Annotated in this window: 37 protein-coding genes, 1 tRNA gene and 1 pseudogene; 21 read left to right on the plus strand and 18 right to left on the minus strand. The window is 69.2% G+C overall.

Going from position 1 to position 44,928, the window contains the following annotated elements; all coding sequences use genetic code 11:
- The 3 genes and pseudogenes from DW307_RS18235 to DW307_RS00770 form a co-directional block, all read left to right on the plus strand.
- A pseudogene (locus DW307_RS18235) lies at nt 1-138 on the plus strand (ferredoxin); the annotation flags it as partial.
- A 9-nt stretch (nt 139-147) separates the two neighbouring features.
- The gene (gene dapC, locus DW307_RS00765; protein WP_136023664.1) at nt 148-1,260 is read left to right on the plus strand and encodes a succinyldiaminopimelate transaminase; all 1,113 of its coding nucleotides are present in this window, start codon (nt 148-150) and stop codon (nt 1,258-1,260) included.
- Between the two features lie 191 nt (nt 1,261-1,451).
- Entirely contained in the window at nt 1,452-2,741 is a 1,290-nt protein-coding gene (locus DW307_RS00770) for a citrate synthase (protein WP_051671213.1), read from the plus strand.
- Nucleotides 2,742-2,814: 73 nt separating this feature from the next.
- On the opposite strand, the gene DW307_RS00775 is transcribed toward DW307_RS00770, so the two are convergent.
- Nucleotides 2,815-4,197, minus strand: a complete 1,383-nt coding sequence (locus DW307_RS00775; RefSeq protein WP_136023665.1) for a DEAD/DEAH box helicase — start codon at nt 4,195-4,197, stop codon at nt 2,815-2,817.
- A gap of 282 nt (nt 4,198-4,479) precedes the next feature.
- Nucleotides 4,480-5,427 (minus strand): 2,3,4,5-tetrahydropyridine-2,6-dicarboxylate N-succinyltransferase, encoded by a 948-nt coding sequence (dapD, locus tag DW307_RS00780; RefSeq protein ID WP_136023666.1) that lies wholly within the window; start codon nt 5,425-5,427, stop codon nt 4,480-4,482.
- Between the two features lie 65 nt (nt 5,428-5,492).
- Between dapD and dapE the strand changes: the two genes are divergently transcribed.
- From dapE to DW307_RS00795, 3 genes are all read left to right on the plus strand, one after another.
- Nucleotides 5,493-6,566, plus strand: coding sequence for a succinyl-diaminopimelate desuccinylase (dapE, locus tag DW307_RS00785; RefSeq protein ID WP_021199615.1), 1,074 nt, complete (start codon nt 5,493-5,495; stop codon nt 6,564-6,566).
- Nucleotides 6,548-7,765, plus strand: coding sequence for a hypothetical protein (locus DW307_RS00790; protein WP_021199616.1), 1,218 nt, complete (start codon nt 6,548-6,550; stop codon nt 7,763-7,765). Before dapE ends, DW307_RS00790 begins: the two co-directional genes overlap by 19 nt.
- A 94-nt stretch (nt 7,766-7,859) precedes the next feature.
- Entirely contained in the window at nt 7,860-8,033 is a 174-nt protein-coding gene (locus DW307_RS00795; protein ID WP_017203323.1) for a DUF3117 domain-containing protein, read from the plus strand.
- Between the two features lie 86 nt (nt 8,034-8,119).
- Here DW307_RS00795 and DW307_RS00800 read toward each other — a convergent pair whose 3' ends face one another.
- Complete coding sequence (locus DW307_RS00800) at nt 8,120-8,758, minus strand: O-methyltransferase (protein ID WP_021199617.1); 639 nt, start codon at nt 8,756-8,758, stop codon at nt 8,120-8,122.
- 89 nt (nt 8,759-8,847) lie between these two features.
- Between DW307_RS00800 and DW307_RS00805 the strand changes: the two genes are divergently transcribed.
- Nucleotides 8,848-9,255 (plus strand): twin-arginine translocase TatA/TatE family subunit, encoded by a 408-nt coding sequence (locus DW307_RS00805; protein WP_021199618.1) that lies wholly within the window; start codon nt 8,848-8,850, stop codon nt 9,253-9,255.
- A 48-nt stretch (nt 9,256-9,303) separates the two neighbouring features.
- On the opposite strand, the gene DW307_RS00810 is transcribed toward DW307_RS00805, so the two are convergent.
- Genes DW307_RS00810 through DW307_RS00825 form a run of 4 tightly spaced genes read right to left on the minus strand, consistent with a single transcriptional unit; the run spans nt 9,304 to nt 12,753 of the window.
- Nucleotides 9,304-9,798, minus strand: a complete 495-nt coding sequence (locus DW307_RS00810) for a hypothetical protein (RefSeq protein WP_029266733.1) — start codon at nt 9,796-9,798, stop codon at nt 9,304-9,306.
- A 20-nt stretch (nt 9,799-9,818) separates the two neighbouring features.
- Nucleotides 9,819-10,940 carry an Mrp/NBP35 family ATP-binding protein gene (locus tag DW307_RS00815; RefSeq protein ID WP_136023667.1) on the minus strand — a complete coding sequence of 374 codons (1,122 nt, stop codon included), beginning with the start codon at nt 10,938-10,940 and terminating at the stop codon, nt 9,819-9,821.
- Nucleotides 10,937-11,449, minus strand: coding sequence for a DUF1003 domain-containing protein (locus tag DW307_RS00820; protein ID WP_136023668.1), 513 nt, complete (start codon nt 11,447-11,449; stop codon nt 10,937-10,939). Before DW307_RS00820 ends, DW307_RS00815 begins: the two co-directional genes overlap by 4 nt.
- The gene (locus tag DW307_RS00825) at nt 11,449-12,753 is read right to left on the minus strand and encodes a magnesium transporter MgtE N-terminal domain-containing protein (RefSeq protein ID WP_136023669.1); all 1,305 of its coding nucleotides are present in this window, start codon (nt 12,751-12,753) and stop codon (nt 11,449-11,451) included. Before DW307_RS00825 ends, DW307_RS00820 begins: the two co-directional genes overlap by 1 nt.
- Before the next feature lie 85 nt (nt 12,754-12,838).
- Here DW307_RS00825 and DW307_RS00830 point away from each other — a divergent pair, with 85 nt between their 5' ends.
- Both DW307_RS00830 and DW307_RS00835 read left to right on the plus strand, forming a co-directional pair.
- Nucleotides 12,839-13,597: a general stress protein gene (locus tag DW307_RS00830; protein ID WP_136023670.1), complete on the plus strand. Its 759-nt coding sequence runs from the start codon at nt 12,839-12,841 to the stop codon at nt 13,595-13,597.
- 25 nt (nt 13,598-13,622) lie between these two features.
- Entirely contained in the window at nt 13,623-14,285 is a 663-nt protein-coding gene (locus DW307_RS00835; RefSeq protein ID WP_136023671.1) for an alpha/beta hydrolase family protein, read from the plus strand.
- Nucleotides 14,286-14,307: 22 nt separating this feature from the next.
- Here the strand turns inward: DW307_RS00835 and DW307_RS00840 are convergent, their stop codons facing one another.
- From DW307_RS00840 to DW307_RS00850, 3 genes are read right to left on the minus strand one after another with little or no spacing between them, the layout of a single operon-like run.
- A complete protein-coding gene (locus DW307_RS00840) occupies nt 14,308-15,216 on the minus strand; it encodes a phosphotransferase (protein ID WP_136023672.1) in 909 nt (302 codons plus the stop codon).
- A gap of 9 nt (nt 15,217-15,225) precedes the next feature.
- Nucleotides 15,226-16,647 (minus strand): aminopeptidase P family protein, encoded by a 1,422-nt coding sequence (locus tag DW307_RS00845; protein ID WP_136023673.1) that lies wholly within the window; start codon nt 16,645-16,647, stop codon nt 15,226-15,228.
- 36 nt (nt 16,648-16,683) lie between these two features.
- Nucleotides 16,684-17,706 (minus strand): endonuclease/exonuclease/phosphatase family protein, encoded by a 1,023-nt coding sequence (locus DW307_RS00850; protein WP_021199627.1) that lies wholly within the window; start codon nt 17,704-17,706, stop codon nt 16,684-16,686.
- 100 nt (nt 17,707-17,806) lie between these two features.
- Here DW307_RS00850 and DW307_RS00855 point away from each other — a divergent pair, with 100 nt between their 5' ends.
- Both DW307_RS00855 and DW307_RS00860 read left to right on the plus strand, forming a co-directional pair.
- Nucleotides 17,807-18,679: a PHP domain-containing protein gene (locus DW307_RS00855; RefSeq protein ID WP_029260323.1), complete on the plus strand. Its 873-nt coding sequence runs from the start codon at nt 17,807-17,809 to the stop codon at nt 18,677-18,679.
- 63 nt (nt 18,680-18,742) lie between these two features.
- Nucleotides 18,743-19,651: a DUF817 domain-containing protein gene (locus DW307_RS00860; protein WP_029266745.1), complete on the plus strand. Its 909-nt coding sequence runs from the start codon at nt 18,743-18,745 to the stop codon at nt 19,649-19,651.
- 96 nt (nt 19,652-19,747) lie between these two features.
- Here the strand turns inward: DW307_RS00860 and DW307_RS00865 are convergent, their stop codons facing one another.
- The gene (locus DW307_RS00865) at nt 19,748-21,268 is read right to left on the minus strand and encodes a DEAD/DEAH box helicase (protein WP_029266747.1); all 1,521 of its coding nucleotides are present in this window, start codon (nt 21,266-21,268) and stop codon (nt 19,748-19,750) included.
- A gap of 196 nt (nt 21,269-21,464) precedes the next feature.
- Here DW307_RS00865 and DW307_RS00870 point away from each other — a divergent pair, with 196 nt between their 5' ends.
- Nucleotides 21,465-22,178: a ferritin-like fold-containing protein gene (locus tag DW307_RS00870; protein WP_021199631.1), complete on the plus strand. Its 714-nt coding sequence runs from the start codon at nt 21,465-21,467 to the stop codon at nt 22,176-22,178.
- 18 nt (nt 22,179-22,196) lie between these two features.
- Here DW307_RS00870 and DW307_RS00875 read toward each other — a convergent pair whose 3' ends face one another.
- Together DW307_RS00875 and DW307_RS00880 are read right to left on the minus strand one after the other, a co-directional pair.
- Nucleotides 22,197-22,484, minus strand: a complete 288-nt coding sequence (locus DW307_RS00875) for a hypothetical protein (RefSeq protein WP_136023674.1) — start codon at nt 22,482-22,484, stop codon at nt 22,197-22,199.
- Nucleotides 22,485-22,491: 7 nt separating this feature from the next.
- Entirely contained in the window at nt 22,492-22,716 is a 225-nt protein-coding gene (locus DW307_RS00880) for a DUF3107 domain-containing protein (RefSeq protein ID WP_017828623.1), read from the minus strand.
- 170 nt (nt 22,717-22,886) lie between these two features.
- Between DW307_RS00880 and DW307_RS00885 the strand changes: the two genes are divergently transcribed.
- Nucleotides 22,887-26,108, plus strand: coding sequence for an ATP-dependent helicase (locus tag DW307_RS00885; protein ID WP_136023675.1), 3,222 nt, complete (start codon nt 22,887-22,889; stop codon nt 26,106-26,108).
- Nucleotides 26,105-29,644, plus strand: coding sequence for an ATP-dependent DNA helicase (locus DW307_RS00890; RefSeq protein WP_136023676.1), 3,540 nt, complete (start codon nt 26,105-26,107; stop codon nt 29,642-29,644). The genes DW307_RS00885 and DW307_RS00890 overlap by 4 nt, the downstream gene beginning before the upstream one ends.
- Here DW307_RS00890 and DW307_RS00895 read toward each other — a convergent pair.
- Nucleotides 29,590-30,963, minus strand: coding sequence for a hypothetical protein (locus DW307_RS00895; protein WP_036331448.1), 1,374 nt, complete (start codon nt 30,961-30,963; stop codon nt 29,590-29,592). The two genes, DW307_RS00890 and DW307_RS00895, sit on opposite strands and share 55 nt — an antisense overlap.
- A gap of 64 nt (nt 30,964-31,027) precedes the next feature.
- Here DW307_RS00895 and nudC point away from each other — a divergent pair, with 64 nt between their 5' ends.
- Nucleotides 31,028-31,909 (plus strand): NAD(+) diphosphatase, encoded by an 882-nt coding sequence (gene nudC / locus DW307_RS00900; protein WP_029260318.1) that lies wholly within the window; start codon nt 31,028-31,030, stop codon nt 31,907-31,909.
- Nucleotides 31,888-33,627 (plus strand): ATP-dependent helicase, encoded by a 1,740-nt coding sequence (locus DW307_RS00905; protein WP_029260317.1) that lies wholly within the window; start codon nt 31,888-31,890, stop codon nt 33,625-33,627. The genes nudC and DW307_RS00905 overlap by 22 nt, the downstream gene beginning before the upstream one ends.
- An 827-nt stretch (nt 33,628-34,454) precedes the next feature.
- Here DW307_RS00905 and DW307_RS00910 read toward each other — a convergent pair.
- A complete protein-coding gene (locus DW307_RS00910; RefSeq protein ID WP_021199639.1) occupies nt 34,455-35,864 on the minus strand; it encodes a zinc-dependent metalloprotease in 1,410 nt (469 codons plus the stop codon).
- Between the two features lie 118 nt (nt 35,865-35,982).
- Between DW307_RS00910 and DW307_RS00915 the strand changes: the two genes are divergently transcribed.
- Both DW307_RS00915 and DW307_RS00920 read left to right on the plus strand, forming a co-directional pair.
- Nucleotides 35,983-37,074, plus strand: coding sequence for a YlbL family protein (locus DW307_RS00915; RefSeq protein WP_021199640.1), 1,092 nt, complete (start codon nt 35,983-35,985; stop codon nt 37,072-37,074).
- 77 nt (nt 37,075-37,151) lie between these two features.
- Nucleotides 37,152-40,064, plus strand: coding sequence for a UPF0182 family membrane protein (locus tag DW307_RS00920; protein WP_029260315.1), 2,913 nt, complete (start codon nt 37,152-37,154; stop codon nt 40,062-40,064).
- Between the two features lie 73 nt (nt 40,065-40,137).
- On the opposite strand, the gene DW307_RS00925 is transcribed toward DW307_RS00920, so the two are convergent.
- Nucleotides 40,138-40,482 (minus strand): ArsR/SmtB family transcription factor, encoded by a 345-nt coding sequence (locus DW307_RS00925; RefSeq protein ID WP_136023677.1) that lies wholly within the window; start codon nt 40,480-40,482, stop codon nt 40,138-40,140.
- Between the two features lie 83 nt (nt 40,483-40,565).
- Here DW307_RS00925 and DW307_RS00930 point away from each other — a divergent pair, with 83 nt between their 5' ends.
- Together DW307_RS00930 and DW307_RS00935 are read left to right on the plus strand one after the other, a co-directional pair.
- The gene (locus DW307_RS00930; protein WP_205810304.1) at nt 40,566-41,933 is read left to right on the plus strand and encodes an FAD-dependent oxidoreductase; all 1,368 of its coding nucleotides are present in this window, start codon (nt 40,566-40,568) and stop codon (nt 41,931-41,933) included.
- Nucleotides 41,930-42,337 carry an arsenate reductase ArsC gene (locus tag DW307_RS00935; RefSeq protein WP_021200357.1) on the plus strand — a complete coding sequence of 136 codons (408 nt, stop codon included), beginning with the start codon at nt 41,930-41,932 and terminating at the stop codon, nt 42,335-42,337. The genes DW307_RS00930 and DW307_RS00935 overlap by 4 nt, the downstream gene beginning before the upstream one ends.
- A 106-nt stretch (nt 42,338-42,443) precedes the next feature.
- Here DW307_RS00935 and DW307_RS00940 read toward each other — a convergent pair.
- Nucleotides 42,444-42,517 (minus strand) — tRNA-Met (locus tag DW307_RS00940).
- Between the two features lie 95 nt (nt 42,518-42,612).
- On the opposite strand from DW307_RS00940, the gene DW307_RS00945 reads away from it, so the two are divergent.
- Nucleotides 42,613-43,464, plus strand: coding sequence for a carbon-nitrogen hydrolase family protein (locus DW307_RS00945; RefSeq protein WP_136023679.1), 852 nt, complete (start codon nt 42,613-42,615; stop codon nt 43,462-43,464).
- Nucleotides 43,465-43,471: 7 nt separating this feature from the next.
- Here the strand turns inward: DW307_RS00945 and DW307_RS00950 are convergent, their stop codons facing one another.
- Nucleotides 43,472-44,674, minus strand: coding sequence for an aminotransferase class I/II-fold pyridoxal phosphate-dependent enzyme (locus DW307_RS00950; protein ID WP_136023680.1), 1,203 nt, complete (start codon nt 44,672-44,674; stop codon nt 43,472-43,474).
- Between the last annotated feature and the right edge of the window lie 254 nt (nt 44,675-44,928).

Genomic DNA, 44,928 nt, shown 5'->3' on the forward strand with positions numbered 1-44,928 from the left:
CCCGACGAGTGGCAGGACTACTACAAGGCCAACGTCGAGTTCTTCGACGAGATCGGGTCGCCCGGAGGCGCAGCCAAGGTCGGCGTGTACGCGTTCGACCACCCGATCGTCGCCGCTCTCCCGCCGCAGGGCGAGTAGGCGCATTCCGTGAGCGTCCGCGACCTCGCCGACTACCCGTGGGATGCCGTCATCCCGTTCCGTGAGCGTGCCGCGCGGCATCCGGACGGTCTGATCGACCTCTCGGTCGGTTCTCCCGTCGACCCGACTCCCGAGATCATCCGGCGCGCACTGGCGGAAGCCACGGACGCCCATGCCTACCCGCAGACGGTCGGAACGCCGAGCCTGCGCGAAGCCATCGTCGAGTGGTACGCGCGACGCCGGGGGGTGCCCGACCTCCGTGTCGACAACGTTCTCCCCACGATCGGCTCGAAGGAGCTCGTCGCACTGCTGCCGACCCTGCTCGGTCTCGGCGACGGCGACATCGTCGTCCACCCCCGCGTGGCCTACCCGACCTATGAGGTGGGCGCCCGCGTCGTGGGGGCGACGCCGCTGCCCGCGGATGATCCGGAGGACTGGCCGGAGGGTACGAAGCTCATCTGGATCAACACCCCGGGCAATCCGGACGGGCGCACCTGGACCGTGAGCGAACTCGCCGCCGCCGTCCGTCGTGCCCGTGAACTCGGTGCCGTGCTCGCGAGCGATGAATGCTACGCGGAACTCGGCTGGGACGGCGAGTGGGCGACCGAGCCGATCCCCTCCATCCTCGACCCGCGGGTGACGGACGGGAGTCGAGCGAACCTGCTCAGCGTGTACTCCTTGAGCAAGCAATCGAACCTCGCCGGGTACCGCGCAGCCTTCGTGGCCGGATGCGCACGCATCGTGGGCGAGCTTCTCACGGCGCGCAAGCACCTCGGTCTCATGCCGCCGGCGCCGGTGCAGCACGCGATGGCGGTCGCCCTCGGCGACGACGAGCACGTGGCGGAGCAGAAGGAGCTCTACCGCGTCAGGCGCGACGCCCTGCGTCCTGCTCTGGAGGCGGCGGGCTTCCGCATCGACGGCTCCGAAGCAGGACTCTATCTCTGGGTGACGGAGGGGCGCGATGCCTGGGAGTCGATGGAGCGACTCGCCGCTCTCGGCATCCTCGCCGGTCCCGGGCCCTTCTACGGTGCCGACTCCGGGGAGCACGTCCGGCTGGCGCTCACGGCGCCGACCGCGCACGTCAGAGAGGCGGCGCGCCGACTCTCTGACGGCGATATATAGGTTCTCTCCCTGAAATGGGCTTCCCTTTGGCGGATGTCACAGTAGGCCTGCGCGACTACTAGGCTGTAAAGGCGATTCGGTCGTGACCCGACCTGGCGCTTCAGCGCCGTGAGATCGCCAGTTCAGGCTTGATCAAGATCTTGTCCGACAGCACCGCGACGAGCGGGCTCGGACACTACGAGGAGGTCCGCGTGAGTGCAGCGGCAGACCAGACGGCGAAGCTGACGATCGGCGACACGACCGCGGAATTCCCGGTGCTGCGCGGCACGGCGGGGCACGACAGCATCGATTTCTCCACGCTGACGCGGCAGACGGGGTACACGGGCCTGGACTACGGGTTCGTGAACACGGCCTCCACGAAGTCCGAGATCACGTTCATCGACGGCGACAAGGGCATCCTGCGGTATCGCGGGTATCCGATCGAGCAGCTCGCGGGCTCCACCAGCTACCTCGAGGTGGCCTGGCTGCTCATCTACGGCGAGCTGCCGTCCGCCTCCGAACTCGCGGAGTTCGACGAGAAGATCCGTCGCCACACTCTGCTGCACGAAGACCTCAAGCGCTTCTTCTCGGCGCTGCCGCACACGGCGCACCCGATGTCCGTGTTGTCTTCGGCGGTCGCCGCGCTGTCGACGTACTACGAAGGTCAGACCGACCCGCACAACCCGGAGCACGTCGAGCTGAATATGGTGCGCATGCTCGCCAAGCTCCCCGTGATCGCGGCGTACGCGCACAAGAAGAGCGTGGGCCAGGCCTTCCTCTACCCGGACAACTCGCTGAGCTTCGTCGACAACTTCCTGAAGCTGAACTTCGGTGTGCACAGCGAGGAGTACGAGGTCAACCCGGTGATGTCGAAGGCTCTCGAGCTGCTCCTCATCCTGCACGAAGACCACGAGCAGAATGCCTCGACGTCGACCGTCCGCCTGGTCGGATCCACCGGTGCGAACCAGTTCGCCTCGGTCTCCGCCGGCATCCAGGCGCTCTCCGGCCCGCTGCACGGCGGCGCGAACGAGGCCGTGCTGACGATGCTCGGTCAGATCCGCGACTCCGGCCAGAGTGTCTCGCGCTTCGTCGAGCGGGTGAAGAACAAGGAAGAAGGCGTGAAGCTGATGGGCTTCGGGCACCGGGTCTACAAGAACTACGACCCGCGCGCCAAGCTCGTCAAGGACGCGGCCGACGAGGTGCTCTCGTCGCTCGGAGTGACCGACCCGCTGCTCGATCTCGCGAAGGAGCTCGAAGAGCTCGCGCTGGCCGACGACTACTTCCGCGAGCGTCGCCTGTACCCGAACGTCGACTTCTACACCGGTGTCATCTACAAGGCCATGGGCTTCCCGACCCGTATGTTCACGGTGCTGTTCGCCATCGGGCGCCTGCCCGGTTGGCTCGCGCAGTGGCGTGAGCTGCAGCTCGACCCCCAGACCAAGATCGGCCGCCCCCAGCAGCTGTACACAGGATCGCCGGAACGTCAGTTCCCCACGCGCTGAGCGCGTGACGAGAAAGCGCCCCCTCCGTCGAGACGGAGGGGGCGCTTTTCTGCGTGAGTGCTGCCGGCCGGGGTCAGCGGCCCTGCGAACTACGGCCGCCCTGGCGGGACTGGTTGCTCTGCGTGGAGTACCCGCCGCCCTGACCATTGCCGGATGCGCCGGAGCGGGGACGACGACGGCGACGCGACGGCGGGTTCGCCGCACCGTTCCTCTCGCCACCCGCGGGGCGCTGCTTCGACGACTGGCGCTGCTGCTGCGGAGCCTGGACGGGCGCCGGACGCACGTGAGGTGCGCGCTCGGGAATCAGCGCGGTGACGGCAGCGGCCGTGACATCCTCCAGCGGGGCCGAGATGGCTGCCTTGCGCAGCAGATCCTTGACATCACGACGCTGCTCGGGGAGCACGACCGTCACCACGGTGCCGGCAGCCCCGGCGCGGGCGGTGCGGCCGGAACGGTGCAGGTACGCCTTGTGCTCGACGGGCGGGTCGACGTGGACGACGAGATCGACGTTGTCGACGTGCACGCCACGGGCGGCGACATCGGTCGCGACGAGCACGCGCACACCGCCGTCTTCCGGGGCCGCGGAGAACGCACCGAGGTTGCGCTCGCGGGCGTTCTGCGAGAGGTTGCCGTGCAGGTCGACCGCGGGGATCCCCGCGGCGGTGAGCTGCTTCGCGAGCTTCTTCGCCTGGTGCTTGGTGCGGGTGAAGAGGATGCGACGACCGGTGCCCGAGGCGAGCTCACGCACGAGGGCCGTCTTGTTGTCGGCCGAGTCGACGACCAGGACGCGGTGCGTCATCTCGCCGACGGGCACGCTCTCCTCGTCGACCTCATGGCTGACGGCGTTCGAGAGGAAGCGGCGGGCGAGGGTGTCGATGCCGCGGTCCAGCGTGGCGCTGAACAGCAGGCGCTGCCCACCGGCCGGCGTGGCCGTGAGGATGCGGGTGACGCCGGGGAGGAAGCCGAGGTCGGCCATGTGGTCGGCCTCGTCGAGCACGGTGACCTCGATCGCACTCAGGCGCACGACCTGCTGCTTCATGAGGTCTTCGAGTCGACCGGGGCAGGCCACGACGATGTCGACGCCGCCGCGAAGCGCCTGCTCCTGCGGGCGCTGGCTGACCCCGCCGAAGACGGTCGTGACGCGCAGGCCTGCGGCCTCCGCGAGAGGCGCGATGGTCGCGGCGATCTGGGTCGCGAGTTCACGGGTGGGCGCGAGGACGAGTCCGCGCGGAAGGCCGGCGCGACGCTGACCGCCCGAGGCGGCAAGGCGTGCGACGAGCGGCAGGGCGAAGGCGATGGTCTTGCCGCTGCCCGTGCGTCCGCGGCCCAGGAGGTCGCGTCCGGCGAGGGAGTCGGGAAGGGTGTCGCGCTGGATGGCGAATGCCTCGGTCTTGCCGGAATCGGCGAGAACGGCGGCGAGCTCGGCAGGAACGCCGAGTTCAAGGAAAGTAGACATGCAGAAACTCCGTCAGCGCACGAGTGAACGGCGCGAGATAGGGGGTGAGGTGGGCGACGGCGCAGGAATTGCGCATCGGTTCGCCGTTCGAAAGGCCAGCTCATGCTGGTGGTGGGAGCAGTTCCGCTCGCTTCGGTCCTCGGAGACCCCGTGACGACGACGATGTTGCGGGACCGGCGGTACGCGCAACGATGTCAGTCTACCAGTGCACGCATGCCGTCGGCTGCATGTCGCCTCCCGCGCGGGTCGTCGGCTCCGCGGAGACGGGCCGGAAGGCTGCTCTCAGGCGTGCAGAGCCTCGTTCAGGGTCACTCCGACACCGGCGCGACGGACGGCTTCCACCGCACCGCTGAGCGAGTTGCGGCGGAAGAGCAGGCCGTCCTGACCGGAGAGCTCCGCACCCTTGACGGTCTTGCGCCCGCCGTCGGCGGTCACGGGTCCGTCGACGAGGACGATCTTGGTGCCTGCGGTGACGTAGAGCCCCGCTTCGACGACACAGTCGTCACCGAGCGAGATGCCGATGCCCGCATTCGCGCCGAGCAGGGTGCGGGCACCGATCGACACCCGATGCGTTCCGCCACCCGAGAGGGTGCCCATGATGGAGGACCCTCCGCCGATGTCGCTGCCGTCTCCGACGACCACACCCTGCGAGATGCGGCCCTCGACCATCGATGCGCCGAGTGTGCCGGCATTGAAGTTGACGAATCCCTCGTGCATGACGGTCGTGCCGGGGGAGAGGTACGCCCCCAGGCGCACGCGGGAGGCATCGGCGATGCGGACGCCCGCCGGCTGCACATAGTCGGTCAGGCGGGGGAACTTGTCGAGCCCCTGTACCTGGATGCCCGCGCGCTGGAGCTGCGGGCGCAGGCGGGCGGCGTCAGCGGGGAGGACGGGCCCGGCGTTGGTCCAGGCGACATTCGGAAGGTGTCCGAAGATGCCGTCGAGGTTCAGCTCGTTCGGGCGCACGACGAGATGCGACAGGGCATGCAGGCGCAGATAGGCGTCGGCGGTGGAGGCCGGTGCCGTGTAGAGGTCGATCTGCAGCTGCACCACCTCGATCGTGACGTCGCGTCGTTCGTCGCTCCCCGCGAGGGGTTCGAGCGCAGCGACAGCCACCTCGTCGGTCGTGACCGCACCGGTGTGCACCTCGGGATACCAGGCGTCGAGAACCGTGCCGTCTCCGGCGATGGTGGTCAGGCCGATACCCCATACGGTGCGTGCGTCGCTCATCCCTCCACGCTATCGCGCTCCCGGGGCGACGACCGCACTCATGACGGGGTAAGTAGGCTGGACCCATGGTGCTCGATCTGACCGCGTCCTCCGTCGACCTCACCCGTGCGATCTGCGACATCCCGAGCGTCTCCGGCGACGAGAAGACACTCGCCGATGCGATCGAGGCCGCAGTGTCCCCGCTCGACCATCTGGAGGTCTTCCGCCACGGGAACACGATCGTCGCCCGCACCGACCGCGGCCGGGCACAGCGCGTCGCCATCGCCGGTCACATCGACACCGTGCCGATCAATGCGAACCTGCCCACGCGCGACATCGAGATCGACGGAGTCCCCCATCTCTGGGGTCGCGGCACCGTGGACATGAAAGCGGGCACCGCCGTGCAGCTGAAGCTCGCGGCCGAGCTGACCGACCCCGCGATCGACATCACGTGGATGTGGTACGACAACGAGGAGATCGAGGCGTCGAAGAACGGTCTCGGTCTGCTCGCCGCCGTGCGTCCCGACCTGTTCGAGGCGGACTTCGCGATCCTCGGCGAGCCGTCCAACGGTGAGGTGGAAGGCGGTTGCAACGGAACGCTCCGTGCGATCGTGCGCACCACCGGGGTGCGTGCTCACAGCGCGCGTGCCTGGATCGGCGAGAACGCGATCCACCGCGCGGCGCCCGTCCTCACGCGTCTGGCGGAGTACCGCGCCAAGGAGGTGCTGGTCGAGGGGCTGCTGTACCGCGAGAGCTTGAGCGCCGTGCGCATCGCGGGCGGCGTCGCGGGGAACGTCATCCCCGACGCCTGCGAGGTGGAGGTCAACTACCGGTTCGCGCCGAGCAAGTCTGCGGCCGATGCCGAGGCTCACCTCCGCGCAGTCCTCGCCGGCTTCGACGTCGAGATCACGGATGCCGCCGAGGGGGCGCGTCCCGGGCTCGACGCCGAGATCGCGAAGCAGTTCGTGGCGGCGGTCGGCGCCGAGCCGCGCCCGAAGTACGGGTGGACCGACGTCGCGCGATTCTCCGCGCTCGGGATCCCGGCTGTGAACTACGGGCCCGGCGACCCGCACCTCGCCCACCACGATGAGGAGCGTGTACCCCTCGCGCAGATCGACGCCGTGGAGCGGGGCCTGCGCGCATGGCTCACCTCGCACTGAGCGCAAGGCGCCGCTGGGCGAAGGCGCCGGTCGCCCTGCGCGTGGCCGTCGTCTACCTCGGAGCCCGGGTCGTCACGACGGTGTTCCTGGTCATCGCCGCCTCACTGTCGACCTCGTCCTCGCGGTTCGGCGCGGAGGCGGGGATCATCGATTTCGTCCTCGGCTGGGACGCGCAATGGTACTGGTTGGTCGCCGAGAACGGCTACCCGACGGATCTGCCCCTCACCGACTCGGGTGACGTCGCCGAGAACGCCTGGGCGTTCATGCCGGTGTTCGCATATGCGGCCAAGGGGATCGGCGTACTGCTCGGGTCCTGGGGTGCCGGTGCGCTCCTGCTCTCGCTCGTCGCCGGCTACCTGGCCTGTCTCGCGCTTCACCGCCTGCTTCGTGATCGCATCGGCAACTCCGCGGCGACGTGGGCCGTCGTGTTCTTCGCGGCGGGACCGATCGCGGCGATGTTCCAGGTGGGGTACGCCGAGACGCTGTTCCTGCTGCTGCTGTTCCTCGCCCTCGATGCGACGACGCGGCGCACCTATGCCTGGCTGTACATCCTCATCCCCGTGATGGCCTTCACACGACCCGGTGTCCTGGCCTTCGCCCTGTTCCTCGGGCTGCACGGACTGCTGCGGTGGATCCGACGTCGGCAGGATCCGCTCACCGGGCGCGAGATCGCACACATCCTCGCGCTCGGCGCGCTCGCGACTCTGTCCGGTTTCGCCTGGCAGGTGATCGCCGGCATCGCGACGGGGGATCCCGGTGCGTATCTCGCGACCGAGCTCGCGTGGCGCCAGCACTGGATCACCGGCGGAGTCGAGGGTTTCATCCCGTTCGAAGGGTGGATCCAGGCATCGCAGTTCTGGTTCGCCCTCTGGGGGATGCCGCAGTGGTGGGGGCCGATCGTGCTGGTGCTGTCGGTGGTCGGCGCTGCTGCCGCACTCCTCTTCTCTCCGCAGGTGCGCGCTCTGGGCGCCGACATCCGTCTGTGGAGTGCGAGCTACCTGCTGTATCTGCTCGCGGTGTTCTTTCCGCAATCGAGCACGTTCCGCCTGCTTCTCCCCCTGAGCCCGCTCTGGGGAGCGGTCGCGGTGCCGCGATCGCGGCTCTGGCGTGTCGGCGTGCTGGCCGCATGTCTCCTCGGGCAATGGTTCTGGATCTACCACGTGTATGCGCTCGGAAGCACGTTCTGGCAGGTGCCGTGAGGGTGAAGCTCGACCCAATTGTTGCTCCGTGACCTCCAGGTCCCGGTGACACCCGATAAACTCATCCCATACCACCGGAGGAAAGGGAGCCACGATGGCAGCGATGAAGCCGAGGACCGGAGACGGACCTATGGAAGCCGTGAAAGAAGGACGACTCATCATCGTGCGCGTTCCACTCGAAGGCGGCGGCCGCCTGGTCGTCTCCGTGAACGACGCCGAGGCCAAGGAGCTTCACGACGTGCTTGCCGCCGTCGTGGCACCGGCCTGATCGACCTGGGGTCCGCGTCGGCGGATCCGAAAGGGCGATGGATCCTCGGATCCATCGCCCTTTTCGCACGGTCTCGAGCCGCGCGGTCAGCCGCGTTCGGCGAGACTGATCAGCTGCAGCAGACCTTCGCCGGCGGGGGAGACCGTGGCGAGGACCGCCGAGGATTCCTGCGTCTCCTGCACGAGGGACCGGTAGGCGGAAGTGATCTCGTCGCGCTGGACCGGATCGGCGACGCGACCGCCGGCGAGCACGCGGGGCACGAGCACGAGTCCGCCGGTGCGCGCGAGACGCAGACCGTGTTCGACGTACTCGATGACATGCTCGGGGTCGGCGTCGACCAGCACGATGTCGTAGGAGTTCTCGTTCATGCGGGGGAGAACGTCGATCGCGCGGCCCGTGATGAAGCGGGCTCGGGTGGACGGCACCTTGGCATCGGAGAAGGCCTGTCGCGCCGCGGCGAGGTGCTCCGGTTCGTTGTCGATCGAGGTGAGGACCGCCTGGGGTGCGCCGCGCAGCAGCCAGAGACCGGAGACTCCGGCACCGGTGCCGATCTCGACGATGGAGCGGGCCGAGGTCGCGGCCGCGAGCACGGCGATCTGCGAACCCACGGCGGCGCTGATCGGCATCGCTCCCAGTTCGACCGCATGCGCGCGTGCGCGGCTGATGGCGTCGGGTTCCACGATGGACTCGCGCAGGAAACGCGCGTTCGCGTCATGCTCGCTCATGGCCTGTTTCTCCCTGCCTGACTGTGATCCTCTCCAGAGTATTCGGTCGGCGAGTGCGGGGACCGCAGGCGCGGCGGTAGCCTGTAGAGATGACGTTCGGGCTCACCTTCGAGAAGCTGTTGCTGATCGGCCTCATCGCGGTTCTGATCATCGGCCCCGAACGTCTCCCGCGAGCCGCGGAGAGCTTCTCGCGCATGGTCCGCAAGGCCGGCGAGTATCTGCGCGCGACCAAGTCGAGGGTGCGCGAGGAGATGGGGCCGGAGATCGACGACGTCGACTGGCGCAAGCTCGACCCGCGCCAGTACGACCCGCGCCGGATCATCCGCGATGCGCTCATGGAAGAGCCCCAGCCGGCGACCCCGCTGCAGGCGGCCCAGACCATCGCGGAGCCGATCGCCGGAGCTGCGGCCGCGGCGACAACGGCTCCCGCGACCCGAGCCGTTCCGCAGGAGTTCAGTGCGTCGAACCGCCCTCCCTTCGACGCCGAAGCCACCTGACGGGAACGCTCGCCGATCGAGCGCGCAGGGGGTCTGCGCGCTCGGCGCCTAGGAGATCTTCGAGCGGAGGGTGGCGATGTCGTCGTCCGTGAGCAGGCCCCGAGGGATCGCGGTCGCGGCCGAGGTGTCTCGCAGCTTCAACAGCACGGCGTCCTTGCCCACTCGCATCCTCTGGAAGGTGCGGTAGGCGATGTCGGAGCGACGACGGCCGCTGCCCATCTGCAGGCTGTCCTCTTCCAGCGATACCCACACGACGGTTCCGACGGGCATCGCGATCCGGACGGCGGTTCGCGCGCCCGATACGGACATCACGACGGCGAAACCCGCGAGCGCGACGATGATGACCGGCATCCATCCTGCTCCGAAGGGGCCCTGTTCCCCCGGACGGACGGGCGTGCCGAGGTTGAGGATGCTGAGCACGAGGGCTGCGGCGAGGGCGACCCACATGACGAGGGCTGCGGGTCGGGTCAGCGAGTAGATCGCTGCGTCCCGAGCCATTCGTCGCAGCAGACCCTCATCGACGGTCAGAGAGCGGGGAGGCATCGGTCCATCTTCCCACGCGTTCAGGTGAGCGACATCGGCAGCGATCGACCGGAGAGGCCCCTGCCCCGCCGCGCCAGGGTGCTCGCGAGGTCGCGGATGGTCGTCGCCGCGACATCGTCGCTCTCGGTGGAGACGATCGGCTCGCCCGCGTCTCCGCCCTCGCGCAGAGCGGGGCTCAGGGGGATCGAGGCCAACAGTGGCACAGGGACTCCCGGTTCGGAGAGAGCCTCCGATACGGCGGCGCCTCCGCCCGAGCCGAACATGTCGATGACCGTTCCATCGGGCAGCGTGTACGCCGCCATGTTCTCGATGACGCCGATCACGCGCTGACCCGTCTGACGCGCGACGAGACCGCTGCGGATCGCCACCTCGGCGGCAGCGGTCTGCGGGGTGGTCACGACGAGCACTTCCGCATGGGGGAGGAGCTGGCCGATCGAGATCGCGATGTCGCCCGTCCCCGGCGGCATGTCGATGAGGAGGACGTCGAGGTCGCCGAAGAAGACGTCGGTGAGGAACTGCGAGACCGTGCGGTGCAGCATCGGCCCACGCCACGCCACCACCGATTCGCCGTCGCGGAGGAACATCCCGATCGAGATCGTCTTCACGCCGTGCGCGACCGGGGGGAGCATCAGGTCGTCGATGCGCGTCGGCTGCGTGCCCGCAGGGATGCCGAGGAGCCCGGGGATCGAGAACCCGTGCACGTCGGCGTCGACGAGACCGACGGACAGACCCTGCGCGGCGATTGCGACGGCAAGGTTCGCGGTGACGGTGGACTTGCCCACACCCCCCTTGCCGCTGGAGACGAGGATCACACGGGTGAGGGAATCGGGCCCGAACGGCATGTGGCGTGCGGGCCTCCCGGCGCGGAGTCTCTCGGTGAGAGCCTTGCGTTCTGCCGGCGTCATCACGCCGACCTCGACGTCCACCTCCGCGATGCCCGGAACGGACGCCGCGGCATCGCGGACGTCCGACTCGATCCGCGCCGCCGCTGGGCAGCCGACGATCGTGAGGACGATGCCGACGCGGGCTCGACCGCCGTCGATGGAGATGTCCCGGACCATGTCGAGATCCCCGATGGGTCGACGGAGCTCGGGATCCGTCACCGCGGCGACAGCCGCGCGGACACGCTCCGCCGCGGTCACGACGCGGCGCCGGATCGGGGCTTCTCCGGCGCGTCTTCGAGCTCGGCGAGAAGGGCTTTGAGCTCCTGGCGCAGCACGTCGCGCGTGACGACCTGCGAATTGCGCTCTTCGAGCGACATGCGCAGAGCCACGATCTCGCGGGCCAGGTACTCGGTGTCGGCCAGGTTGCGCTCCGCACGCTGGCGGTCCTGCTCGATCTGAACCCGGTCGCGGTCGTCCTGACGATTCTGCGCGAGCAGGATGAGCGGTGCGGCGTATGAGGCCTGCAGGGAGAGCATCAGGGTCAGTGCCGTGAAGCCGAGAGCGGCGTCGTCGAAGCGCAGCTCGTCGGGCATCATCGTGTTCCAGACGATCCAGACCACACAGAACAGGCTGAGGATCAGCAGGAACGCGGGGGTCCCCATCGCGCGAGCCACCCACTCCGTGAAGCGCCCGAAGCGGTCGCGAGACGTCGCCCGGGGCCGTGTCGTGGTGCGGCCCGGCGCATCGAGGCGCGGAGAGCGGGGCATCAGCGCGTCTCCTTCGTCGGGGCGGCGGGGGTGGATCCAGGGACGGTGCTCGGAGCGGGGGAGGTGTCCTCGCTGTCATGCGAACGCCAGTCGTCCGGAAGGAGGTAGTCGAGGACGTCGTCGATGCTGATCGCTCCGACGAGGCGATGCGCCGCATCGATCACGGGGAGCGAGACGAGGTCGTAGCTCGCCAGCAGCCGTGCGACCTCGGCGGCGGAGGCGGTGACGGGCACGGGCTCGAGGCTGTCGTCGAGGATCGCGCCGAGTCGCTCATGCGGCGGGTAGCGCAGCATCCGCTGGAAGTGCACGAGCCCGAGCAGGCGCCCGGTCGGAGTCTCGAACGGCGGGAGGGTGACGAACACCGCGGCGGCCAGCGCGGGGTGCAGTTCGTGGCGGCGGATCAGCGCGAGCGCCTCGGCGACTGTGGCGTCGGCCGAGAGGATGATCGGCTCAGGCGTCATCAGACCGCCGGCGGTGTCCGGGCCGTAGCGCAGCAGCATCCTGACGTCTTCGGCTTCTTCCGGCTCCATGAGCTCCAGGAGCTGCTCCAGGCGGTCAGGCGCCAGCTGGGCGAGCAGGTCGGCCGCGTCGTCCGGTTCCATCTGGTCGAGGATGTCGGCGGCGCGTTCGTCTCCCAGACGGTCGAGGATGTGCACCTGTTCGTCTTCGGGCATCTCCTCGAGGGCATCGGCAAGGCGGTCGTCCGACAGCTCTTCGGCCACCTCGATCATGCGCTGCTGCGGAAGGTCGAGAAGCGTGTTGGCGAGATCGGCGGCGTGCAGCTCGGAGTACGAGGCGACGAGCTGCTCAGCCGACTGCGACTCACCGGGAGCGCGTTGCTCGGCGACCTCGCTCCATGCCGCGAACGTCGTCGGACCCTTCGCGAACGGGGAGGCACTGGTCTTCGGTCGGCGGAGGAAGAGCTGGCTGATCGCCCATTCGCCGAGGCGGTTCGGTTCGATCGCGATGTCCTCGATGACCGCGGTACCGCTGCCATCGACGAAGCTCACGCGTCGTCCCAGCATCTCGGCGAGCACGCGCACCTCGCCGGCCCGCGGGGAGAACCGCCGCACGTTGATCAGGCCCGTGGTGATGACCTGGCCGGAACGGATCGAGGTGACGCGTCCGATCGAGAGGAACACGTGGCGTCGTCCCGGGATCTCCACGACCAGACCGATGACGCGGGGCGCCGCGGTACTTCGATACACGACGACGACATCTCGGACCTTGCCGAGCCGGTCGCCGACGGGATCGAAGACGGCGCACCCGGCAAGGCGCGCGGCGAAAACCCGTTGTGTGCTCACTTCTCCAGCGTAGTCGGCGGCTCGCGTCTCCGGCGGGTCGGCCGTGCCTCGGGCCGTCCGACGGCACGCGTGGAAGAATAGCCGGATGAGCATGCTGAACCGGCCCGCGAGCGGCACAGACACCGGCGAGATCGTCGCGTCGATGCGCGACTACGAGAGCGCGCAGAAGACGGTCTCGAAGCTGATCGCGGGGGAGGTGCCGGCGCGCGACATCGCCATCGTCGGTCAGAGCGTGCGCACGGTCGAACGCGTGACCGGCAAGCTCGGCTACGCCGCCGCCGCGCGCTCCGGGGCGATCAACGGTGTGTTGATCGGGCTCTTCCTCGCCGCCATCCTCGTGCTCGGCAACCCGGAGGTGCCGATCCAGCTCTTCCTCGGCTTCGTCCTCATCGGTGTCGCGGTCGGGATGATCCTCAGCCTGGTCACCTACGCGATCGTCCGTCGCCGGCGCGACTTCGCCAGCGTCACGCAGTTCGCGGCCGATCACTACGAGGTCACCGTGCTGTCCTCGTCGCTGGGCAAGGCCCGGCAGGTCCTCGGCGCGAACAAAGTGGCGCCCGTGCGACCGCCGGTCAACCTCGACGAGCCGCCGCGCTACGGCGAGCGGATCACGCCCGGCGCGACCTCGCCTGAGCCCGCCCCGGCACCCGGGGATCCCGTGATCCCGCCGCGCCCGGCCGACCCCGTCGCACCGCCGGTCGCCGACCCCGTCGCCGACCCCGAACCCGAGACGACGCCCGAGCCCGGGCCCGCATCGGCGGGGACCGCCGCTCCGTCGACCGTGACCCCGGTCGAGCCGGACGCTGCTCCCGGCACTGACGGCATCCAGGGCGAACGGGCATGACGGCGACCTCCACGCTCTCCGTCTGATGGTCGAGATCCAGGTCGCGCTCCCGGCGGGACTCACCGCCGTGTCCGCCGACTGGACAGCCGGTGACAACGGGGCGACGGTGATCGTGGCCCACGGTGCAGGGACCGGCAAGGACCATCCGTTCCTCACCGGCTACGTCGATGCGCTGAGCGCGACGGGCTTCTCGACCCTCCGCTTCAACTTCCCGTATGTGGAGCAGGGGCGACGGATGCCGGGACCCGCCGCGCATGCGATCGCCACATGGAACGCCGTCGCGGCCTTCGCACGCGAGTCCGATCCCTCGGCGACCCTGTGGGCGACGGGCAAATCGTACGGCGGACGCATGGCGTCGATGGCGGTCGCCGAGGGCATGCGTGTCGACGGTCTCGTCTACCTCGGGTACCCGTTGCATCCGCCCGGACGTCCGGAGAAGCCACGGGTCGAGCATCTGCCGGGGATCACGGTCCCGCAGCTGTTCGTGGAGGGGACGAACGATCCCTTCATCCAGCCGATCTCGCAGTTCGAGGAGGCGATCGCGACCTGTCGGGATGCGCGCGTCGTCTGGATCGACGGAGGAGGACACACCTTCGAGGTGAAGGGCCGCAAGCGCCCCGCCGCGGAGATCGGGGCCGCACTCGCCCCGATCGTGGCGGAGTTCGCCCTCGGCGGCGCGGAGGAGTGAGGACCCTCGGTCGGACGCCCCCTCAGTCGATGAGCCTCGACAGCTCCTCGTCCGCGAGCACGCGCCCCACGGTCGAGATTCCCAGTGCGCTCATCCGCGGGTTCGATTCCGCGTAATACCATCCGAGCCCGAGCGCCTGCTGCAGCGCCCATCCCGCGCCGCGCCGCCACTCGAGGTCGTCGACAGCCAGGCCTTCGCGGAGCAGGTGTCGTCCCGGCGCGTCGAAGAGGTGCCAGGCGGCGACCAGGTCGAGTGCGGGATCCGCGGGACCGAAGTCTCCGCCGTCGAGCACACCGGCCAGGCGGGTATCGCCCTCGTGCTCCGCGACGAGGAGATTGAACGGCGTGAGGTCCCGGTGGCTCATCACCGGAGCGCTGGCGGACGGGAGCTCGCGCAGCACCGACCAGAGCCGCCCTGCGCGGGCCGCATCGAAGAGATGCGCACTCCGCCTCAGGCACGTCGCGACCCATTCGTCGTGGTCTCCGAGGTCTCCGCCCCGGCCCCTGCCGTCGAACCCACGGTCGCGCACGTCGACGGCGCGCAGCGCCCGGATGAGGGCGACCAGGTCGTGCGTGAGCGTCTCGGACGTGGAGGAGAGCACAGGATCCGCCGGGTCACCCTCGATCCACGTCTGCACAGCCCAGGCCGAGTCGAACTCCTCCGACGCGGAGGCGGTGCCGTAGGAGCGCGGCGCGGGGAACGGGCTCGACGCCGCGAACTCCTCGAGTGCTGCGGCCTCGCGGACGAGCTCGTGCGCCGCTGCACCGAGGAGGGGGAAGTGGGCGACGAGTCCGTCGCCCACCCGGATGATCCTGTTCACCGTGCCCGTCATGGGGACCGGTCGCAGGGTCTCGCCACGGAGCTCGGGGAAGCGGCGCGCGATCAGGTGCGCCGCGACCTCGGTCTCGAGTGCGAGCTCGCCCTCATGCATCCGTCGGTGTCAGCTCTGCAGTCGCGCTATCCACGCCTCGACCTCGTCGGCCGTGCGGGGGATGCCGGCCGAGAGATTCACGGGGCCGTCGTCGGTCATCACGATGTCGTCCTCGATGCGCACGCCGATGCCACGGAGCTCGGCCGGCACGGTGAGGTCGTCGATCTGGAAGTAGAGTCCGGGTTCGATCGTGAACACCATGCCCGGTGCGAGGATGCCGTCGTAGTACATCTCGCGACGGGCCTGGGCGCAGTCGTGCACGTCGATGCCGAGGTGGTGCGAGGTGCCGTGCACCATGTACCGACGGTGCTGGCCGCCCTTGTCGGCATCCAGAGCCTCTTCGGCGGTGACCGGCAGCAGACCCCACTCGGCCGTCCGCTCGGCGATGACCTTCATGGCGGCTCCGTGCACGTCGCGGAAGCGTACGCCGACCTGAGCGGCGGCGAATGCCGCGTCGGCGGCCTCGCGCACCGTCTCGTAGACGCGCCGCTGCACGTCGGTGAACGTGCCGGAGACGGGCAGCGTGCGCGTGATGTCGGCGGTGTACAGGCTGTCGGCCTCCACACCCGCATCCACCAGGATCAGGTCACCGGGAACCACGGTTCCGTCGTTGCGCGTCCAGTGCAGGTAGCAGGCGTGCGGGCCGGAGGCGGCGATCGTGTCGTAGCCCTCGCCGTTGCCGTCCTCGCGTGCGCGGCGGTGGAAGACGCCTTCCACGACGCGCTCGCCGCGTGCATGAGCCGTCGCGGCAGGAAGCTCGCGGATGATGTCGTCGAAGCCGTTCGCCGTGATCTCGACGGCGCGGCGCATCTCGGCGATCTCGAACTCGTCCTTGATGAGGCGCAGCTCCGAGACGAAGCGCGTGAGGGTCTCGTCCTCGTCGAGCACCAGCTCGCCCTCGACGGCTTCCCTGTCGTCCAGATGGGCGGTGGCGATGTCGAGGTCGGCGGCGACGCCGGCGAGGGACGGTCGCGGACCGATCCAGAACTCTCCGACCGTGGCGTCGGCGTAGAACTCCGTCGTCGTGCGGTCGGCGCGCTCGCGGAAGAAGAGGGTGATGTCGTGGCCGGTCTCGGTCGGTGCGAAGACGAGGACCGAGTCGGGCTCGGCATCCGATGCCCACCCGGTGAGGTGTGCGAAGGCGGAATGCGCGCGGAAGACGTAGTCGGTGTCGTTGCTGCGCTGCTTGAGAGAGCCGGCAGGGATCACGAGGTGCTTGCCGGGGAAGGCCGCGGAGACGGCGGCACGACGCGTGGCCGCGTACGACGCCTGGGCGCGCGGCGCGGGAAGCGTCTCCGGGCGTTCGGCCCAACCGGTCGAGATCGTGTCGAGGAAGCCCTGGGGGAAGGGCTGCTTGCGGTTGGTGGTGCCGTTGTCGACAGACGCTTCGACGGTGGGTTCTGCGATCGTGTCGCGCTCTCCTGTGCTCATCCCTCCAGTCTGTCACCTGGCGGGCGGGTGCGGGAGTCAGCCGGCGGGCTCGAGCTGCACGACCAGAGCGCGGTGGTCGCTGCCACCGGCATCGTCCAGCACGACCGACCCCGTCGGAGACCAGTTCTGCGACGCCATCACATGATCGATCGGGGCGCCGGCGAGGGCAGGGAGAGAGCTCGGCCAGGTACCCGTGAGGCCGTTGCCGGTGCGGGACGCGACATCGCGGCAGTAGCCGATATCTCCGCCCTCGACTCCGAGAGGGGCCATGTGGTCGATCGTCGCGTTGAAGTCACCGGCCAGGATGAAGTCGCCCTGGGGGCACTGATCCGCGATCCACTGCAGGTCGCTGCGCCACTGCTGCATCTCCTCCATGCGCGGCGCGACCGCGTGCACGGCGACGATGGTGGGGCCGGAGCCGTCGATCGGCATGAGCACGACGCTGGGCACCGAGCCGGTGTTGCTGGTGCCATCCTTCGCCGACTCGATCACGGAGTACTCCCCGAGGTCCGGGGCGACCAGCACGGTCGTCTGCCACGACTGCGGCCCGTCCTGCACATCCGGGCGGAACTGCACGTGGTGCACCCACATCGGGTGTCCCTGCTCGCGGAGCATGATCGCGATGCGCTCGCCGACGGCCTCGGTCGTCTCGGGAAGGGCGACGATGTCGGCCCCCTGATCGAGGATCTGCTGGGCGATCACCTCGGCAGACACCGCTTCTCCCGCCGTGTTCCAGGTGAGCACGCGGACACTGTCCTCGGTCTTCTCCGGGAGTGGTGATCCCCCGAAACCGCGAACGGCGCCGATCGCCGCGGTCGCGCCGGCGCCGAGCAGCGCAACGATCAGGACGGAGGCGGCGAATCCGCGGAGCGGACGGGCGAACAGGAGCAGGAGCGCGAGCACCGCGACGACGAGGAATCCGCCGAGCACGATGCCGCGCGCGGACACGAGCTGCGCGAACGGGTAGGTCTGCTCGAGACGGAAGAACTGCGGCCACACCACGACCGCCGTCGCGATCGCGAGCAGCACGGTGAAGAGGATCCCCAGGAGACGAAACATCCCCACCAGCCTAGGAGCGTCGCCTGTGAAGTCCCTGCCTCGACATCCGCTTCCGTGCGCCTCCGCGTCCGCGCGGGTCGCCGCTCGGTACGCTCGGAGGATGGCCACTTCGTCCCACGGATTCGCCGGTCCCGCCGACCTGCACCTGCACTCCAACCATTCCGATGGCACGGAGTCGCCGGCCGAGGTCGTCCGGCAGGCGCACGCGCACGGGGTGCGCACGCTCGCGCTGACCGATCACGACCGCTCGACCGGTTGGGGCGAGGCGGGAGACGCCGCCGTCGCACGGGGGATGACCTTCATCCCGGGGATGGAGCTCTCCGCGAAGCACGAGTGGCGCAGCGTGCATGTTCTCGGCTACCTCTTCGATCCGGAGGATGACGCGCTGCGGGCCGAGACCGATCGCATCCGCGGTGATCGGATCGGCCGTGCCGAGCGGATCGTCCGCAACATCGGGCGAGACTACGACCTGCAGTGGGACGACGTGGTGGCGCAGACGGCACTCGACGCGACGGTGGGGCGTCCGCACATCGCCGATGCCCTCGTCGCCCGGGGCATCGTGCGGGATCGGACCGAGGCGTTCGACGGCATCCTGCATCCACGGGAGGGGTACTACGAGCCGCACTACGCGCCCGATCCGCTGACCGCTGTGCGTCTGATCACCGAGGCGGGCGGAGTGGCGATCATCGCCCACCCCGTGACGGCGGGACGCGACCGCATGATGCCCGTGGCGTTCATCGAGCGCCTCGTCGATGCAGGCCTCGGCGGGTTCGAGATCGAGCATCGCGAGAACACGGAGGCAGGCAAGCGGCTGCTTCGAGAGATCGCCGCGAAGCACGACCTCATCATCACGGGCTCGAGCGACTATCACGGCGACGGCAAGCCCAACCGTCCCGGCGAGAACACCACCTCTGACGAGATGGTGGCCAGGCTCATAGCACGCGGCACGGGCACCGCCCCGCGTTTTCCCTGATCCTCGGCATTCTGGCGGTCATCTCTCGGCGACCTGTCGAGCGGGACCGATACCGTCCGAGGCATGCAGCGAGCGACTTCCCTCGAGCGACGCGTCGACGCGTGGGCTCATCGCCTCCTCCGCGATTCCCCGTCGAACGGCATCCGCGCCGGCCTGATCGAGTTCGCGGTGTTCGTCGTCAAGCAGGCGTGGGCGTGCATCTTCGGGGCGGCGCTGCTGGTCCTGATCGTCGCCGCGCGTCTGTGGTACCCCGACGATGCGGTGCTCGCCCGCAACGACGCACTCACCATCGCCGCTGTGCTCATCCAGGTGGCGATGCTCGTCTTCCGACTGGAGAGCGGGCGTGAGCTGTGGGTCATCGTCCTGTTCCACATCACCGGCACCGCCATGGAGCTCTTCAAGACCGACGTGGGGTCGTGGGCGTATGCCGCGGACGGGATTCTCCGCATCGGCGGTGTCCCGCTGTTCAGCGGTTTCATGTATGCGGCGGTCGGGTCGTACATGGTGCGCGTCTATCGACTGTTCGACCTCGGGTTCACGCGGTATCCGCGGCGATGGATGACGGCCGTCCTCGCAGCGGCGATCTACCTCAACTTCTTCACCCACCACTGGTGGTGGGATGCCCGCTGGGTGCTCCTGGCGGGAGTCGTGGCGCTCTGGCTGCCCACAGTGATGCACGCGCGGGTGTGGCGGCGCACGATCCGTCTGCCGCTCCTGGCCGTCTTCGGCGGGGTCGCGGTGTTCATCTATCTCGCGGAGAACATCGGCACGTGGGCGGGCGCATGGGCCTACCCGGATCAGGCCGGAGGCTGGCAGCCGGTCTCGTTGAGCAAGCTGAGCTCGTGGTTCCTGCTGATGATCATCTCGGTCGTGCTGGTCGCCTGGGTGTATCCGCCGCAGGTGCCGGCAGCCGTGCTGCGCACGGCCGACGAGGCACGCGCACAGGAGCCGGATGTCGGCGACCGACGGTGAACCCGCCGCAACCGGCTCTCGGCTTCCGCGTCCACACATGCGAGAGGGCGCATACGCCGGAGTGAACCCGGTGGATGCGCCCTCTCGGTGACGTGCTCAGGCCCCGGTGACGGGAGCCGCGCCGGCGCCGGAACCGCCACGGCGACGACGGCGACGACGTGCCGGAGCCGGCTTGCCGTCGTGGTGCTCCTTGCCCGCACCGTCATGCGTGCCCGCGCCCTCGGCACCGCGATCGGCGGCCGGTGCGGACTGCCCCTCGCCGGACGTCGACTCCGCAGCGCCTTCGGTGAAGGTCGAACCGACCGGAGTCGTGCTGTTGCGACGGCGACGACGGCGGCGGGTGCCGCTCTCATCGGTCCCCTCGGCGGCGGCGTCGGCCGCGCGCTCGGGGCGACGGGTGCGCTCGGTCTTCACGGACTCCGTCTTGGGCGCCGACACCAGGCGGCCCTTCGTGCCCTGGGGGATGTTGAGGTCCTCGTACAGATGCGGGCTGGACGAGTAGGTCTCGATGGGCTCGGGCTGGCCGAACTCGAGGGCGCGGTTGATCAGGGCCCACTTGTGCAGGTCTTCCCAGTCGACGAAGGTGACCGCGATGCCGGTCTTGCCCGCGCGGCCCGTACGGCCTGCGCGGTGCAGGTACGTCTTGTCCTCATCCGGGATCGTGTGGTTGATGACGTGCGTCACGTCATCGACGTCGATGCCTCGGGCGGCCACGTCGGTCGCGACCAGGACGTCGCGCTTGCCCGCCTTGAAGGCGGCCATCGAGCGCTCGCGCTGATCCTGACCCATGTCACCGTGCACGCCGCCCACATTGAAGCCGCGGTCGCTCAGCTCGTCGACGAGGCGCTGCGCCGCACGCTTGGTGCGGGTGAAGATCACGGTCTTTCCGCGACCCTCGGCCTGCAGGATGCGGGCGATGACCTCGTCCTTGTCCATCGAATGCGCACGGTAGACGAGGTGCTTGATGTTCGCCTGCGTGAGGCCCTCGTCGGGGTCGTTCGCACGGATGTGGATCGGGTTCGACATGAAGCGACGTGCGAGGGCGACGATCGGGCCGGGCATCGTCGCGGAGAACAGCTGCGTGTGACGGACGGCCGGGACTTTCTGGAAGATCTTCTCGATGTCGGCGAGGAAGCCGAGGTCGAGCATCTTGTCGGCCTCGTCGAGCACGACCTCGGTGGCGTGCGAGAGGTCGAGCAGGCGCTGACCGGCGAGGTCGATCAGTCGACCGGGCGTGCCGACCACGATCTGCGCGCCGGCCTTGAGCTGGTCGATCTGACCCTCGTAGGCCTTGCCGCCGTAGATGGCGACGACGCTGGTCGAGCGGTTGCTGGTGAGCAGGTCGATGTCCTCGTACACCTGCACCGCGAGCTCACGCGTCGGCACCACGATGAGTGCCTTGACGCCGTGCTCCGGGTCCTTGCCGAGGCGCTGGACGACGGGGATGCCGAAGCCGAAGGTCTTGCCTGTTCCCGTCTTGGCCTGACCGATGATGTCCTGGCCGGGAAGGCCGAGGGGGATGGTCTGCTCCTGGATGGGGAACGCGTCGACGATGCCCTTGGCGGCGAGTGCGTCGACGATGTCCTGATCGATGCCGAGATCGGCGAAAGTTGTCACTTTATTCAGATTGCCTGTCCGGCGAGCCTGCGGGATCGCCACGTTAACGGATCCACGCCGTCTCTTGTGCCACAGGCGCGGGGCCCCGCTCCGACGGCGGGGACACGCCCAGCCTACCCGAGGGGCGCCTCCGGCCAGGAAGGAGCGTTCGGCGCGAGTATTGTGAACGTCGTGGTGGACTCGGGAGGACGACCTCGTGGTTAAGTGGTTCTGGCAGCGCGACGACGCGCCGCGACGCACCCTCGCGCTGCGCGGCAGAGGCGAGCAGGGGGATGCGACGCGCATCGATTTCGCCGAACTCGCCCCCGAGCTCAATCGGTTCCTCGGGCAGGCCGCCTATCTGCAACTGGGCTACTTCGAGACGCTGACGCGTCTCATCCGCGCCACGACCGCGCTCTCCGAGAAGGAGTCGCTGTCTCGTGCGGCAGGGGCCGCCTTGACCAAGCATCGGGGGATCGTGGAGCTCATCGCCGAGCACGGGGACGACCCCACGCAGCTGATGCTCCCGTTCCGGGAGAACCTCGACGCGTTCCGTCGAAAGACCATCGGCGCGCGCCCACGGGAGACGCTTCTCGCCGTGTACATCACCGCCGGAATGCTCGACGACTTCTATCTCGCGCTGGCGTCCAGCTACGGCGACACCGGGCGGCGCGTGGCGGAGATCCTCCGCGAGGACGACGCTCGACACGAGATCGTCGCCATCATCCAGGAGACGATCGAGAGCGACGAGGAGTGGCGTTCGCTGCTGTCGATGTGGGCGCGCCGCCTGGTCGGCGACACGATCCTCGTCTGCCGCTCTGCGCTGCGGCCCGAGCGTCTCGAGATCGACGAGGAGCGCATCGAACCGGTATACACCGAGCTCATGGGTGCGCACGCTCGTCGCATGGACGCGATGGGACTGGCGTCCTAGGCGACGCAGTTCGACGGGTCAGATGCCCAGCGCCGCCCTGCTCTGGGCGTCGGAGCGCTTGCGCATCCCGGTGATCGCCATGGTCGCCAGTGCGGCGACGACGGGAGCGCCGAGGACGCTCGCGAGCCACAGCCAGATACTGTCCTCGCCTACACCGGCCCACTGCAGGCCCGTGTAGGTGAGCGCCGATACGGCGGTGGCGATCGCCGGGGTTAGGGTGACGCCGCGCAGCTCGCGATCACGGATCAGGAAGTGCGCGGCGATTCCCAGAGCGCACGCGCCGATGAGTGCGAGGAGGATGTACATCGCGCGGTCAGGCGACGAAGCCGACGCGGCGCGATTCCTCGGTGCCCAGCTCGATGTAGGCGAGGTTCGCGGTCGGGACGATGTAGGAGTTGCCCTTCACGTCGGCGAAGCTCACGTGCGACGCGCTCTGCTCGAGCGCCGCGGCGACCTGGGTGCGGACCTCTTCAGCGCTGGCGCCGGTGTCGAAGCTCAGTTCACGGCCGGTGTTGATGATGCCGATGCGGATTTCCACGCGTGCTCCTTGAAGTTCGGGGACTGCGCCAACTCTACCCCGCGGGCACCGGGCAGGATCGGCCGCGGGGACCGGTTTCGCCGTGAGCGCACAGCGCGGACGACTGCGACCCCGGACGTGCCTGGCGGGTGCGGGCTGCGATGTCCGCACGTCCGGATAGCGTGGAGGTCATGACACCCGATACCGCTCAGCGCGCTGTGATCGCCGCAGAGCCGTCGGCATCCGGCGTCGTCATCGGCGCGCCGGGAACGGGCAAGACGCGCACCCTCATCGAGCGTGTCGTGCACCTGCTCGACGTCGAGGGGCTGCGCCCCGAACAGGTTCTCGCCCTCACCCCGAACCGCCAGGCGGCGACGGCTCTGCGCGATCGGATCGGCGTGCGCATCGGTCAGGCGACGCCGGGGCCGTTGGCCAGATCGCTCGGTTCCTTCGCCTTCCAGCTCGTCCGTGGAGCGATGGTGCGAGAAGGAGCCGAACCGCCGGCGCTGCTGACCGGTGCCGATCAGGACCGCATCATCGCCGAACTGCTCGCCGGAGATGCGGAAGACGGGCGCATCCGGTGGCCCGACGCGCTGAGCCCTTCCGTGCGCGCCTCGAAGGGGTTCCGCTCCGAGCTGCGTGCCTTCCTCGCCGAGTGCACCGAGATCGGCGTCGACGCCGCGGAACTCCGGGCCTCGGGAAACGAGGTGTGGGTGGCGACGGCGGAGTTCCTCGTCGAGTACCGCATGGTCCTCGACGCGCTCCGCTCGGCGCACCGCGACGCCGCTGATCTGCTCAGCGAGGCGAGCACCATCCTGGATACGGCAGACGCGAACACCCTCGGCCCGCTCGCTCCCTTGCGCGTGGTGCTCATCGATGACGCGCAGGAGCTCACCCGCGGTGGGATCGCCGTCGTGACGGCCTTGCGCAGCCGCGGGATCGCCGTGCACGCCTTCGGCGATCCTGACATCTCATCCGGGTCGTTCCGTGGAGCCAGCCCCGAGCTGTTCGCCCAGCTCGCCGGCGTGCTGGGAGACGTGCACGTACTCGACGGGCCGCACCGCCAGCGTCCGGCGCTCACGGCGCTCACCCGCACCGTGACGCAGGCGATCGGCGTGTCCGGACGGGTCGAGCACCGGCGCGCTCCGGTGCCGGTGACCGCCGAAGAGGTCGAAGCCGGAGTCGCGACGTTCGTTGCTCCTTCCCCCTATGAGGAGCTCGATCGCATCGCCGGCGTCATGCGCGAGTGGCACCTCTCCGACGGCATCCGCTGGGACCGGATGGCGGTCATCGCCCACGACACCCGGCAGGTCACCGCACTCGAGACCGAACTCGCCGCCAGGGAGATCCCGACACGAGCGGCCGGTGTGCAGCGCCCGCTCGGCAGCGAGGGGATCGTACGCGACATCGTCGGCATCGTGCGTCTGGCACTCACCCCGGTCGAAGAGCGCACGTCGCCCGCACTCGAGGAGGCGCTGCGCACCCCCTTCGGAGGGATGGACGCGATCGGGCTGCGGCGACTGCGTGCGCGCCTCCGACACGTCGAACTCGAGCAGGGAGGATCGACGCCTGCACGCGAACTGCTGCGCCGGGCGATGGCGAATCCTGCGCACCTCACGCTGATCGACGCTCCGGAATCGCGCACGGCCGAACGGTTCGCCGAGACGATCGAAGCGCTCTCCCGCGGCGCGGCGGCGGGGGAGACGATCCACGACCTGCTGTGGCGGGTCTGGGATCAGGCTCGGGCCGTCGACGGCCGGCGGCTGCAGGTCGCCTGGCGCGAGATCTCGCTGCTGCCGACGGGAGCGGAGACGGCTCGTTCGCTCGATGCGCTGGTCTCTCTGTTCGACGCCGCGAAGCGCTTCGTCGAGCGTACGCCGAACGAGAGGCCCGAGGTCTTCGTGCGCGACATCCTCGACAGCGAGGTTCCGGAGGATTCGCTGTCGACTCCCGACCGGCCGGGAAAGGTCACGCTGCTGACCCCCGCCACCGCCCTCGGCACGGAGTTCGACGCGGTCGTGGTCGCCGGCGTGCAGGACGGCATCTGGCCCAACGTGCGGCTGCGTGGCGGTCTGCTGCAGACCTGGCGTCTGCCGGATGCGATCCAGGCCGCCCGCACGGGGATCTCCATCGAGGCTCCAGGGGTCCTCGACCGCCGACGTGCGGCACTGCACGACGAGCTCCGGCTCTTCGTGCGCGCTGTGTCGCGTGCACGCGGTCGTCTCCTGATCACGGCGGTGGACGACGACGACCTCACGCCCAGCCCGTTCTTCGGCTTCCTGCCTGCGCCGGAACCACCCGAGCGGCATGCCTCGGCGGAGCACCCGCTCACCCTGCGCGGACTCGTCGCGCGGCACCGACGCATGCTCACGACGACGGTCTCCGAGCCCGTGCGCCGTGCCGCCGCGGCACAGCTCGCCGTCCTCGCTCGCGAAGGCGTCCCTGGAGCCGACCCGGCGGAGTGGTACGGGATCACCCCGCCATCGACGCAGGCGCCGCTGCGCGATCTCGCCGTCACCGGAGCCCGGGTATCGCCCTCGAAGATGGAGTCCTACGAGGAATGCGGCCTCAACTGGGTCGTCTCGGCGCTCGGCGGCGACACCGTGATGCCGCCGACCGCCGGCATCGGCACGATCGTGCACGAGGCGATGGAGCGGGTACCCGAAGGAGATCTCGAGCGGATGCGGGAGATCGTGGCCGAGCACTGGCCGGAGCTCGATTTCGAGACCGAGTGGATCGGACGCAAGGAACGACGTCGTGCCGATCTGCTCGTCGAACGGCTGCACACCTACTTGGGCGACGTGCGCCGGGAGGGAGGGCGCGTCATCGGCAGTGAGGTCGAGTTCCGCTTCGCCGTCGACGTGGCTCCCGCGACCGACGAGGAGATCGCGCCGACGGTGCACGCGGTGGGGGAGGACCGGGCGCACAAGGCGATCATCCACGGCTACATCGACCGTGTGGAAGCCTACCCGCCGGGCGCCGGCGAGCATCCGGCAGCTCGAGGCCGCGGCTGGGAGCCGATGTCGGGGGGTCCTGACGGCCCGACGGTCGTGGTCGATCTGAAGACGGGGAAGAATGATCCCGAATCCGACTCCGGTGTGATCGAGCACGCGCAGCTGGCCGCCTATCAGGTGGCGGTCCAGCAGGGACTGATCGAGGGGGCGCCGTCGTCGTCGCTGGCCGGCGCTCGACTCGTGATCGTCTCCAAGACACTCGCCAGGAGCGACTACCGCATCGCCCATCAGCACACGCTCGACGATGAGTCGCGAACGGCGTACCTGAAGCGCGTGTCGGATGCGGCTCGCGGCATGTCGGCATCGAGCTTCACCGCGCAGGTCGAGTCGCACTGTGCGGACACGCAGCGCCGGGTGCACCCCTGCCGCATCCATACGGTGCCGGCGGTGAGCTCATGACGGGCGTGAGCGGGCCGGAGCGGAGCGGAGCAGGGTGGAGCGGCGGTGCGGGCATCTCCGCCACCGACATCGCGGCTGCGCTGGGGCAACCATCGCCGACACCCGCACAGCAGCGGGTGATCGAAGCGCCGCCGGAGCCTGCCCTCGTCGTCGCCGGAGCAGGAAGCGGTAAGACCGAGACGATGTCGGGGCGGGTGGTCTGGCTCGTGGCCAACGGGCACGTCCGCCGCGACGAGATCCTCGGCCTCACCTTCACGCGCAAAGCCGCAGGAGAGCTCGCGGATCGGATCGCCCATCGGCTCGCGGTCATCGACGAGTACGGACGCCGGGGGCTCCTCCCGCATCTGCCCGAGATCGTGGCGGACGGGTCGCTTCGGAGGGTCGACGAGGCCGTGCCGGGCCGACAGCGTGAGCTGGTGCGCGCGCACGTGCTCGACGAACTCGCTGCGCAGCGCGGAACGGGATGGGATCCGGTGACCCCTCGTGCTGCGGAAGACCTGATGATCCGGCCGCGCGTCTCGACCTACAACGCCTTCGCCGACGGCATCGTCCGTGAGCACGCGGCGCGCATCGGACGGGACCCCGACGTGGCGATGCTCAGCCAGGCCGCCTCCTGGATGCTGGCACGCGAAGTGGTGCTCCGCAGCGACCTCCCCGAGCTGGAGAACATCGATTTCGCGCTCGGCACGGTCATCGACGCTGTGCAGAGGCTCGCCGGCGATGCCCTCGACCACCGCGTCGACCTCGACCGTGCCGAGCACATCGCCCGCGATCAGGCACTCGCGTTCGAGCCCTATCGGGGCAACGCCGATGTCGAGAAGGCGGCGGTGAACCTGCTCAGTCTGCCGACGCTGACCCGCCTCGTGCGCGACTACATCGCCGAGAAACAGCGCCGAGGCGTGCTCGACTTCGCCGACCAGGTGGGCGGGGCCTACGACATCGTCGAATCGGCTCCCGACGTACGGGCCGAACTGCGCGAGCAGCACCGTGTCGTGCTGCTCGACGAGTACCAGGACACGTCGGTCATCCAGACCCGCTTCCTCGCCGAGCTGTTCCGCGACTCCGCGGTGATGGCCGTGGGCGACCCTCATCAGTCGATCTACGGTTGGCGAGGTGCGAGCGCCGACAACCTCTACGCCTTCTCCCGCACGTTCTCGAGCACCGCAGCGGCGCAGACCTACAGCCTCATGACCAGCTGGCGCAACGATCGAGGCATCCTCGGGATCGCGAACCGCGTGCTCGAACCCCTGCAACGCCCGGGGCTCGACGTGCCGCCGCTCGAACCGCGCCCCGGCGCCGGGGAAGGCACCGTGACCATCGAGTACCCGTTCACGGTCGACGAAGAGGCATCCGCCGTGGCGGAATGGTTCGCCGAGCGCCGTGCCGCGCATGACGCCCGCAGCGCCGGTGAGTCCCCGGGCGCGAAGCCGCACACCGGAGCTATCCTGTTCCGTTCGAAACGCCACATGCAGACGTTCGCCGCCGCGCTCGCGGCGCGTGGCATCCCGCACCGCATCCTCGGCCTCGGCGGTCTGCTGGCGACGCCGGAGGTGGTCGACGTCGTGTCGACGCTGCGCGTGGTGCACGACCCCACCGCGGGGTCGGCGCTCATCCGCCTTCTCACGGGTCCTCGTTTCGGTGTCGGCGTTGCCGACATGGCGGCGCTCTACGACCTCGGGCGCACACTCTCCGAGCGCGACCCCGCCATGGCTCCGTTGCCCGAGGAGGTGCGCGCGCGGCTGCGTTCCTCGCGGGGTGCCGACGAGGCGGTCTCGATCATCGACGCGGTCGACGTGGTGCGGGCGGTGCGCGACGACTATCGGCTCCTCGAGTCCATCACGCCCGACGGCAGGGCGAGGGTGCGTGCGGCGGGGGAGATGCTCGAGCGACTGCGCCGCGCGTCCTCCCAGCCGATCCCCGAGCTGATCCGGCTGGTCGAGCTCGAACTGCGGCTGGACATCGAGTTGGCGGCCAACGAGACCAGAGGCCCGGCCCGTGTCGCCGCGACCCAGCTGCGGGCCTTCGCCGATGAGGTACGAGCCTTCCTCGCGGCGGACGAGCGGGGGAGCATCGGCAGTCTGCTCGCGTGGCTCGACAAGGCCGAGAGCACCGACGAGCTCATGCCACGGCCCGAGCCGCCGGAGGCCGGAGTCGTGCAACTGCTGACGATCCATGGGTCGAAGGGGCTGGAATGGGACGCGGTCGCCGTGGTGCGGCTCGTGGTCGACGAACTTCCCAGCCGGGTCTCCGACACCTCCGGCTGGTTCGGCTTCGGAGTCGTTCCGTTTGCTCTGCGCGGTGACCGCGACGCGCTGCCCCGATTCGAGTGGGATCCGGTCGAGGCGATGGGTGACGAGGCCGACCCCGTCAAGCGCCAGAAGCTCGCGCAGGCCTCACTGTCCGGTGGTGCGACGAAGGCGAATCCCCGGGGCGGCGCGATCAAACGCTTCAAGGATGCCTACCGGACCTATCAGCAGCAGGAGGAGCGGCGTCTGGCGTACGTCGCGGTCACCCGCGCGCGCACCGATCTGCTTCTCAGCGGTGCGCATTGGGCAGGACAGAAGTCTCCGCGCACCCCGAGCCCCTATCTGGTCGAGGCCATCGGGGTGCAGGGGCTCGACGAGGTCGAGGCGGTCGACCCCGACGACAACCCCTATGACGGCCCCGGTTCGACGCTGCGGTGGCCCCTCGACCCGTTGGGGGCACGACGAGAGGTCGTGTCCGCGGCGGCCGCGGCCGTGGATGACGCCGCCCGCAGCGGGACGGCGGAACCGTCGGTGGAGCTCGCCCGCCTGCTGGCCGAGCGTGCGGCGCGGCAGCGCGGAACCGACGCGGACGCCCCGACGCGCGTCCCGGCATCGCGATTCAAGGACTACGTCACCGACTTCTCCGGCACGCTCTCCTCGATCGTCAGACCCATGCCCGAGCGACCGTACCGGCAGACCCGGCTCGGCACGCTGTTCCACGCCTGGGTGGAACAGCGTTCGGAGCTGGTCGGTGTCGGCAGCCGCCCGGATGAGGCCCTCTGGGAGCTCGACGAGGATGAGATCGCGTCGGAACCCGCGCAGGCGACGGTGGAGACGCGGGAGGGCGCGGCAGCGACCGCAGATGCCGCCGATCTCGCCGCTCTGCAGGCGACCTTCGAGCGCAGCGAATGGGGAGGACTGCAGCCGATCGCCGTCGAGATCGAGATCGACTTCGCCCTCGGCGCCGGACTTCCCTCGTCGGAGGTGGCAGGATCGCACATCGTCATCTGCAAGCTCGACGCCGTCTACCGACGTGCCGACCGTGGTGGACGCATCGAGATCGTGGATTGGAAGACCGGGAAGGCTCCGCGAACGGCAGACGAGCGCGAGGAGCGGATGCTGCAGCTGGCGCTCTACCGTCTGGCGTACCATCGGCGCTTCGACGTGCCTCTGGAGGAGATCGACGTCGCGCTGTACTACGTCGCGGACGACCTGATCATCCGTGGCGACCGTGTCTACTCGGAGGAAGAGCTCTTCCAGCGCTGGAGCGCTGCCCGCGCCGCACGCTGAGCTTCGTCCGAGTCGGACTCGTCGTACTCGGCCGCAGCGTCCGATGCGGAAGGACGTGTCTGTTCGCGGGGCTCGGAACCACGGGTACCCGCGAAGATGCTCCGAGCCTCGGAGAGATCCTCGGTCTCGACACTGAGCATCTCGGTGCGGTGAGCGCTGTCGTCCTGGTCCCGGTCGGTCGTGCGTCCGGTGTCGATGGTGCGCACCGGTTCCAGTGACTCCGTGTCCTGCGGCGACGACTCCGCCTCCTCCGGGACTTCGATCCACAGTTCTTCGGGGTTGTAGGCATCGGTGTGCATGGAGGTGTCGACCTCGGCGACGGCATCCCGGGGCACGCGGTCGAGCGCGTCCATGGCGGAGTCGACGCCGGCAGCGCGGGCATCGATGATGCTGAGGTCGTCCGTTCGCAGGCCCTCGGCGAGAGCATCGAGCAGTGCGGCGGCATCGTCGACGATGTCCGGCCGATGCATGGAGTCGCCGTGCACGAGCCAGCGTGCGAACTCGAGTTCGGCGAGCAGGCGGGCTCGCACCTCGAGGCCGGGATCGGGGGCACGGTCGACGGCGCGGGCATACGCGGCGTGGACGTCGTCTGACGCATCGGGAGCTGCGGAGAGCCAGGAGAGGTCGACCGCCGGGTCTCCCACCGCGAGCCCATGCCAACCGACGAGGCCGACCACTTCGGGCCCACGCTCCGGATCGTCGTCGAACAGGAACGAGGTCGACTGCACGCCTCCGAGGACCACGGTGGACTCGAAGCGCCAGAGGTCGTCGTCGGCGACGGCATCGCGCCACCGCACCGTGAGACGTGCCGGCACGCGCCCGGTGGCCGCCGCGGTGTCGATCAGGCGCTCCAATTCGGCGCGGCTCTCCTCGGCGGTGCGGGTTCCGAGTCCTGCGCCCCGGACGACCGAGGTGGGAAGGCCGTGCACGGCGGCGATCGCGGCTCCCATCGACGGCGCGGCACCGCGCCCCGCGGGCACCAGGGCCGCCTCGATCTGGAAGCCGGGGAGGAGCTCGGTGACGAGCGCGCGACCCTCGCCGATGCGCGTCTCCCCGATGTAGGCGGGCGCGCGGAACGGCAGCATGGCGCGGGCGCCGTCGGTGAGCGCGCGAAGAGCGAGGGCTTCGGCGGCGAGTTCGCGCGCCGTCTCGTCGTCGTCCGCGACGCGGATCGCGAGTTCACGGCCGTCCGCCAGCGAGGCGATGGCGGAGTCGAATCGACCGTCGCCGTCCGCGCTCAGACCGCGGGCACCCGTGACCTCCGCCCCGGGCAGTGCGGCGGTCACTGCCGCGGCTAGAGTGAAAGGAGAGCGTCCCATGCCCCCAGGGTAGGTCGGCTCAGGGGCGGTCCCGCCTCCGCCACGCCCGTGAAAGAGGGAGTCGATGACCATTCAGCGCCCGTCCCTCGACCGTGCAGCCGAACTCCGCGAGGAGCCGGATGTGCTCGATCGTCTGCGCGCCGACCCGGCGACCCGCGTCATCGTCGTGCGTGAGGGACGTGTCCGGGTCGTCGATTCCGCGCTGCTGCGCGTCGCACCGGATGCGGTCGTCGAGGCGACCTGGGCTCTCCTCGGCCGCGATGTCGACGGCACCGTGCTGCTCCTCGCCGCCGCCCCGCCGGAGAACGACGCACTCGACACGGCCCCGGACGAGATCTGGCTCGGCCTCCGTGATCTCGGTGGACGCCTCGACGGGCAGGAGTCCGAGCTCCTGATCGGCGCGATCGCCCTCGCGGGATGGCTGCGCGATGCCCCGTTCTGCCCTGCGTGCGGTGGAGCGACGCGACTTCAGCAAGGCGGATGGTCGCGGCGCTGCCTCGTGTGCGGGCGCCAGCATTTCCCGCGCACGGATCCAGCGGTGATCGTCGCCGTCGAGAGCCGGGACGGCGAGCGCCTCCTGCTCGGCGCCAACGCGAACTGGGGCGGACGGATGTTCTCGTGCTTCGCGGGCTTCACGGAGGCCGGGGAGTCCCTCGAATCGACCGCGTATCGCGAGATCGAGGAGGAGTCGGGCGTGCGGCTGTCCGCCCTGCGGTACGTCTCGTCCCAGGCCTGGCCGTTCCCGCGCTCGCTCATGGTGGGCTTCCGCGCCGTGGTCGACGATGAGTCCGCTGCACGCCCCGACGGGGAAGAGATCATCGAGGTGCGCTGGTTCACGCGCGCGGAGATCGGCTCCGCACTCGCCGGAGACGGGCCTGTGGGCCTTCCGGGCCCGGCATCCATCGCCCGTGCCCTGATCGTCGAATGGTACGAGGACCACGCGTGAGCGCACTCGATGCCCTCGATGAGCGGCAGCGGGCAGCGGCATCCGTGCTGCGGGGACCCGTCGCCGTGCTCGCCGGTGCCGGGACCGGAAAGACACGGGTGATCACGCATCGCATCGCGCACGGCGTCGACACCGGCGCCTACTCGCCTTCGCGTGTCATGGCCGTCACGTTCACCGCCAAGGCTGCGGGCGAGCTCCGCGGTCGCCTGCGTGCTCTCGGAGTCGAGGGCGTGGCTGCCCGCACCTTCCACGCGACAGCACTCGCTCAGCTGAACTTCTTCTGGCCCACGCTGGCCGGTTCCCCGGCGCCCTCGATCATCGACAACAAGGTGCGGATGCTGGGGCAGGCCGCCGACGCGATACGCCTCCGTCCCAGCACGGCCACGCTGCGCGACATCGCCTCCGAGATCGAGTGGCGCAAGGTCTCGATGCTGTCGATCGACCAGTACGCGGCACTCGGGCGTCCGATCAGCGGTGTCGATGCGGGCCAGTTGATCGAACTGATGCGGGGCTACGAAGCGCTGAAGGACGATCGTCGTCAGCTCGACTTCGAAGACGTGCTCCTCGCCTGCGCGGGCATGCTGGAGGCGGAGCCCCGGGTCGCCGCATCCGTCCACGAGCAGTACCGGCACTTCACGGTCGACGAGTTCCAAGACGTCTCGCCGTTGCAGAACCGGCTGCTCGAGCTCTGGCTGGGCGATCGCCACGACATCTGCGTGGTCGGTGATGCCAGCCAGACCATCTATTCGTTCGCGGGGGCCGAGCAGCGGTTCCTGCTCGAGTTCGAGCGCCGCCACCCGGACGCGACGGTCGTGCGGCTGGAGACGAACTACCGTTCGCAACCGCCGATCCTCACCGCAGCCAACGCCCTGATGCACGGCCGCCCCGGCGCGTTGGAGCTCGTGCCGGCCCGGGAGCAGTTCACCGCGGATGCGCCGACCATCACCGCCTACGACACCGAGGGTGAGGAGGCCGCGGGGATCGCTGCGGCCATCTCCGCCCGCATCGAGGCGGGTGCCTCCCCCTCGGAGATCGCAGTCCTCTACCGGGCGCACGCGCAGTCCGCGGTTCTGCAGCAGGCGCTCGCCGCCGAGGGCATCGCGACGTCGGTGCTGGGCGGCACACGCTTCTTCGCCATGCCGGAGGTTCGTCAGGCGATCCTCGCGCTCCGGGCCGCCGCCGTGGCTCCCAGCGAGCAGGGCTTCCTCCCCGGGGTGGAGCGGGTGCTTCGCGAGCTCGGTCTCACAGAGGAGCCGCCGGCGGCAGGGGGAGCGCAGCGCAGCGGATGGGAGGCGCGACGTGCCATCCTCCGGCTCGCGGAGGAGGCGGGGCCCGAGGCGGATCTGCGAAGCTTCAGCGACGCGCTGATGGCGCGGGCGAAGGACCAGCACGAGCCGACCATGCGCACCGTCACGCTGTCGACCCTGCATGCCGCCAAGGGGCTGGAGTGGCCGCACGTGTACCTCGCCGGATGGGCGGAGGGATCGCTGCCGATCTCGTATGCGACGACGTTCGAGGCGATCGACGAGGAGCGGCGACTGGCCTACGTGGGCGTCACGCGCGCCGCCCGTACGCTGGCGCTGTCGTGGTCGAGATCGGCGGGTCGGGGGGAACGCTCTCCGTCGCGGTTCCTCGCTGAGATGGGGACCACGGGCCGCGGCACCGGCATTCTTCGTGAAACGACACCGGACGCCACTCGCGGGAACCGTCCGCGCTGATCCGCACCATCCTCCCGGACGCACCTTCGTCGTCGGCGAGGAGCAGCGCGGCGAGCCGCCCGGCTTCAGCGACCTGCGCGGCGCGGATCGGGCCCGGATCACGACCGATCATCTGCGTGTGCAGCAGTGGCCAGGCCGGGTCGAGGTCTCGGGCATGGGCGTCGCGACACGCGAGACAGGCGGACACACCGGGGACCACGAGTGGCCCGACGGTCACGCGGCCGGGGTCGAACGCGACCGGTAGGTGCGCGACGTCCTCGCGCAGGTAGCGGGCGAACTGCAGTGCCGCGGACACGCCGTTCACGAGCACGATGGCCACGCCGGGCCGGTGACCGATCTCCACGAGTTCGATGCCTTCGTCGGAGAGCGCCTCGCGCATCCGGTACTCGCTCCGGCCGTCGGCGATGCCGATGTTCTCGACCCAGGCAGGGCGTGCCGCATCGACATCGTCGAGGAGCACGTCGTCGAGACGCGCGAGGAGTGTGCGTGCCGCCTCCCGCGGAGCGCCGGCCGCGTGCGCGATCACGTCGAAGGAACCCCGCCGGAAACCGGAGCGCAACCGGCTGAGAAGCGGTTCCACCCAGGGGTCCTCCGCATCGATGCGCAGACCGCCGTCATCGCCGAGCTGAAGGGTGTGCTCGTCGCGCCACAGCAGGGGAGAGCTCGGGTGCAGACGTGTAAGGAGCGGAGGGGTGAGCGGCATCTCTCCGATTGTGGAGAGGATGGCGGCATCGCGGGGCCGCAACCGGGCATCCGTGGACAACTCGCCGACGTTCGTCGAGCGGGGGAGGAGAGGTGCGGGCATCCTCGGACGCCCGCACCCTGCCTCAGACCGGTCGGTCGCCCTCCGGGGCCGCGTCGCCGTCTCCGTCCGCCTCATCCGTGGTTCCCGCTGCGGGCTCGTCGGCCGAGAAGTCGTCGCCGTCGAGCAGGCGGGCCAGTGCTTCATCGAACTCGTCGGCCACCGGCTGTTCGCCACGCTCAGCCGCCTGCAGCCGGGCGACGAGTCCGCTCGGGTCGTCGATGTCCTCGGCCGTCGGCATCAGGTCGGGGTAGTCCCACAGCGAGTCGCGTCCGCTGATGCCGACGGCGTCGGTCACCGCCTGCCACATCGCGGAGGCTTCGCGTATGCGTCGGGGGCGCAGCTTGAGCCCGACCAGTGCGCCGAGTGCGTCTTCCGCAGGGCCGCCGACGGCACGTCGGCGTCGAGCGGCTTCCGCGATGCGGGCACCGTCGGGCAGCCGCGAGGTCGCCTCGGCTGTCACCACGTCCACCCAGCCGTCGATCGTCGCGATGAGGTTCTCGAGTCGGGTGAGCGCCTCGCGCTGCGCCTCGCTCTGCACGGGGAGGAGAGCGCCGCCCTCGATCGCCGCGCGCAGTTCCTCGGGGTCGGAGGGGTCGAGGCGGCTGGCCACGTCTTCCAGCGCGTCCACATCGACGGTGACTCCGCGCGCGAAGTCCGTGATCTGCGCCATCACGTGCAGGTGGAGCCACTTCGCGTGCCGGTAGAGCCGCGCGTACGCGAGCTCGCGGGTGGCGAGGTAGAGCGCGATCTGGTCTTCGGGGATCTCGAGACCTTCGCCGAACGCGGTGAGGTTCTGCGGGATGACGGCCGCCGTCCCCGCGGGGAGCACGGGGATGCCGACATCGCCTCCGGAGACCACCTCGAGCGAGAGGTTGCCGAGCACCTGACCGAACTGCGCGGCGAACACCGAGCCGCCCAGGCCTCGCATCAGCTTGCCTGCCCCCTGGACGACGTCGCGCATCTCCTCCGGCACCTGCGTGTCCAGGGCGGAGGTCAGCGCGTCCGCGATGCTCGTCGACACCGGGTCGGCGATCTCCTTCCACACCGGCAGCGTCTTCTCGACCCACTCGCCGCGGGTCATCGCTGTCGGTGTCTCGGAGAGCTCCGAGATCGTCGTCGCCTCGCCGAGCCACAGATTCGCCAGCGCGAAGGAATCGGCGAGCGAGGTGCGTGAACCGTCGGTCACACCCTGCCCGTCGCGGTTGGCGATGAACAGGGCCTGGCGCAGCGCGTTCTCCCAGGGGTCGCCACCGAAGGCGCCCTGCAGCTGCGACATGATCGTCTGCATCATCGCGGGATCGAGTGTGAAGCCGTCCATCCCCTCGAAGGCGCCCCGGAGCGCTTCGGGGTCGATGTCCCCGCCGCCCTGATTCGAGAGCATCTTCCGCAGGAATTCCTGGAAGTCCTCGGGTGTCGGGTCGTTGTCTGCCATGTCGCTCGCCCTCTCAGCACTTCTGTTGCCGTGGCCTCTACGCTAGTCACAGGTTTCTGCGCGCGAACCCGATGCGGGCAGATCGGTGTACGCCGCTCGCGAACGACGGAGGAATGCAGTGGATCGAACGCGGTCTGGGAAGCTCGGACTCGGAGTCTGGGCGCTGATCGTCGCGCTCATCGCCCTGGTCGTGCTGACGTTCCTGCCGTCGCCCTACGTGATCCAGCGGCCGGGCCCGGTGTACGACACCCTCGGCACTGCGGAGGGAGCGGACGGCGAGCAGGTTCCGCTGATCAGCGTCGAGGGCGCCGAGACCTTCGAGACCGCGGGCACTCTGGACCTCACGACGGTCCAGGTCGTCGGCAACCGCGAGCGCACACCGAGCTGGTTCGAGCTGGCACTGGCGTGGATGGACTCGTCCAAGGCGGTCGTCCCGCTCGACACGGTGTTCCCGCAGGGGGTGACGAGTGAGCAGCGCGACGAGCGCAACGCCACGCTGATGGTGGACTCGCAGCACGAGGCGACGGCCGCTGCGCTGAACGAGCTCGGATACGACACCGGTGCTCAGGTCGTCGTCGTCGACGCCGTCGCCGACTCCCCGGCCGCCGGCATCCTCGAAGCCGACGATGTGATCACCGCGATCGACGGCACGCCGGTCACCTCTGCGACGCAGCTGCGCGAGGCGATCCAGGCCGCCGAGGGAGCCCCCGTGCAGCTCACCGTGCTGCGCGCCGGAGCCGAGCAGACCGTCGAGATCACTCCGGAGAAGCACACCGAGGGCGACGCGACCCTGTGGCTCATCGGCATCACGCTCCGCACCGACTACGACTTCGAGATCGACGTCACGATCCAGCTCGACAACGTCGGCGGCCCCAGCGCCGGGATGATGTTCGCGCTGGGCATCATCGACACGCTGACCGAGGGCGAGCTCAACGGCGGGAAGGACGTGGCCGGTACCGGCACGATCGACGCGGCCGGCACCGTCGGGCCTATCGGCGGCATCCGGCAGAAGCTCTACGGTGCCAGGGACGCGGGTGCCGAGTACTTCCTCGCTCCCGAGGCCAATTGCGATGAGGTCGTCGGGCATGTGCCGGACGGGCTCCAGGTCATCCGCACCGCGACGCTCGACGAGTCTCTCGCCGCGCTCGAGGTCATCGCGGACGACGGAGACGTCGCCGCTCTTCCGACCTGCGAACGCGCCGGGAGCTGAACACACATGTGCGGCCGTGACCTCGCCGTGACCGGGATGACAGCCTGCCCACAGTGAGCGATGCCTAGGATGGTGGGGTGACCTCCTCGCCTTCAGCTCCGAACCCGGCCACGCCTCGAACCTCACGACGCATTCTCGGCATCTCCCTGGTGATCATCGCCGCCTTGATCGCGGTGTTCTTCGTGTTCGCCTCCCTGTACACCGAGTTCCTCTGGTTCGACCAGGTGGGCTTCACCGGCGTCCTCACGACGCAGTGGATCGCCACGGCGGTGATGTTCGTGGTCGGCTTCCTCGGGATGGCCGTTCCGCTGTTCGTCGTCATCCAACTCGCGTACCGCCTGCGTCCGGTGTACGTGCGACTCAGCTCGCAGCTGGATCGGTACCAGGAGGTCATCGAACCGCTGCGTCGCCTGGCGATGTGGGGCATGCCCATCTTCTTCGGACTGTTCGCCGGCTTCGCGGCCGCGGGGCAGTGGAAGACCGTCTGGCTCTGGGCCAACGGTGTGGCGACGTCCGACGTCGACCCGCAGTTCGGCATCGACACCGGCTTCTACATGTTCGCGATGCCGTTCTACACGATCCTGCTCGCCTTCATCTCGGCCGTTCTGCTGCTCTCGCTCCTGGTCACCGCCCTCGTGTCGTACCTGTACGGCTCGGTGCGCATCGGCCAGGGTGAGCTGCGCATCTCGAAGCCCGCACGCATCCAGCTCGCGGTCATCGCGGGCCTCTACCTGCTGGTGCAGGCGGCGAGCCTCTGGCTCGATCAGTACAAGACGCTCGTCGAGCCCGACGACCGCATCACGGGCGCGGCGTACACGGGCGTGAACGCGACGATCCCGGGTCTCGCGATCCTCGCGATCATCGCCGCCGTCGTCGCGATCCTCTTCTTCGTCACCGCCGTCATCGGCCGCTGGCGCTTCCCGCTGGCCGCGACGGCGCTGCTCATCGTGGCGTCGCTCGTCGTCGGCGTGGGATACCCGTGGGTGGTCACCACCTTCCAGGTGAAGCCGAACCAGAACGCCTACCAGGCCGAGTACTACCAGCGGAACATCGACGGCACGAAGGAGGCGTACGGGGTCGCGGACCTCGAGACCACGCCCTTCGCCGCCAAGACCGACGCAGAGGCGGGGCAGCTGCGCGCCGACGCCGAGACCACCGCCTCGACGCGCATCATGGACCCGAAGGTCATCCCGCCGACGGTACGCCAGCTCGAGCAGTACCGCGGGTACTACCAGTTCCAGACGACGATGGACGTCGACCGGTACGAGATCGACGGGAAGATGCAGGACACCGTGGTTTCCGTGCGCGACCTCGACATGTCCGGACTCGGCGACGGCGACAACTGGAACAACCGCGTCGCGGTCTACACCCACGGCTACGGCCTCGTCGCCGCCGCCGGAAACCAGCGCACCACGGACGGCGAACCGGTGTTCCTCGAGCGCGGCATCCCCACCTCCGGGTTCCTGTCGGACCGCGAGAACTTCGAGCCGCGCGTGTACTTCGGCGAGAACTCGCCCGAGTACTCGATCGTCGGCGCCCCCGAGGGGTCGGAGCCTGCGGAGATCGACTACCCGCGCGGCAAGGACGGCTCGAGCGAGACGAAGACCACGTTCGAGGGGAACGGTGGTCCGAAGATCGGTGACACGTTCACGAAGCTCCTCTACGCGCTGAAGTTCCAGTCCGAGCAGATCCTGTTCTCGAACCTGGTGAACGAGGACTCGCAGATCCTCTACGACCGCGATCCCAAGACGCGCGTCCAGAAGGTGGCGCCGTACCTCGAGCTCGACAGCGACCCGTACCCGAGCGTGGTGGACGGCCGCATCGTCTGGATCGTCGACGGCTACACCACGAGTCAGACGTACCCGTACTCGACGAGCGTGAGCCTGTCGGATGCGATCGCCGACTCCAACATCCCGTCGCCGACGCTCGCCATCGACGACATCAACTACATCCGCAACTCGGTCAAGGCGACGGTCGACGCCTACGACGGCTCCGTGACGCTCTACGCGTGGGACGACGAGGACCCGGTGCTGAAGACCTGGCAGAAGGTCTACCCGTCGACGGTGAAGCCGATCAGCGAGATGTCCGGCGAGCTCATGAGCCACGTGCGCTACCCGACCGACCTGTTCAAGGTGCAGCGTGACATCCTCGGGGTCTACCACGTCGACAAGGCCGGATCGTTCGCACAGCAGGACAACCGGTGGCAGACGCCGAACGACCCGCGCAGCGAATCGATGCTGCAGCCGCCGTATTACCTGACCATGCAGATGCCGGGGCAGGACACTCCGAGATTCTCGATGTTCTCGACGTTCATCCCGAACTCGCAGGGCGCGGGTGGAAGCCGTGACGTGCTGATGGGCTACCTCGCGGTCGATTCGGACGCCGGCTCGGAGAAGGGCAAGAAGGCAGAGGGTTACGGCCAGCTGCGCATGCTCGAGATCGACACCGACACGACCGTCCCCGGCCCCGGTCAGGTGCAGAACACCTACAACTCGGACACGTCCGTGGTGCCTCAGCTCAACCTGCTGCAGCAGGGGGAGTCCGAGGTCATCTACGGCAACCTGCTGACACTGCCCGTCGGTGGCGGTCTGCTCTACGTGCAGCCCGTGTACGTGCAGTCGTCCGAGGGGACGCAGCTGCCTCGACTGCAGAAGGTGCTGGTCGCCTTCGGTGACCGCGTGGCCTTCGAGAACACGCTCACCGAAGCCCTCGATACCCTCTTCGGCGGTGACTCCGGTGCAACCGGCGGCGATGACACGGTCGAACCCGATCCGGACGCTCAGGTGCCTGATACCGGCGAGGTGCCGACGACGGAGCCCACGCAGCCCACGGGGGCCGAGGCGGAGGCGCTGGCGGCTGCGCAGTCTGCCTTGGTCGACCGTGAGACGGCACTGAAGGCGGGAGACCTCGCGAAGTTCGCCGAGGCGGACGAGCGTCTCACCGCAGCGGTGCAGAAGCTGATCGAGCTCGACTCCGCCGCAGGCAACTGATTCGAGACATCCGCATCGAATGGGCGTCCCTCCGGGGGCGCCCATTCGCGTCTGTCCGGTGGACCTTCCTCGGTCAGGCGGGCCGAAGTGCGGCGGAGGCGGCGTCGATGGCCTCGACGTCGAGGGAGAAGTACGCCCAACGTCCACGCTGCTCGCGCCTGACGAGTCCTGCGTCGGAGAGGATCTTCATGTGGTGGGAAACGGTGCCCTGAGAGAGCCCGACGGGCTCCGTGAGATCGCAGATGCACGCCTCCCCGCCGTCACCGGCGGCGATGAGGGAGAGCAGACGCACACGGGTCGGATCTCCCAGCGCCTTGAACACGCGCGCCACCTTCTCGGCCTCCTCGGTGCTGATGGTCGAGGTGATGCGCGGTACGCAGCAGGAGGTGCCGGCGTCGATCGTGGCAGGGATGGTCATAGGGCCATGCTATCCACGTATTGACAAACATCGATAGATCACGCACTGTGTTCATATCGAAGTTCATCAATGTAAGGAACGTGATGTCCGAGCTTCCCGTCGTCGTCATCGGCGCAGGCCCCCAGGGGCTAGCCGTCGCCGCACACCTCACCGAGCGCGGGTGCGATGTGATCGTGTTGGAACGTGGGTCGAGCCCCGCCACCGCGGTCTCCGAGTGGGGGCACGTGCGCTTGTTCTCCCGCTGGCCCGAGCTGACCGATGCGGCCTCCCGTCGCCTGCTGGAACCCTCGGGATGGACCCCTCCGACGGACGGGTATCCGACCGGCGCGGAGTGGATCGTGCGGTATCTCGCGCCCCTCGCTGAGGTGCTGGGGAAGCGGGTCCGCTACTCGACGACGGTCACCGGCGTCGCGCGCAAGGGGCGGGACCGTGTGGTCGAGAGCGGTCGCGCAGGACAGCCCTTCGTCGTTCATGCGATCGGCGCGGATGGCGAAGAACTCCGGATCGGTGCACGAGCCGTCGTCGATGCGAGCGGTACCTGGGGTCGCCCCAATCCGGCCGGAGCCGAGGGGCTCCCCGCGATCGGCGAGACAGGCTTCGCCTCGCATATCTCCTATCGGATCCCGGATGATGTCACGGCCCAGGCCGGGCGGCACGTGGCCGTCATCGGGTCCGGGCACTCGGCCACGCACACCGTGCTGCGCCTGACCGCGTTGGCGCGACGACACCCCGGTACACGGGTCTCGTGGCTGATGCGCCGGGGAAAGGCGGCGTCCCGCCTGCTCGGTGGCGCAACGGGCGATGCGCTTCCCGAGCGCGCGGCGTTGGGCGCGCGGGCTCGAAAAGTCATCGAGTCCGGTCTCGTCGATGTCATCCAGGGGTTCCGCGTCGCGGAGTTCCGCGCGGACGAAGAGGGTCTCACGATCATTGCGGACAGCGGAGGTGCGGTGAGGGGCGTCTCGCACGTGTTCGCCTTGACGGGATTCCGTCCCGACCTCGGCATGCTCTCGGAGGTGCGTGTGGCATGGGACCCCACTCTGGAGGCGGTGGCCGGCATCGCCGCGGACATCGACCCGAACGTCCACTCCTGCGGGTCGGTCGGGGCGACAGGGGCGGTCGAGCTCACCCAGCCGGAAGACGATTTCTACATCATCGGCGCGAAGAGCTACGGGCGTGCGCCCACATTCCTGGCGCTCACGGGATTCGAGCAGGCACGCAGCGTCGCCGCACAGCTCGCGGGCGACCTGATCGCCGCGCGGAGCACGCAGCTCACCCTGCCTGCGACGGGTGTCTGCGGGGGATCGGGTGACTTCGATGGCGAAGGCGGCGGCTGCTGTGGGAATCCCCTCGTCCAGGTCGGCACGGTTCGGGCGAGAATGGAGTTGATTCCGGCAACCGCCGATCACGCCGCAGAGAATTCCGACAGCACGCCCGCGAGGAGCATCCGATGACCGACGTACCCGTCAAGCCCTCCGTCCTGTTCGTCTGCGTGCACAACGCCGGCCGCTCGCAGATGGCCGCGGGTTTCCTGCGTGACATCGCGGGGGATCGGATCGACGTGCGCTCTGCCGGTTCCCTGCCCGCGGATCAGATCAACCCGGTCGCGGTGGAAGCCATGGCCGAGCTCGGTGTCGACATCACGGCGGAATCGCCCAAGGTGCTGACCACCGAAGCCGTGCAGGCCTCCGATGTCGTGATCACGATGGGCTGTGGCGATGCCTGCCCGTTCTTCCCGGGAAAGCGCTACGAGGACTGGGAGCTCGACGATCCTGCCGGACAGGGGATCGACGCCGTGCGACCGATCAGGGACGACATCCGCGCCCGGATCGAACGTCTGGTGGCCGACCTGATCTGAGCCGGGTGCGACGCACTCGATCGAATCCGATCGAGTGCGTCGCACCCGAAGCAAAGCGAAAGGCCCCCTGACCTGGATTTCTCCGAGTCAGGGGGCCTTTCATTTGTTGCGGGGACAGGATTTGAACCTGCGACCTCCGGGTTATGAGCCCGGCGAGCTACCGAACTGCTCCACCCCGCGGCACAAGAAGAAACTTATCACGGATTCCGGAGTCGGTCGAATCGAGAGGGCATCGGGGCGACGTCCCGGGCGTGTCGATGCGAGAGGATGGAGTCATGTCCGAGATCGCAGCCGTCCCCGTCGCCGTGTGCCAGTTCGCGCCCACCGCATCCCGAGCCGACAACCGCGAGCGGATCGCGGAATTGACGGCCGATGCCGCCGCGCGTGGTGCGAAGCTGGTCGTGTTCCCGGAGTACTCGAGCTACTTCGTCGATCCTCTGGACGAGAGCCTCGCGGTAAACGCCGAGGACCTCGATGGGGAGTTCGTCGCGACCTTGGCCGCTCTGGCCGCCGAGTACGCCGTCGTGATCGTGGCCGGTCTCGCGGAGCGGGCCGCGGACGGTGAGCGGGTGCGGAACTCCGTCGTGGCGGTGCGCGGCGACGGCATACTCGCCGTGTACCGCAAGCAGCATCTGTACGACGCATTCGGGCAGCGGGAGTCCGACTGGGTCGAACCGGGTGAGCTGGGCCCAGCGGCCACCTTCGACCTCGGCGGTCTGCGCTTCGGACTCATGACCTGCTACGACCTCCGCTTCCCCGAGGTGGCCCGTTCGCTCGTCGATGCGCAGACCGACGCCCTCGTCGTGCCGGCGGAGTGGGTCAGAGGACCGCTCAAGGAGCATCACTGGACCACGCTGCTCGCCGCCCGTGCGATCGAGAACACCGTCTATGTGATCGCCGCGGACCACCCGACTCCGATCGGCGTTGGACATTCGCAGGTCATCGATCCGCAGGGCGTGATCCTCGCCGGTGTGGGCACTGCTCCCGGGATCGCGGTCGCCGTGGTGGAGGGGGAGACGATCGCGCGCGTGCGGGCGACCAACCCGTCGCTGCGGGTGCGGCGCTACGCGGTCGTGCCGCATGACACCGTCCCCGGCGGAGCGGTCGCCCCCGGGGCTCCCTCCTGATCCGCAGTCAGGCGGAGAAGCCTGCGAGACGCGCAGCCGCCTCGTCGAGCACGTCGACGCGCTTGCAGGCCGCGAAGCGCACCAGGCCCGAGTACTCGCCCCAGTGCGCCTCGGAGACGAAGGCCGTGAGCGGGATCGCGACGACGCCCGCGCGTTCCGGCAGAGCGCGGCAGAACGCTGCGGCGTCCGCGCCGCCCAGTGCGGTCGCATCGGCGACGGTGAAGTAGCCGCCCTGCGGGGCGTGCACGGTGAATCCGGCCTCCCTCAACCCGGCTCCGAGGATCTCGTGCTTTCGCGCGAGCGCGGCGGCCGCATCCGCGAAGTACGCGTCGTCCATCCGCAGCCCCACAGCGATGGCAGGCTGGAAGGGGGAGCCGTTCACATACGTGAGGTACTGCTTCACCGTCAGCACGGCCGTGATGAGCGCGGCCGGCCCGTGCACCCAGCCGATCTTCCATCCCGTCGTGGAGAAGGTCTTGCCGGCGGACGAGATGGTCAGTGTGCGCTCGGCCGCTCCGGGGAGGGTCGCGATCGGCGTGTGCGGCGCATGGAAGGCCAGGTGCTCGTACACCTCGTCGGTGACGATGATCGCGTCGTGCCTCTCCGCCAGACGCACCACCTCGCTGAGAACCTCGCGCCCGAACACCGCGCCCGTGGGGTTGTGCGGGTCGTTGACCAGGATGATCCTGGTGCGGTCGGTCACCGCTGCCGCGAGTCGGTCGAGGTCGGGCTGGAAGTCCGGGGCCCGCAGCGGGACGGTGCGAAGGCGCGCCCCCGCGAGAGCCACGGCCGCGGCGTAGGAGTCGTAGTACGGCTCGAACACGACCACCTCGTCGTCCGGGCCGTCGATCAGCGCCAGCAGTGTCGCGGTCAGCGCTTCCGTCGCCCCGGCCGTCACGATCACCTCGCGTGTGGGATCGACGGTCAACCCGTAGAAGCGACGCTGATGAGCGCTGATGGCGTCGAGGAGATCCGGGGTTCCGCGACCGGGAGGATATTGGTTCGCTCCATCTGCGATGGCCTGTCGCGCCGCCTCCAGCACCGCTGCGGGACCGTCTTCGTCGGGGAAACCCTGACCGAGATTGATCGCTCCGGTTCGGGCCGCTGCTGCCGACATCTCTGCGAAGATGGTGGGCGCGACGGTTCCGTCCGCAGCGAGCAGACCTGCACCCGCTGCTGTACGACGCCATGCGCCGGGAATGACACTCATGAAGAACAGGCTAAGGCCATAGCTGAAACTCATCTTCGGCATAAGGAACGCACAGATACAGGCGTCATTCTGAAATGGTCGTCGAAGGAGCACACACCATGAACGAAGACAACCCCCAGGACCAGTCGGCACCCGCGTCGAACGACGCCGTGCCGTCCGCCGAGGCCGCAGAGGTCGCCGCTCAGTCGGCGACGGATGCCGCCGCTGACAACGCCACACCGGCGCCCGCCACGCCGGCGTGGCGTTGTCAGCGG

Origin of the sequence: Microbacterium sp. K27, from assembly GCF_004794435.1 — a bacterium.
Lineage (GTDB): Bacteria > Actinomycetota > Actinomycetes > Actinomycetales > Microbacteriaceae > Microbacterium > Microbacterium maritypicum_A.

What these genes read in the sequence shown, in the direction of transcription:
- dapD (WP_136023666.1), bottom strand. Translation starts at nt 5,427, where the DNA reads ATGAGCGACGCACGCACCGTATGGGGTATCGGCCTGACCACCATCGCC.
- DW307_RS00885 (WP_136023675.1), top strand. Translation starts at nt 22,887, where the DNA reads ATGACACCCGATACCGCTCAGCGCGCTGTGATCGCCGCAGAGCCGTCG.
- DW307_RS00805 (WP_021199618.1), top strand. Translation starts at nt 8,848, where the DNA reads ATGACGTTCGGGCTCACCTTCGAGAAGCTGTTGCTGATCGGCCTCATC.
- DW307_RS00840 (WP_136023672.1), bottom strand. Translation starts at nt 15,216, where the DNA reads ATGCATGAGGGCGAGCTCGCACTCGAGACCGAGGTCGCGGCGCACCTG.
- DW307_RS00925 (WP_136023677.1), bottom strand. Translation starts at nt 40,482, where the DNA reads ATGACCATCCCTGCCACGATCGACGCCGGCACCTCCTGCTGCGTACCG.
- DW307_RS00855 (WP_029260323.1), top strand. Translation starts at nt 17,807, where the DNA reads ATGGCCACTTCGTCCCACGGATTCGCCGGTCCCGCCGACCTGCACCTG.
- DW307_RS00820 (WP_136023668.1), bottom strand. Translation starts at nt 11,449, where the DNA reads ATGCCCCGCTCTCCGCGCCTCGATGCGCCGGGCCGCACCACGACACGG.
- DW307_RS00950 (WP_136023680.1), bottom strand. Translation starts at nt 44,674, where the DNA reads ATGAGTGTCATTCCCGGCGCATGGCGTCGTACAGCAGCGGGTGCAGGT.
- DW307_RS00830 (WP_136023670.1), top strand. Translation starts at nt 12,839, where the DNA reads ATGAGCATGCTGAACCGGCCCGCGAGCGGCACAGACACCGGCGAGATC.
- nudC (WP_029260318.1), top strand. Translation starts at nt 31,028, where the DNA reads ATGACCATTCAGCGCCCGTCCCTCGACCGTGCAGCCGAACTCCGCGAG.
- DW307_RS00895 (WP_036331448.1), bottom strand. Translation starts at nt 30,963, where the DNA reads ATGGGACGCTCTCCTTTCACTCTAGCCGCGGCAGTGACCGCCGCACTG.
- DW307_RS00875 (WP_136023674.1), bottom strand. Translation starts at nt 22,484, where the DNA reads ATGTACATCCTCCTCGCACTCATCGGCGCGTGCGCTCTGGGAATCGCC.
- DW307_RS00800 (WP_021199617.1), bottom strand. Translation starts at nt 8,758, where the DNA reads ATGAGCGAGCATGACGCGAACGCGCGTTTCCTGCGCGAGTCCATCGTG.
- DW307_RS00905 (WP_029260317.1), top strand. Translation starts at nt 31,888, where the DNA reads ATGGTACGAGGACCACGCGTGAGCGCACTCGATGCCCTCGATGAGCGG.
- DW307_RS00795 (WP_017203323.1), top strand. Translation starts at nt 7,860, where the DNA reads ATGGCAGCGATGAAGCCGAGGACCGGAGACGGACCTATGGAAGCCGTG.
- DW307_RS00935 (WP_021200357.1), top strand. Translation starts at nt 41,930, where the DNA reads ATGACCGACGTACCCGTCAAGCCCTCCGTCCTGTTCGTCTGCGTGCAC.
- DW307_RS00775 (WP_136023665.1), bottom strand. Translation starts at nt 4,197, where the DNA reads ATGTCTACTTTCCTTGAACTCGGCGTTCCTGCCGAGCTCGCCGCCGTT.
- DW307_RS00810 (WP_029266733.1), bottom strand. Translation starts at nt 9,798, where the DNA reads ATGCCTCCCCGCTCTCTGACCGTCGATGAGGGTCTGCTGCGACGAATG.
- DW307_RS00850 (WP_021199627.1), bottom strand. Translation starts at nt 17,706, where the DNA reads ATGTTTCGTCTCCTGGGGATCCTCTTCACCGTGCTGCTCGCGATCGCG.
- DW307_RS00910 (WP_021199639.1), bottom strand. Translation starts at nt 35,864, where the DNA reads ATGGCAGACAACGACCCGACACCCGAGGACTTCCAGGAATTCCTGCGG.
- DW307_RS00860 (WP_029266745.1), top strand. Translation starts at nt 18,743, where the DNA reads ATGCAGCGAGCGACTTCCCTCGAGCGACGCGTCGACGCGTGGGCTCAT.
- DW307_RS00845 (WP_136023673.1), bottom strand. Translation starts at nt 16,647, where the DNA reads ATGAGCACAGGAGAGCGCGACACGATCGCAGAACCCACCGTCGAAGCG.
- DW307_RS00945 (WP_136023679.1), top strand. Translation starts at nt 42,613, where the DNA reads ATGTCCGAGATCGCAGCCGTCCCCGTCGCCGTGTGCCAGTTCGCGCCC.
- DW307_RS00890 (WP_136023676.1), top strand. Translation starts at nt 26,105, where the DNA reads ATGACGGGCGTGAGCGGGCCGGAGCGGAGCGGAGCAGGGTGGAGCGGC.
- dapE (WP_021199615.1), top strand. Translation starts at nt 5,493, where the DNA reads ATGGTGCTCGATCTGACCGCGTCCTCCGTCGACCTCACCCGTGCGATC.
- DW307_RS00930 (WP_205810304.1), top strand. Translation starts at nt 40,566, where the DNA reads ATGTCCGAGCTTCCCGTCGTCGTCATCGGCGCAGGCCCCCAGGGGCTA.
- DW307_RS00835 (WP_136023671.1), top strand. Translation starts at nt 13,623, where the DNA reads ATGGTCGAGATCCAGGTCGCGCTCCCGGCGGGACTCACCGCCGTGTCC.
- DW307_RS00790 (WP_021199616.1), top strand. Translation starts at nt 6,548, where the DNA reads ATGGCTCACCTCGCACTGAGCGCAAGGCGCCGCTGGGCGAAGGCGCCG.